General features: G+C 60.8%; 57 protein-coding genes and 1 tRNA gene (2 of these 58 only partly in view). 22 read left to right on the forward strand and 36 right to left on the reverse strand.

What is annotated here, in order from left to right:
- The 3 genes in view from sdhA to sdhC are tightly spaced (at most 12 nt apart) and all read right to left on the reverse strand, a layout consistent with a single transcriptional unit that may run on beyond the window.
- On the reverse strand, positions 1–47 hold the 5' portion of the coding sequence (gene sdhA, locus IC232_RS13715) for a succinate dehydrogenase flavoprotein subunit (protein ID WP_190845536.1). The gene continues 1777 nt to the left of window position 1, outside the view; 47 of the gene's 1824 nt are visible here — the first part of the coding sequence; its start codon is at positions 45–47; its stop codon lies beyond the left edge, outside the window.
- 11 nt (positions 48–58) lie between these two features.
- Positions 59–478 carry a succinate dehydrogenase, hydrophobic membrane anchor protein gene (gene sdhD, locus IC232_RS13720; protein WP_190845537.1) on the reverse strand — a complete coding sequence of 140 codons (420 nt, stop codon included), beginning with the start codon at positions 476–478 and terminating at the stop codon, positions 59–61.
- Positions 479–490: 12 nt separating this feature from the next.
- Entirely contained in the window at positions 491–886 is a 396-nt protein-coding gene (gene sdhC / locus IC232_RS13725; protein ID WP_190845538.1) for a succinate dehydrogenase, cytochrome b556 subunit, read from the reverse strand.
- Positions 887–1086: 200 nt separating this feature from the next.
- Between sdhC and IC232_RS13730 the strand changes: the two genes are divergently transcribed.
- Together IC232_RS13730 and IC232_RS13735 are read left to right on the forward strand one after the other, a co-directional pair.
- Positions 1087–1974: a LysR family transcriptional regulator gene (locus IC232_RS13730; protein ID WP_190845539.1), complete on the forward strand. Its 888-nt coding sequence runs from the start codon at positions 1087–1089 to the stop codon at positions 1972–1974.
- 125 nt (positions 1975–2099) lie between these two features.
- Positions 2100–2768, forward strand: coding sequence for a hypothetical protein (locus IC232_RS13735; RefSeq protein ID WP_190845540.1), 669 nt, complete (start codon positions 2100–2102; stop codon positions 2766–2768).
- Here the strand turns inward: IC232_RS13735 and folD are convergent, their stop codons facing one another.
- Genes folD through IC232_RS13750 form a run of 3 tightly spaced genes read right to left on the reverse strand, consistent with a single transcriptional unit; the run spans position 2769 to position 4288 of the window.
- Complete coding sequence (gene folD, locus IC232_RS13740) at positions 2769–3671, reverse strand: bifunctional methylenetetrahydrofolate dehydrogenase/methenyltetrahydrofolate cyclohydrolase FolD (protein ID WP_190845541.1); 903 nt, start codon at positions 3669–3671, stop codon at positions 2769–2771.
- Positions 3668–3988, reverse strand: coding sequence for a DUF167 family protein (locus IC232_RS13745; protein WP_190845542.1), 321 nt, complete (start codon positions 3986–3988; stop codon positions 3668–3670). The genes folD and IC232_RS13745 overlap by 4 nt, the downstream gene beginning before the upstream one ends.
- 9 nt (positions 3989–3997) lie before the next feature.
- Positions 3998–4288 (reverse strand): YggT family protein, encoded by a 291-nt coding sequence (locus IC232_RS13750; protein ID WP_036358112.1) that lies wholly within the window; start codon positions 4286–4288, stop codon positions 3998–4000.
- A 183-nt stretch (positions 4289–4471) separates the two neighbouring features.
- On the opposite strand from IC232_RS13750, the gene IC232_RS13755 reads away from it, so the two are divergent.
- Positions 4472–4547 (forward strand) — tRNA-Ala (locus IC232_RS13755).
- A 195-nt stretch (positions 4548–4742) separates the two neighbouring features.
- Here IC232_RS13755 and IC232_RS13760 read toward each other — a convergent pair.
- Complete coding sequence (locus IC232_RS13760) at positions 4743–5981, reverse strand: reverse transcriptase/maturase family protein (RefSeq protein ID WP_190845543.1); 1239 nt, start codon at positions 5979–5981, stop codon at positions 4743–4745.
- Positions 5982–6159: 178 nt separating this feature from the next.
- On the opposite strand from IC232_RS13760, the gene IC232_RS32875 reads away from it, so the two are divergent.
- From IC232_RS32875 to IC232_RS13775, 4 genes are all read left to right on the forward strand, one after another.
- A complete protein-coding gene (locus IC232_RS32875) occupies positions 6160–6294 on the forward strand; it encodes a hypothetical protein (protein WP_281413387.1) in 135 nt (44 codons plus the stop codon).
- Between the two features lie 479 nt (positions 6295–6773).
- The gene (locus tag IC232_RS13765) at positions 6774–8963 is read left to right on the forward strand and encodes a class I SAM-dependent DNA methyltransferase (RefSeq protein WP_190845544.1); all 2190 of its coding nucleotides are present in this window, start codon (positions 6774–6776) and stop codon (positions 8961–8963) included.
- Positions 8960–10249 (forward strand): restriction endonuclease subunit S, encoded by a 1290-nt coding sequence (locus IC232_RS13770; protein WP_190845545.1) that lies wholly within the window; start codon positions 8960–8962, stop codon positions 10247–10249. Before IC232_RS13765 ends, IC232_RS13770 begins: the two co-directional genes overlap by 4 nt.
- A 292-nt stretch (positions 10250–10541) precedes the next feature.
- Positions 10542–13436: a type I restriction endonuclease subunit R gene (locus tag IC232_RS13775; protein ID WP_312895163.1), complete on the forward strand. Its 2895-nt coding sequence runs from the start codon at positions 10542–10544 to the stop codon at positions 13434–13436.
- On the opposite strand, the gene IC232_RS13780 is transcribed toward IC232_RS13775, so the two are convergent.
- Together IC232_RS13780 and IC232_RS13785 are read right to left on the reverse strand one after the other, a co-directional pair.
- Positions 13429–13707 (reverse strand): GIY-YIG nuclease family protein, encoded by a 279-nt coding sequence (locus tag IC232_RS13780; RefSeq protein WP_190845547.1) that lies wholly within the window; start codon positions 13705–13707, stop codon positions 13429–13431. The two genes, IC232_RS13775 and IC232_RS13780, sit on opposite strands and share 8 nt — an antisense overlap.
- 56 nt (positions 13708–13763) lie before the next feature.
- A complete protein-coding gene (locus IC232_RS13785) occupies positions 13764–14891 on the reverse strand; it encodes a DGQHR domain-containing protein (RefSeq protein WP_190845548.1) in 1128 nt (375 codons plus the stop codon).
- A gap of 449 nt (positions 14892–15340) precedes the next feature.
- On the opposite strand from IC232_RS13785, the gene IC232_RS33260 reads away from it, so the two are divergent.
- From IC232_RS33260 to IC232_RS13820, 7 genes are all read left to right on the forward strand, one after another.
- Entirely contained in the window at positions 15341–16000 is a 660-nt protein-coding gene (locus tag IC232_RS33260) for a uracil-DNA glycosylase family protein (RefSeq protein WP_190845549.1), read from the forward strand.
- 28 nt (positions 16001–16028) lie between these two features.
- Positions 16029–16406, forward strand: coding sequence for a hypothetical protein (locus IC232_RS13795; RefSeq protein WP_190845550.1), 378 nt, complete (start codon positions 16029–16031; stop codon positions 16404–16406).
- Between the two features lie 565 nt (positions 16407–16971).
- Positions 16972–17292 carry a hypothetical protein gene (locus tag IC232_RS13800; protein ID WP_190845551.1) on the forward strand — a complete coding sequence of 107 codons (321 nt, stop codon included), beginning with the start codon at positions 16972–16974 and terminating at the stop codon, positions 17290–17292.
- A 14-nt stretch (positions 17293–17306) separates the two neighbouring features.
- A complete protein-coding gene (locus IC232_RS13805; RefSeq protein WP_190845552.1) occupies positions 17307–19187 on the forward strand; it encodes a hypothetical protein in 1881 nt (626 codons plus the stop codon).
- A gap of 270 nt (positions 19188–19457) precedes the next feature.
- Positions 19458–20528 carry a hypothetical protein gene (locus IC232_RS13810; protein WP_190845553.1) on the forward strand — a complete coding sequence of 357 codons (1071 nt, stop codon included), beginning with the start codon at positions 19458–19460 and terminating at the stop codon, positions 20526–20528.
- Positions 20529–21291: 763 nt separating this feature from the next.
- Entirely contained in the window at positions 21292–22767 is a 1476-nt protein-coding gene (locus IC232_RS13815; RefSeq protein ID WP_190845554.1) for a hypothetical protein, read from the forward strand.
- Positions 22768–23443: 676 nt separating this feature from the next.
- Positions 23444–23983 carry a hypothetical protein gene (locus IC232_RS13820; RefSeq protein ID WP_190845555.1) on the forward strand — a complete coding sequence of 180 codons (540 nt, stop codon included), beginning with the start codon at positions 23444–23446 and terminating at the stop codon, positions 23981–23983.
- Positions 23984–24199: 216 nt separating this feature from the next.
- Here IC232_RS13820 and IC232_RS13825 read toward each other — a convergent pair whose 3' ends face one another.
- From IC232_RS13825 to IC232_RS13835, 3 genes are all read right to left on the reverse strand, one after another.
- Positions 24200–24469 carry a hypothetical protein gene (locus IC232_RS13825; RefSeq protein WP_190845556.1) on the reverse strand — a complete coding sequence of 90 codons (270 nt, stop codon included), beginning with the start codon at positions 24467–24469 and terminating at the stop codon, positions 24200–24202.
- 65 nt (positions 24470–24534) lie between these two features.
- Positions 24535–24939: a type II toxin-antitoxin system HicB family antitoxin gene (locus tag IC232_RS13830; RefSeq protein WP_190845557.1), complete on the reverse strand. Its 405-nt coding sequence runs from the start codon at positions 24937–24939 to the stop codon at positions 24535–24537.
- A gap of 3 nt (positions 24940–24942) precedes the next feature.
- Positions 24943–25131 carry a type II toxin-antitoxin system HicA family toxin gene (locus tag IC232_RS13835; RefSeq protein WP_190845558.1) on the reverse strand — a complete coding sequence of 63 codons (189 nt, stop codon included), beginning with the start codon at positions 25129–25131 and terminating at the stop codon, positions 24943–24945.
- A gap of 352 nt (positions 25132–25483) precedes the next feature.
- On the opposite strand from IC232_RS13835, the gene IC232_RS13840 reads away from it, so the two are divergent.
- The 3 genes from IC232_RS13840 to IC232_RS13850 all read left to right on the forward strand — a co-directional run bounded on the left by IC232_RS13840 (position 25484) and on the right by IC232_RS13850 (position 27244).
- Positions 25484–26350, forward strand: coding sequence for an HNH endonuclease (locus IC232_RS13840; RefSeq protein ID WP_190845559.1), 867 nt, complete (start codon positions 25484–25486; stop codon positions 26348–26350).
- Positions 26351–26443: 93 nt separating this feature from the next.
- Positions 26444–26827, forward strand: a complete 384-nt coding sequence (locus IC232_RS13845; RefSeq protein ID WP_190845560.1) for a hypothetical protein — start codon at positions 26444–26446, stop codon at positions 26825–26827.
- Between the two features lie 111 nt (positions 26828–26938).
- Positions 26939–27244 carry a hypothetical protein gene (locus IC232_RS13850; protein ID WP_190845561.1) on the forward strand — a complete coding sequence of 102 codons (306 nt, stop codon included), beginning with the start codon at positions 26939–26941 and terminating at the stop codon, positions 27242–27244.
- Between the two features lie 104 nt (positions 27245–27348).
- On the opposite strand, the gene IC232_RS13855 is transcribed toward IC232_RS13850, so the two are convergent.
- The 6 genes from IC232_RS13855 to IC232_RS33265 all read right to left on the reverse strand — a co-directional run bounded on the left by IC232_RS13855 (position 27349) and on the right by IC232_RS33265 (position 34100).
- Positions 27349–27990, reverse strand: coding sequence for a hypothetical protein (locus IC232_RS13855; RefSeq protein WP_190845562.1), 642 nt, complete (start codon positions 27988–27990; stop codon positions 27349–27351).
- Positions 27991–28007: 17 nt separating this feature from the next.
- Positions 28008–28517, reverse strand: a complete 510-nt coding sequence (locus IC232_RS13860) for a hypothetical protein (RefSeq protein ID WP_190845563.1) — start codon at positions 28515–28517, stop codon at positions 28008–28010.
- A gap of 1206 nt (positions 28518–29723) precedes the next feature.
- Positions 29724–30713, reverse strand: a complete 990-nt coding sequence (locus IC232_RS13865) for a hypothetical protein (protein ID WP_190845564.1) — start codon at positions 30711–30713, stop codon at positions 29724–29726.
- A 469-nt stretch (positions 30714–31182) separates the two neighbouring features.
- Positions 31183–32007: a hypothetical protein gene (locus tag IC232_RS13870; protein WP_190845565.1), complete on the reverse strand. Its 825-nt coding sequence runs from the start codon at positions 32005–32007 to the stop codon at positions 31183–31185.
- A 339-nt stretch (positions 32008–32346) separates the two neighbouring features.
- Positions 32347–32802, reverse strand: coding sequence for a hypothetical protein (locus IC232_RS13875; RefSeq protein ID WP_190845566.1), 456 nt, complete (start codon positions 32800–32802; stop codon positions 32347–32349).
- Positions 32803–32846: 44 nt separating this feature from the next.
- Positions 32847–34100 (reverse strand): site-specific integrase, encoded by a 1254-nt coding sequence (locus tag IC232_RS33265; protein ID WP_190845567.1) that lies wholly within the window; start codon positions 34098–34100, stop codon positions 32847–32849.
- 544 nt (positions 34101–34644) lie between these two features.
- Here IC232_RS33265 and IC232_RS13885 point away from each other — a divergent pair.
- On the forward strand, positions 34645–34965 hold the full coding sequence (locus IC232_RS13885; RefSeq protein ID WP_190845568.1) for a hypothetical protein: 321 nt from the start codon (positions 34645–34647) through the stop codon (positions 34963–34965).
- A gap of 97 nt (positions 34966–35062) precedes the next feature.
- Here IC232_RS13885 and IC232_RS13890 read toward each other — a convergent pair whose 3' ends face one another.
- Complete coding sequence (locus IC232_RS13890) at positions 35063–35299, reverse strand: hypothetical protein (RefSeq protein WP_190845569.1); 237 nt, start codon at positions 35297–35299, stop codon at positions 35063–35065.
- A 74-nt stretch (positions 35300–35373) separates the two neighbouring features.
- On the opposite strand from IC232_RS13890, the gene IC232_RS13895 reads away from it, so the two are divergent.
- Positions 35374–36804, forward strand: coding sequence for a phospholipase D-like domain-containing protein (locus tag IC232_RS13895; RefSeq protein ID WP_312895164.1), 1431 nt, complete (start codon positions 35374–35376; stop codon positions 36802–36804).
- Between the two features lie 12 nt (positions 36805–36816).
- On the opposite strand, the gene IC232_RS13900 is transcribed toward IC232_RS13895, so the two are convergent.
- Positions 36817–37122, reverse strand: a complete 306-nt coding sequence (locus IC232_RS13900) for a hypothetical protein (RefSeq protein ID WP_190845570.1) — start codon at positions 37120–37122, stop codon at positions 36817–36819.
- A gap of 371 nt (positions 37123–37493) precedes the next feature.
- Between IC232_RS13900 and IC232_RS13905 the strand changes: the two genes are divergently transcribed.
- Positions 37494–38207: a hypothetical protein gene (locus tag IC232_RS13905; protein ID WP_190845571.1), complete on the forward strand. Its 714-nt coding sequence runs from the start codon at positions 37494–37496 to the stop codon at positions 38205–38207.
- Positions 38208–38384: 177 nt separating this feature from the next.
- On the opposite strand, the gene IC232_RS13910 is transcribed toward IC232_RS13905, so the two are convergent.
- Both IC232_RS13910 and IC232_RS13915 read right to left on the reverse strand, forming a co-directional pair.
- Positions 38385–38582 (reverse strand): hypothetical protein, encoded by a 198-nt coding sequence (locus IC232_RS13910; protein ID WP_190845572.1) that lies wholly within the window; start codon positions 38580–38582, stop codon positions 38385–38387.
- Positions 38583–38615: 33 nt separating this feature from the next.
- Complete coding sequence (locus IC232_RS13915; RefSeq protein WP_190845573.1) at positions 38616–39188, reverse strand: PRC-barrel domain-containing protein; 573 nt, start codon at positions 39186–39188, stop codon at positions 38616–38618.
- Positions 39189–39410: 222 nt separating this feature from the next.
- On the opposite strand from IC232_RS13915, the gene IC232_RS13920 reads away from it, so the two are divergent.
- A complete protein-coding gene (locus IC232_RS13920) occupies positions 39411–39677 on the forward strand; it encodes a hypothetical protein (RefSeq protein ID WP_190845574.1) in 267 nt (88 codons plus the stop codon).
- 415 nt (positions 39678–40092) lie between these two features.
- Here the strand turns inward: IC232_RS13920 and IC232_RS13925 are convergent, their stop codons facing one another.
- From IC232_RS13925 to aceA, 13 genes are all read right to left on the reverse strand, one after another.
- The gene (locus IC232_RS13925; protein ID WP_190845575.1) at positions 40093–40479 is read right to left on the reverse strand and encodes a YbaN family protein; all 387 of its coding nucleotides are present in this window, start codon (positions 40477–40479) and stop codon (positions 40093–40095) included.
- A gap of 178 nt (positions 40480–40657) precedes the next feature.
- Positions 40658–41950 (reverse strand): amidase, encoded by a 1293-nt coding sequence (locus IC232_RS13930; RefSeq protein WP_190845576.1) that lies wholly within the window; start codon positions 41948–41950, stop codon positions 40658–40660.
- A gap of 12 nt (positions 41951–41962) precedes the next feature.
- Positions 41963–44110 carry a sensor histidine kinase gene (locus tag IC232_RS13935; RefSeq protein ID WP_190845577.1) on the reverse strand — a complete coding sequence of 716 codons (2148 nt, stop codon included), beginning with the start codon at positions 44108–44110 and terminating at the stop codon, positions 41963–41965.
- 4 nt (positions 44111–44114) lie between these two features.
- Positions 44115–45164: a sensor histidine kinase gene (locus IC232_RS13940; protein ID WP_190845578.1), complete on the reverse strand. Its 1050-nt coding sequence runs from the start codon at positions 45162–45164 to the stop codon at positions 44115–44117.
- Between the two features lie 8 nt (positions 45165–45172).
- On the reverse strand, positions 45173–45622 hold the full coding sequence (locus IC232_RS13945) for a response regulator (RefSeq protein ID WP_190845579.1): 450 nt from the start codon (positions 45620–45622) through the stop codon (positions 45173–45175).
- Positions 45623–47869: an ATP-binding protein gene (locus tag IC232_RS13950; protein ID WP_190845580.1), complete on the reverse strand. Its 2247-nt coding sequence runs from the start codon at positions 47867–47869 to the stop codon at positions 45623–45625.
- A complete protein-coding gene (locus IC232_RS13955; protein WP_190845581.1) occupies positions 47866–48432 on the reverse strand; it encodes a biliverdin-producing heme oxygenase in 567 nt (188 codons plus the stop codon). Before IC232_RS13955 ends, IC232_RS13950 begins: the two co-directional genes overlap by 4 nt.
- Entirely contained in the window at positions 48429–49184 is a 756-nt protein-coding gene (locus IC232_RS13960) for an ABC transporter permease (RefSeq protein ID WP_190845582.1), read from the reverse strand. Before IC232_RS13960 ends, IC232_RS13955 begins: the two co-directional genes overlap by 4 nt.
- On the reverse strand, positions 49181–50122 hold the full coding sequence (locus tag IC232_RS13965) for an ABC transporter ATP-binding protein (protein ID WP_190845583.1): 942 nt from the start codon (positions 50120–50122) through the stop codon (positions 49181–49183). Before IC232_RS13965 ends, IC232_RS13960 begins: the two co-directional genes overlap by 4 nt.
- The gene (locus IC232_RS13970; RefSeq protein WP_190845641.1) at positions 50109–51284 is read right to left on the reverse strand and encodes an ABC transporter permease; all 1176 of its coding nucleotides are present in this window, start codon (positions 51282–51284) and stop codon (positions 50109–50111) included. Before IC232_RS13970 ends, IC232_RS13965 begins: the two co-directional genes overlap by 14 nt.
- Positions 51285–51371: 87 nt before the next feature.
- Positions 51372–52286, reverse strand: coding sequence for an ABC transporter substrate-binding protein (locus tag IC232_RS13975; protein ID WP_190845584.1), 915 nt, complete (start codon positions 52284–52286; stop codon positions 51372–51374).
- 178 nt (positions 52287–52464) lie between these two features.
- A complete protein-coding gene (locus IC232_RS13980) occupies positions 52465–52674 on the reverse strand; it encodes a hypothetical protein (RefSeq protein ID WP_190845585.1) in 210 nt (69 codons plus the stop codon).
- Between the two features lie 44 nt (positions 52675–52718).
- Positions 52719–54038 (reverse strand): isocitrate lyase, encoded by a 1320-nt coding sequence (gene aceA, locus IC232_RS13985; protein WP_190845586.1) that lies wholly within the window; start codon positions 54036–54038, stop codon positions 52719–52721.
- 188 nt (positions 54039–54226) lie between these two features.
- On the opposite strand from aceA, the gene IC232_RS13990 reads away from it, so the two are divergent.
- Positions 54227–55660 carry a short-chain fatty acyl-CoA regulator family protein gene (locus IC232_RS13990; protein WP_190845587.1) on the forward strand — a complete coding sequence of 478 codons (1434 nt, stop codon included), beginning with the start codon at positions 54227–54229 and terminating at the stop codon, positions 55658–55660.
- Between the two features lie 12 nt (positions 55661–55672).
- Here the strand turns inward: IC232_RS13990 and IC232_RS13995 are convergent, their stop codons facing one another.
- A protein-coding gene (locus tag IC232_RS13995; RefSeq protein WP_190845588.1) for a GNAT family N-acetyltransferase crosses the window boundary here: on the reverse strand, positions 55673–56024 show its 3' portion. It continues 161 nt past the right edge of the window; the window shows 352 of its 513 coding nt (coding positions 162–513); the start codon falls outside the window, past its right edge; it ends in the stop codon at positions 55673–55675.

Below are 56024 nucleotides of genomic sequence, written 5' to 3' on the forward strand. Positions count from 1 at the left end.
TTGTAGGCCTTGCCGTTGATGGCTGCGCCGTTCGTTGCTTGAGCCATGTGTCTTGTCCTTAAACCAGGATGCGGCCGAGGCTGACCTTGAGAATGGCGTAGAGGCAGGCCACTCCGATGATCACGGCGTAGAAGTTGTTGGCGATCACGGCCGCGATCTTGAGGCCCTTGTCGTGCACGTAATCCTCGATGACGATCTGCATGCCGAGGCGCATGTGGTTCACCACGGAGATCACCGCCAGCAGCAGGATGATCGCGACCAGCGGATGCGAGATGATGCCGATCGCCTCCTGATAGGACGGCGAGGCCGCCAGCGCCGCCACGATGATCACGAACGCGATGATGAGGGGAACGTTCGACACCGCCGTCATGCGGTGGAGCCACCAATGCTCGACGCCGTGCCCGGAGGCGCCGAGGCCCTTCACGCGAGCGAGCGGGGTGCGCATGGAAACGCGGGTGTCAGCCCTGTTGTCGGCCATGGTCCGATCTCCTTAGAACGCGATGAAGGCAACGACCCAGATCGCCAGCGTGAGCACGACCGAGCCGACAAGGGTGAAGCGGGCCATGTTGATGCGCTGGACCGCTTCCATGCCGTAGCCGAAATCCCACACGAGGTGGCGCACGCCACCCAGCATGTGGTGCATGAGGATCCAGGTGTAGCCGAACAGGATCAGGTACCCGACAGGCGAGCCGAAGAACCACTGCACAGTGTCGAAGGCGTCAGGCCCGGAGGCGAGCGCCACGAGCCAGACCGCGAAGAGCGCAATGCCGCCATAGAGGGCGACGCCGGTGATGCGGTGGGCGACGGACATCGCCATCGTCCAGCTCCACCGGTAAATCTGAAGATGCGGGGACAGGGGCCGTGGAGCCACTTTCGCCTCAGCCATGGTGTTCACTCCTGATCGGCGACAAGGTCGCGCGTCGTTTAGAACGGTTCGTATAAGATGCGCGGCGGCACCGCAATGCGCCTTCCGCCCAATCGGGCTACACAGGCACATACTTCGTCAGCCGCGAAGATTGCCCAAGCGCCCATAGAGTGCAATCTTTAATAATTCTTATCTACCTTCGCCAACGACGAAGGGAACCTATGCAATTCGACCTGACGGACTTGAGCCTCTTCCGCCATGTGGTGGAGGCCGGGAGCATCACCCATGGGGCCGAGCGGGCCCATCTGGCGCTGGCGGCTGCCAGCACGCGCATCCGCAACATGGAAAAGTCCCTCGGGGCTCCCCTCCTCCTGCGCACCCGCGCCGGCGTCACCCCAACGCCGGCCGGCCGCACCCTGCTCCAGCACGCCCGCACCCTGCTCGCAGGGGCCGAGCGCCTGCGGGAGGATCTGGGCTCCTACACCGGCGGCTTAACGGGCCAGATCCGGATCCTCTCCAACACCAATGCCCTCACCGAGTTCCTGCCCGAGGCGCTGAGCGCGTTTCTGGCCGGGCACCCCCAGGTTTCCATCGACCTGGAGGAGCGCCTCAGCGACGAGATCGTCGGCCTGATCGCCGAGGGCGTGGGCGATATCGGCATCGTGGCTGGCACCGTCGATACGGGGCAGCTCGAGACATATCCGTTCCGCAGCGACCGCTTCGTGCTGGTGGTGCCGCAGGAACACGTTCTCGCCGCCCGGCCGGGCATCTCTTTCACGGAGGTGCTGGAGCACGATTTCGTCGGCCTCGACCGGGCGAGCGCCCTCCAGCGTTTCCTTGCGGCTAAGGCCAGCCGCACCGGCAAGCCCATTCGCCTGCGCGTCCAGCTGCGCAGCTTCGATGCGGTCTGCCGCATGGTGGAGGCGGGCGTGGGCCTCGGCATCGTGCCCGAGACCACGGCGCGCCGCGCCGCCCGCACCATGGCGATCGGGACGGTGGACCTGGAAGATCCCTGGGCCGCACGCGATCTCACCCTCTGCATTCGGGCCCTGAAGGAGCTGCCGGCTTCGGCGCGTCAACTGGTGGAGCATTTGCGGCAGGGCACCTGAAGGGGCCACGACGGCACTGGCAATAAATTGCTGATCTGCGCTCCTCACATCGCCGTGAGGAGGGAATGACACCTGCATCAGAACTGTCATCCTGATCGGGGGCTGCAACTCTTTGGGAGGAAACAATGCGTGGAACGGACGGCATATCGCTTGCGGCCCTCATCGGCCTTCTGACCCTGGCCTCCCCCGGCATCGCCCAGGCTCAGACGGCCTCAGGCGACACTACCTTCTTCGTCACCAGCGTGGGATCAGGCAAGGGTGCGGATCTCGGAGGCTTGGACGGCGCGGACCGGCATTGCGAAACGCTTGCCGAAGCCGCCGGCATTCGCGGCAAGATGTGGCGCGCCTATCTCTCCACCCAGGGCGCGAACGGCGTCAACGCGAAGGACCGCATCGGCCGCGGGCCATGGCAGAACGCCAAGGGCACGGTCATCGCCAAGGACGTGGCGGACCTGCACAGCGCCAATAACAACATCACCAAGCAGACGGCGCTCACCGAGAAGGGCGAGCCGGTGAAGGGCCGCGGCGACCAACCGAACCAGCACGACATCCTCACCGGATCGCAGCCCGACGGCACCGCCTTTGCGGGCAATCAGGACATGACCTGCGGCAACTGGACGAAGAGCGGGACCGAGGGTGCTGCCATGACGGGTCATCACGACCGCCAGGGTCTCGACGAGTCGCCGCCGGCCAAATCCTGGAATTCATCGCATGCGACGCGGGGCGGCTGCAGCCAGGATGCCTTGCGCGGCACGGGCGGCGCGGGCCTGTTCTACTGCTTCGCGGCGAACTGATCAGGCGGCGAAGTCCACCGCCGGCATGCCGAGCCCGCGCCTCAGGCACGCGGCCTCCAGCGTATTGCGCAGCAGGCAGGCGATGGTCATGGGGCCGACGCCACCCGGCACCGGCGTGATGGCGGAGGCGACTTCGGCCGCTTCCGCGTAGGCCACGTCGCCCACCACACGGGTTTTGCCCTCGCCGGCGGCGGGGTTCGGCACCCGGTTGATGCCCACGTCGATCACGATGGCGCCGGGCTTGATCCAGTCGCCGCGCACCATCTCAGGCCGACCAACTGCGGCGACGAGAATGTCCGCACTGCGGCACACATCCGGCAGGTCGCGGGTCTTCGAGTGCGCCACCGTGACCGTGCAGCTCTGGGCGATCAGCAATTGCGCCATGGGCTTGCCGACGATGTTGGAGCGCCCGACCACTACGGCGTTGAGCCCGGCGAGATCGCGGCGCACCGACTGGGCCAGCAGCAGGCACCCGAGCGGCGTGCAGGAGACGAGGCCCGGCACCCCGGTCATGAGGCGGCCGGCATTGAACGGGTGGAAGCCGTCCACGTCCTTCGTCGGATCGATGGCCTCGATGACCTTCTGGGCGTCGATCTGCCCAGGCAACGGCAGCTGCACCAGAATGCCGTCCACGGCCGGGTCGGCATTGAGCCGGGCAACGAGATCGAGCAGCTCCGCCTCGGGGGTAGAGGCCGGCAGCACATGCTCGAAGGAACGCATGCCGACCTCGACGGTCTGGCGCGCCTTGTTCTTCACGTAGAGCTGGCTTGCCGGATCCTCGCCCACGATCACCACCGCAAGGCCCGGCGTGACGCCCTGCCCGGCCAGAGCCTTCACGGCCCCGGCAATGCGGGAGCGCAAACCTTCCGCATAGGCTTTTCCGTCGATGATCGTGGCGCTCATGGGCTCTCCCGTCCTGTCACGGCGGCGAGGGCTTCGGCCAGTGCCTCTCCCTCGCCCGAAATCACAAAGGTCTTCAGCCGGGCGGTGGCGCCGGCCTCCAAGCTCACCGCCGAGGCCGGACGCTTCAAGGTCTTGGCGAGGAGCCGCCGGACGCCCTCGTTCGCCGCCCCGTCCTCCGGCACCGCCCTGACCCGGACCTTCAGCACCGGACGGCCGTCGGCCAGGGTCTCGATCCCGTCGATGGCGTCCCGCCCACCCTTGGGTGTCACGCGCACCCGAACCTCGAGACCGCCGGGACGGATGCGCCAGGGCCTCACGTCGCCGCCTTAGAAGGCGATCGGCATCAGGTAGTCGATGATCAGGTTCTGGATGAAAATGATCAGCAGGATCAGGATGATGGGCGAGATGTCGACGCCGCCCAGATTGGGCAGGATGTTCCGGATCGGCCGGAGCACCGGCTGGGTCACCGCATCGAGGAAGTTCCAGATCGAGCGGACGAAATCGTTGCGGGTGTTGACCACGTTGAAGGCCACCAGCCAGCTCAGGATCGCGGAGGCGATGATGAGATAGGTGTAGAGCTGCAGAGCCAGAAGAATGACATTGAGGAGCGCGCGCATGGGAAACCTGTCAGGGATCGGCGTTGCTCATGTAACGATTGAAGCGGGGCTGAACAACCCATAACCGCTTCACAAGCCGGCCACTTCCCATCCCGGAAGGTCGGAGAGCCCCTCCTCCGGCCGATTGACAGACCAAAGCCGGGAGCCTTAAAACTTGCGCCACTTGGCTCGATGCAATCGACCGGGGCTGTAGCTCAGATGGGAGAGCGCTGCAATCGCACTGCAGAGGTCAGGGGTTCGATTCCCCTCAGCTCCACCAATTTTATCAATAACTTAGCTCTTTTGGCACACGAGTGCGCCCAATAGAAGCTACGGGATAGCAACAACCTGCGATGGGAATGCATCCTGGCCGATTCACCACCTAAGGCTTTGATTATTAGGAACTGTCGGGCTTTAAGCTTGAGAGGATGGCACAGTTATTAAGCTCTTATCAGGCCGTTTTTGGGTCAGCAGCCTAGAAGCCACTGATTATTCTCTCTAGTTCCCGCTCAAGCCGTCTTGCCTGTCGCCGGATGACTTTAGAGTCCAGTTCCTCAGCAGATCGTCGAGCATATGATGAGAAGTTGCGCAAGGGTAAGGGCGAGAACCGCTTCCGTAGCTTCCGCGTATAAATCTTCGTTGCCCGACCAGTGGCGATAGCCTCGGCACCTACCTTCTTAATCCGTTTGGCAGCCTGTCTAAGCTTACGCCACTGCCGAGAAAGAGAACTCTGTCGAAGGGCTGCACCGCTCGGGTGGAGCGAGAAGCCTAGGTATTGGGCGCTCCTATCACCCGCAACCTCAAACAAGGTGCGTTCCGTCTTATCAATGTTGATCGTCAGTCTCTCGCTATCCACAGCATCGAGAACCACAGATTCCAGCCGGAGCTTATCTTCTGGTTTGCAGATGATGAGGATGTCATCGGAGTACCGGCGATAGAACGCCCCAACCTTGTTACAAGCCGCCGCAATCGTACGATCAACCTCAATCATGTAGAGGTTGGCAAAAGCGCTGCTGATTGGCGTGCCTTGCGGGATGCCATACTTATGCGGGTTGGGCTGAATGGTCACGCCCGCAGCTTTAAGCTCCGCGACTGTAGCGATTGGTCGGGGCGTCTTATCACTGATCCTCACCCCAAACACAGGATGTGCCCTGAGATCGTTCAAAGCGACCTTGCGAAACTGAGTAACTTGACGGAACACGGCATACCAATCGGGCGATAGTTCAGAGACACCTAGAACGCTTTTTAGCCGCCGTTTGAGGATGGCATGGTCTAGGCTGTCAAAGAAGCCTGACACGTCAAATGCAAGCACCGAACATGGCACATTTGCCCTTGCATACCCGAGTGCGTCCGCCGCGAAGTGATAGTTGGCCTTGCCAAGACGGCGATACGCAATCACACAATCGTGGAGGTTTGTACCCTTGTAGGTTTCCTCCAGCCGTTGGCCAAGTTGATCCGAGTAGTACCCGAGAATACAGGCGTCACGATGGGACGCATACATAATCTCACGGTTCTTGATCTTAATCTGGCGTCCCAGGTGCGGCTTCTTCGGATCGGTTGGCCGGTAGCGCTTTTCCGTTTTGATGTATGAGATATGGGGAGAGAACGAATGTTGGGCAGCGAAGCCTGTCCTAGCGACCTTCTCCGCGAAATTGGCCCCAACAGGCACGTCAAAGTGCTTATACCGTCGCGGCTTGAACCAATTGGGCTTCACAGGCACCTCGTAGCAGAGTTCGAGGGGCTAGTCCTAGCCCGGGACCTCAGGAAGCCTGAACGCCCCTCGAACGCACACCATAATCCACTAGGTCGTTCCTGACGTGTCACATCAAGCTCTCACCAGCGCGGGCCTACCAAACGCTATGCGGTATATTGTAACCGAGGAGGTCCGAGCTATGCCCGGTGTCACGTCCACGCTTCACCTTGTGGCGGCGATCCTTATCGAGGTCGTCGTCACCTGGATCGTCAACGAACTTGACGGTCTCAACAGTCGCACCAATCAGCCAATCCTGACGGCCAAGCTAAGGTAAGTACCAAGCGTAGCGGTTACAAGAGGAGTCTTACGAATATTTTCCGATGGGTGGGGTGAATGACATCCTACGCTGGCCTGATCCTGCATAAGTTTACCCAGACCAAGCATAAAAGCCGTGTTTGCTGAAACCGTTGTAGCCGCTTGGTCCGCACCGGGAAACATCATCTTTCTGAATAAGATCCGAGGCATGTGCGATCCTGCCAAGGCCATCACCTTCGGGCAGTTTGCCCCCCGGAGCGTGGCACGCCCTAGAACCACCCGCCTTGGTCGAGCAGCCAGCCCACAGGGGGAGAGGTCATGTGGAAAACCTCGACAGTCGGCAGCAGAATCGGCGTCTCAACGCCGAAAATCGTCTACAGCTTGACAGATGCGCAGAGCACCGTCGAACCTGACGGTTCTATCAGTCGCCACGCCGATTAAGCAGCCGGGCCTTTGTCCGTGCTGACCATGCGGGAAGCAAAATTCCGAAGGATATCTATGAACGTCCATACCAGCGTCCAGGTGCACGATTACCTTAAAGATCGCATTTGGGAGATTGCCAACCGGCTTCGTGGCCCCTACCGCCCCCCGCAGTACCGGCTGGTCATGCTGCCCTTGGTTGTTCTGCGCAGGCTTGATTGCGTTCTGGAGCCGACCAAGGATGCTGTACTGAAGCAGTACGAAAAACTTGTCGCCCAAAATATGCCAGCAAGCGCGATGGACCGGCTGCTAGGTCGTGCCGCCGACCCAGAGCGGAAGCACCCACTCTACAATACCAGCCCTTTTACCTTCCAGCGACTGCTCGGTGACTCAGAGAATATAGCCGCCAACCTCGTTTCCTACATCAACGGCTTTTCCCCTACTGCTCGCAGCATCTTCGAGCGCTTCAAGTTCAACGACCAGATCGAAAAGCTGGATGCTAGCAACCGGCTTTTCACTATCGTTAAGGCGATGGCTGATGTCGATTTGCACCCCAACCGCATCGACAACCTCCAGATGGGTTATCTGTTCGAGCATCTCGTGATGCGCTTCAACGAGCAGGCCAATGAGGAGGCTGGCGACCACTTTACCCCGCGCGAAGTTATTCGGCTGATGGCTAACCTGATCTACACTGGCGAGCAGGACGTCTACACGCCGGGCATTTACCGTACAATTTATGATCCGACGTGCGGCACAGGCGGGATGCTGTCGGAGTCTGAAAAGTTCATCCTCGACCAGAACAGTCAGGCTAACCTTGCCCTTTTCGGACAGGAGTATAACGACGAATCTTGGGCCATCTGCTGCTCGGACATGCTCATCAAGGACGAAGATACCAGCAGCATCGTTCTTGGCGATACACTAGGCGACGGCAAAACAGGCGACGGGTTTGAGGGAAGGCGCTTTCACTACCTGCTCGCTAACCCACCTTTTGGTGTGGAGTGGAAAGACCAGAAAACGGCCATTGAGAAGGAGCACAATGTGCTCGGTTTCTCGGGACGTTTTGGTGCCGGGCTACCCGCGATCAACGATGGGTCCCTACTATTTCTTCAGCACATGATAGCGAAGATGCACTCTTACAAGGAGGGGGACGATGATGCGGTTGGATCCAAAATCGCTATAGTCTTCAATGGCTCCTCATTATTCTCGGGCGACGCAGGATCCGGGCCGTCAAACATCCGCCGCTGGGTTATTGAGAACGACTGGCTTGATGCAATCGTAGCTCTGCCCGACCAGCTTTTTTATAATACTGGCATTTTCACCTATGTGTGGCTTGTTACCAACCGCAAGTCACCCGAGCGACGCGGCAAAGTGCAATTGATTGATGGCACCCGCTTCTTCCAACGGATGACTAAGAGCCTCAACAACAAGCGAAATCAAATCACTGAAGATCAAATTCGCCACCTCACCCGCATCTACGGCAACTTCCGCGACGGAGAGACGGCAGTGGTGCGTATCGACGGTGGGACTGAGGAGCGCGTCGTGTCGCGCATCTTCGAGAACCGGGAGTTCGGCTTCCTTAAAGTGACAGTCGAGCGCCCGCTCCGAATGAATTTTGAAGCGACGGCGGAGCGCATTGCCAGGTTGGACGATGAAACTGCATTTAGCAATCTCGCCATATCCAAGAAGCGAAAGGATGATGCAGAAGCGGCACGCGAGATCGAAGAGGGCCGTACGCTTCAAGAGATCGTTCGAGCGACACTCGCTACACTTGAAAGCAACGGGCGGTACATGGACCGCGCGGCATTCGAGGCTGACCTTATACAAGCGGCTAAACGTGCAGGTGTGAAAATCGCCGCTCCGTTGAAGAAGGCGATCTTTGCAGCTCTCGGTGAGCGGGACCCCGCCGCTGAAATCTGCTGTGATGGACAGGGCAGGCCAGAACCGGACAGCGAACTGCGTGACGCCGAGAACATTCCGCTACCTAACGGCACTACCCTGCCCTTGCCCATGCAGTTCGGGCCAGACAAGCCTAACGATAATCTTGTTAGGACATTTCGCAAGGTGATTGATGACTATATTGCCCGCGAAGTGCTGCCACATGTGCCTGATGCTTGGGTGGACTATGAAAAGACCAAAGTAGGCTACGAGGTTCCAATCAACAGACACTTCTACGTCTACAAGTCACTGCGCCCGCTGAATACGATTGAGACGGACATCACTGCATTAGAGGGACAAATTGCAGGATTGTTGAAGGGGTTAGTTCTATGATCTTTCCACCTGAAAAACAGGCACAAAGACTGAAGTGGGCCTTTGAAAGTTGCAAGAATGGGGCGTGGGGTACTGAACCGGACGGTGATCATGATGTTGTTTGCATCCGCGCAGCCGATTTCGATGGACAACTTGGCAGACTGAATAACGGCGATCGCACGTTGCGTGCTATAGACCGAGATACGTTCAAAAAAATAGAACTTCGTCCCGGAGATCTGGTTCTTGAGAAGTCTGGCGGTGGTGAGAAGCAGCTTGTTGGCCGAACCATCTTGTTTGATGGGACAACACCAAGCGTCTGCTCGAATTTTCTTGCCCGTTGCAGACCATCGAGAGGAGTAGAACCTGCCTTCCTCAATTACTTAATGCTTGCAATTTATTACGCGCGGGGAACCTTCCCCCACATCAAGCAAAGTACCGGCATTCAGAACCTCGATCTTCCGAGTTTATTGAATACACGCGTGTCCATTCCATCTCTTGAGGCGCAGCGCACGATTGCACAGTTTCTGAATGAGAAGACCACGACCATAAACAGACTAATTGAGAAGAAGCGCGCCCTTCTCGAACGGCTTGCCGAAAGGCGTCAGACTATCATTACCTGCGCTGTTACGAAGGGTTTAAACGTTGCGACGCCCTTGAAGGCTTCCGGCGTCACTTGGCTCGGAGACATTCCGGCACATTGGGTCGTATCAGCTCTAGGTTACAGATACGAGGTGCAGTTGGGCCGAATGCTCAATGCGGAACGGGCCTATGGCGACCATTTGAAACCCTATCTCCGCGTGTACGACGTTCAATGGGGCAGAATCAATGTTGATGATCTACCCCTGATGGACTACCCGCCATCCGCACAGGAACGCTACCGTCTTCGGCCTGGGGACCTGCTTGTGAACGAAGGCGGAAGCTACGTTGGAAGATCAGCGATTTGGAGAGGGGAGCTTGAGGAGTGCTACTATCAGAAGGCGTTACATAGATTGAGACCCCTCAATCCCCAGCTCGATACCGCTGAATTTTTATACTTCGTGATGGAAATGGCTACAAAGAACGATGTATTCATTGCGGGAGGTAATCAAACAACGATTGATCATCTAACAGCTGAACAGCTTCGGCACTATCGCTTTGCCTTTCCACCTTTAGAAGAGCAGAACCAAATTGTGGCTGCGCTGAGCACTTCCTTGAGGCAGAACGAGGAATTGAGAGAAAAAATCAGTCTTTCGATTGAACGCCTTGAGGAATATCGTGCTGCCCTGATAACTTCGGCAGTCACAGGAGACATTGCAGGGCTACAGTGATGACATATGCAAGTATATTCATGGTGTTGAGATGAACGGCCAAACTTTAGCACGTTTGCACAGTGGCTCAGTGCAGGAGCTCTAATCAATGTCTGGCCACACTGAACGCGCTTTCGAGACGGCGATCGAGACTGGATTGATCAGCACAGGTGGTTATGAAAAGCGTCAACCTAAAGCGTATAGTGAGGCATATGCGCTCTTCCCTGACGATGTGACGTGTTTCCTTAAATCCAGTCAGGTCACAAAGTGGAGCCAGTTGGAAGCGCTGCTTGGGGCTAAGACTGAGGCAACGGTGCTCGACAGCCTTGCCAAAGAACTCGACCTAAAGGGAACCCTCCACGTCCTGCGACACGGCTTCAAGTGCTACGGCAAAACCTTTCGCCTCGCCTATTTCCGCCCGAACTCCGGTCTAAACCCTGAAGCCGCTGAGGCTTACACGAAAAATCGGCTCACTATTACCCGGCAGGTGGCCTTCACCTCTGTGATGAAGAAGGCGGACGGCAAAAACCGCCGCTGCATCATCGACGTGACCTTGGCCGTGAATGGGCTGCCTGTGGCTACGGCGGAACTCAAAAACCCGCTGACGGGCCAGCGCGCCAGCGACGCGATTCGGCAGTACATAGACGAGCGCGATGAGCGCGACGTGCTGTTCGCCTTCAGAAAGCGCGCGCTCGTGCACTTCGCCGTTGACCCCGACGAGGTGTGGATGACCACACGGCTGAAAGGCAAGGAAACGGTGTTCCTCCCCTTCAACCGAGGCCATAACCACGGTGCGGGCAACCCGCCGGTCGAAGGGAATTGGAAGACGCATTACCTGTGGGACGAGGTGCTTCAGGCCGACAGCCTGTTGGACATCCTGCAGCGCTTCATGCACCTCGAAGTCAAGGAGCGGCAGGTCAAAACCGACAAGGGTGTGCGCACCATCCGCAAGGAGACCATGGTCTTCCCGCGCTACCACCAGCTTGATAGCGTGCGCAACCTCGTCGCCCACGCGAGAGTGCACGGAGCGGGACGAAACTACCTGATTCAGCACTCGGCGGGATCCGGCAAGTCCAACTCCATCGCCTGGCTGGCCCACCGCTTGGCAAGCCTCCACGATGCCGATGACGTGAAAGTCTTTCACTCGGTGGTCGTCGTCACCGACCGGCGGGTGCTCGATCAGCAACTGCAAAACACCATCTACCAGTTCGAGCACAAGACGGGCGTGGTCGAAAAGATCGACGAGGATACCCAGCAACTGGTGCGCGCCCTGTCACAGGGCACGCCCATCGTCATCACCACGATCCAAAAATTCCCCTTCATCTCGCAAGCGCTGTCCACGTTAGAGAACAAGGGCACAGGGGTGAAGATCGACACCGCGGGCAAGCGCTTTGCGGTGATCGTGGACGAGGCGCATTCCTCGCAGAGCGGCGAGACGGCAACCGCCCTGAGGGGAATGTTGAACAAGGATGGGATTGAGGCAGCAATTGCGGCGCAACTGTCGGAGGAAGAGGACAGCGATCTGTCAGACGACGCCAAGGCCGCACTGTTGCGTGATGCCCTGAAGCGTGCGCGTCAGCCCAACCTCAGCTTTTTCGCCTTCACGGCCACGCCTAAGTTCAAGACCAAGATCCTGTTTGACGAGCCGGGGCCGTCCGGCACATCGCCGTTTCACGAGTACACCATGCGACAGGCCATCGACGAGGGCTTCATCATGGACGTCCTTCAGAACTACACGACCTACAAGCGTTTCTATGGCCTGGTGAAGCAGGTCGAGAATGACCCCGAGGTGCCGCGCAAGCAGGCCGCGAAGGCACTGACACGCTATCTCGAACTGCACCCCGTCAACATCGAGCAGGTGGTGTCGGTCATCGTTGAACACTTCCGCCTCTACGTCATGCATGAGTTGGGTGGTCGCGCCAAGGCGATGGTCGTCACCGGCTCGCGGCTGGCGGCGGTCAAGTACAAGTTGGCCTTTGACCGCTACATCAAACAGCACGGCTACTCGGGCATTCGCTCGCTGGTGGCCTTCTCGGGCACGGTGGAGGACCCGGAGGATCCCGACTCGTCCTTCACCGAGGTGTCGATGAACGACGGGCTGGCCGAAAGCGAACTGCCCGAGGCGTTTGAGCGTGACGACTACCGGGTGCTCCTCGTCGCCGAAAAGTACCAAACCGGCTTCGATCAGCCGCTGTTGCAGACCATGTATGTGGTCAAGCGGCTGGCGGGGGTGCAGGCGGTACAAACCCTGTCCCGCCTCAACCGCATGGCTCCAGGCAAGACGCGAACCTTTGTGCTCGATTTCGTCAACGACGAGGATGATATCTACAAGGCGTTCAAGCCTTATTACGAGGCGACCCCCGTTGGCGAGAACGCGGATCCACACCGCCTCTCCGAGTTGCAGCACAAGCTGCTGCAATGGGCCATTTTCGCGCCCGCTGACGTGAATGCCTTCGCCGAGGTTTGGTATCGGCCCAAGCGCGACCACTCGGCAACCGACCACCGGCTGATGAATGCGGCGCTCGATGCCGTCGTGGCGCGATTCCTAGAGAAGGAGGAACTCGAACAGGACGAGTTCCGGGGCCAACTCACTGCTTATCGTAATCTGTATGCCTTCCTGTCGCAGATCATTCCCTACCAGGACAGCGAACTGGAAAAGCTGTACGCCTTTGTGCGCAACCTGATCGCAAAGCTGCCCCCCCCGGGCGAGGGCAAAGCCTTTGCACTCGACGACGAGGTGGCGCTCCGGTACTTCCGCCTGCAGCAGATGACGGAAGGGTCCATTGACCTGTCGGCGGGTGAGGCCGACCCACTCAAGGGTCCGACGGATGTGGGCACCGCCCGTACGCCCGACGATGAGGTGAACCTGTCCAGCCTGATCGACAAACTCAACGAGCGCTTCGGTACGGACTTCACTGAAGCCGATCAGCTGTTTTTCGATCAGATCCGGGCGAGCGCCGTGGAGGACGAACAGATTGTTGAGGCCGCGCGGGCCAACAACCTCGCCAATTTTTCCTCCTATCTCGAACGGATGCTCGACGAGTTGTTCATCGACCGCATGGAAGGCAACGAGGAGATCTTCTCCAGGGTGATGACCGACAAGGACTTCAGGGCCGCGGCGCACGGCCACTTGGCGCGGGAGATTTTCGACCGCGTGCGGGACCAGGAACGAGCACGAGGAGGCAGTGCGCCTACAGGCGCTAAGTAGGGGTCGGCGAGTAGGCGCGGTTCAGCTCCGGCAGGCGGCCCTCATGTTGCATATGAATATTCATCCACGTGCGCTCGACTTTGTTCGTCTCCGCCGTCTCTATCCAGAAAAACAGGATGGCCCTTCCCTTGGGACTGGGACTGGTTTTCCGCGGATCGTCCAAGTGATCGTTCATCCGACGGCGCAGGTTTGTTGCCAGCCCGATGTACAGCACCGTCTCGTCGAACGTCGTGAGGGCATAGCACCCTGATCCGTCCGGGACGAACTTCAAGCGGTGCCTCCGAAACGACTCCTTCCGGGTGGGCCGGGGATCGAACGCGGACACTTTCATATTTGGATGGCGGTGCTCATCGACGACTTGTGCAGCGCCTTTGACATTTCCTGAACGGCGATCCCGATTGCGCCGGAGTTGAGGTGACCGGCCTTGCCGCCTTTGACCCACCAGTCAGGGTGACCTAACCCGGCGTACTCACCCTCGACATTCTCGAACGATGCTTCGAGGAGATCATGCATCGCCTGTACGGTAAAGTTTCCACGCTCCTGAAGCTTCATAAAAAATGGGATCGAAAACCGGCAAAACAGCTCCACGCCAATATATTTATAAAGCGCAGAAGCATCCCCGTCGTCGAGAATGGTCGCTATTGCCTTCCAATAGTTCAAGAAGATCTTCTTCTCTTTGTCGAAATCGCTAAAGGCGATGATCGGGTTGTTCGCTGTCAAGATATACCGGACGACAAGCTTCACAAAGGATCTCTGATTGATCGTCGCCCCTTCGGTATCGCTGTTCGCCATCAGGATCTTGCCCTTCCAGGGCGACCCCTCGGTCTCGTTGAGGTAGTCAATGTATTTGACGGCCTTATCGACCTCTCCCTTTTGAACAGTGTTCAAAATCCACTTCGGAAGGCTGGGCATATCCTCAACATCCAACGCCTCCGTCAGCCGCGAGGTAATTCGTTGCTCGACCGATTTATCGACGCTCTTCTGCGTCGTGTTGACGATGAGGAAGTGGCACATCTGATGAATCTGCGGCAGGTTCACCGCAATGTTCACAGGCACTTCAAAGTCGAGCACACGCGGATCCTTGTGCGCGGCCATCTTGAGACCCTCAAGGCGATGCTGTCCGTCAACGACACTGAAGGGGCCAACGTCGGCCGTGTCGATGTGGATCGAATTAGTGCTTTCATCGAACGGGATAGACTTTGACGTGGCGAGAAACACCGACGTCGGCAGGAAGGCGTCCTGACTGTCCTGTCCCTTCACGATGTACTCTGCCAGCTTCTTGGCGCGCGCTGTGTTGAGAAGGCGCTGGTAGCCCTTATCCTCGCCATTGGAGGGATCTAAGGTTTCGACGCTGTAGAACTTGTCAGCGACCAAATCCCCGACTTTCATGGATGTTGTAAACAACATCAGTGCGCCTTGCCGCACACGGGCTGCGGGAATCGTAATTTTTGCCATTGAACGCCCCCTTAGAGCGAACCGCCTTTGAGGCAGACGCGTTTCCTTGTTCCCCAAGGTACAAACTTCTGCACAACACTGTCTAGATCCACGTCGCGAACTTGAAGGATGGGCGAGCAGGCTCTCATGGCTTAATTCAAATGAGGAGCGGCGGCGGTCGGCTTGCTCTTCAGCCGCCCGCCAACGGAGCGCAGGACATTAAAGTCCCGATGCTTGCCGCGACTGCGATACAGCATCGACCGTGCAGTCCTTGTAAACGATTGATGTTATTGGCGATTTTCGGGACAACCAGCACATCGCCGAAACCTTGAAGCACCTAACTAATTGATATGTCTCGCTAATCGCCCCAACTTTTCTGAGCAAAACTGCACAAAACTTATCTCGCGGTCGCCTGATACCCGCGTTATTGTTGCTTCCCTCGCCATTGCAGCACCAATGGAGACAGTCGGATGACGAACCCGGCGTTGCTCTCGACCCTCTTGCCTGCGCTTTCACCCTGTCCGCATTTGAGCGACGGCTGCAGGGGGACCGTGCAATGGCGTCCTGAGTCTGGTTTCATTCCACGGGGATTTGCTGGTGCGACCGGAACGCTCCAAGCGGTCCACCTCGTTCTGGTCAGCGCGGAACCGGGCGATCCCGCCGATGGGGAGACCTATCACGGAGGGCCTCAGCAGATCGCTCACGATCACCTGCGTCTGTTCGAGAGCGCACTTGCAGGCGACACCCTTCGCCGAGGCGGGCGCACGACCCCGTACCACCGCAACCTCCGGCATATTCTAACGCTCTGTTGGCCGCATTTAACCCTTGCAGAACAGCTGGAACGAACGTGGATCACGAATGCGGTTCTGTGCTCCGCACCAAAGTCGGGTGTGGCCCTACCCAAGGCCGTCGAAGTTGCGTGCACCCACACCTACCTCCATCCACAGCTGCAACTTCTCTCGAACGCTTTCGTGATAGCACTTGGGCGCAAGGCCGAACGTCGCTTGCAGCACATTGGGGTCCGCATAGACGCGAGTGCCCAACATCCAAGCGCCCGCCCGAACACGCAACCCGTGGCAACCTGGCAGGCTGCCGCGCGCGCGTTTCAAGCGTGGATCGACCGCAGATAGAGTCGGAAACGGGAACCCAGGAGATTTCATGTCCGTCAGCGCCGCGTTTGCCCACTTCCACGCCTCCCCTGCTAGCCGACAGAGTTGGTCAGCGTTGAGCCGGGACCGAAAGACGGTGGTGGTGACGATGTGGGAAGACCTGATCATCAACGGGGTCTATGATGTGTTTGCACATGTCGATCTTCCACGGTGGCGCGACACCCTAGGCAACCGCGAGCGCATCGCCAACCTGAAATTCGTTCGCGACAACTGCAACGGCCTCTTCAAGGTCGTCCGGCTTGTGGCGCAAGACCCAACCCGCTATCCGCGCAGCGTCCTGTACGCGACACCGGATCAGCGAACGTGGATCCTGACGAGCCTTGATGAACAGACTGGTCAGTTTCGGGCCGAGGCAACAGGGCCTTGATGCCGTTCAGGAGACAGCCCTCAGCCAGGTGCGTCCGGCGCACTTGCGGTGCCGTGCCTCGAGACCGGCGCGGGGTGCGCCGCTCCTCATCAGAACGAGGGTCAAGCGCAAGTGGCTCTCTCGTATAAATACATGTCAGCAGTCGATTCGTTTATCTGGAATCCGCTAAGTCTATATCCCTGGTGACATAAGCTTATATCGTCATCATGTGCCCAAGGTCCGGGCGTACCAAAAATCTAGACCTGCCATGGCCTGATATTTACTCGTCTCGTTTGTGTATGATCAGATTCAGGTGGATCGCATCCTTGTTTAAATCTATAGAGTTCTGTTCTTAGCCCGTTTGAAAGCGAAACAGCCTTAAGGATACTTCAGCACGGACAGTCTCGGAAACCGTAGATGTAGGCAGGTGGATCGGACCCAATGCCGTGCGCCGCGTGTCTCCATGGCTCCCCCCATAACTGCCCCCAAAATGCGCCTATTATTCCCCCAAAAATCGAACCAAATTAGCCGGAGCTTTTGTCGTCGGGATCGTTCAGGGTGGTCACATCAACAGAGGACGACGCCGATGACGCGAATTTTGATCAGTGACCATGCCGAGACCCGCGCTGCTCAGCGGGGTGCATCGGAAGAGTGCATTGCGCTTGTGCTTGCCCACGGGGACATCGAGTATCCAGCCGCCTGTGGCCGTCGGATCGTACGCCTGTCGCACCAAAAGGCAGGGGAACTCCTCACCGACGACGTACCATTCCGTGTGGTCGATCACGCCCGAAGCATAGCGCTTGTGGTCGGCGCTGCCGATCAGGTCATTACCGTACTCCGCTGCGACCCAACCGCCCCCCGGCGCAAGTTAGACTCACGCTGCCGCCGCCGTAGCAACCGCCGCTGACTGGGAGAACCCTGATGGCCCGCGACAACATCATTGATGCCCGCCGCCGTTTTCCGAACCCCGATGTTCAGGGGACAGACGGAACTAACGCCGCAGAATTTGCGGCAAACCGGCGGGATAGCCTGCAGCTGACCCGAGCACGTCTCGATGAGGCCGACCGGATTGCCGACGACCTGCGCTCCCGCCCACGGGTGCCGGTGGTCGATCGCCCGCGCTTGGCCCGCAATCTCGGTCGGATGGTGGAGGCTGCAGGGGAAAGTCAGATCCTCGCCCATATCAACAGCCTGTTCGAGGCAACGTTCGGGGCGGAGGGGGCCGTCAACGCTCTCAAGAAGCGCAAGCGCTACCTCAGGCTTTCAAGCGAGGCACTGCCTCCAGCGGACCTGCCTGGGGAGTACCACGCGGGCGGGGCCGACTTTGTTCAACTCGCAAGGCAATGGGCTGATCTGAAACCATCAGCCCATCTCCCCCACGTCGACGCCCGGCGGCAAGCTGTCCTGAACCTGGTCGAAGGCACCACCTTCGACACGCGGGCACGTGCGGCCCTGCGGCGCTCGGAAACGGGTCGCCGGGAGTTCATCGAGCGCATGGGCGATGTGCTCACCACCATTGAGGCGGCGGTGGACCTTGACCAATACTTCGATGCGGCCTGTAGCCTGCGGCTGACGGCAACCGTCACCGAGGGAGATTACGCCGACGCTGGCGGCGGCTTCTTCCTTCAGAACAACACCGCATGGCACGACCTTCGCCTGCGGGAGCCGGACACCTTCGACACCCCCGACAGCGATGTTGTGGGGCCAAGCGGTGAGGACGGCGACAGGCATGGCAACACGCACTTCCTCGCGCCCAAAGTGCTGCTGGGTTTTATGCTCACGCCCATTGAGATGGAAGATCCCATTCCCTATCGGGTGGAACCAAGCCTCCACCTCGTGCATCACGATGATGCCCTTGTTGCAAGCCTATTGGTGAGGTTCGGGCCTGACGGCCTGACCATCTATGAAAGCGCAGTGGCGGAGTATCGGGAAAACATCGAGGCCCTGCCCGACTACGACTGGCTCGATATGGACGAGCACATGGATCACGAAGACGCCCGCCGCGCCTGCGACTTGCGGCTTCGACAGCGCCTTCAGGCCGAACTGCACCTCCCCGAAACGCCTCCCGAACTGCACGACGTGGAGGTTGAGAGAATTCGCAAAGCCCTTGTGACTCAGCATGGGCCGCAGGCAGCCCGCCTCATTGACGATGCGTCATCGGGTTCATCCGATGATTGGTGGGCGCTTTGGCACTCCCTCAGCAGCGACGAGGTCCGCCCCGTCGTCTGGGTTGCCCATGCCGTCATGCTCTCCATTTACCGGGAACGCGCGACAGGACGACCGCGCCTTGCATTGACGGTCTCCCCCGATGAGTCCCGCCTGGAGCACACCATGGTTCTCACCCATCTCCCGCGCCGATCAGCGGGTCGGAGTCTCAGGCTTGGCACCATTGACGACAGTCAGGTCAGCTACATCGAAAGCCCTGTGGGTGACGGGTACTTAGTTTGGGGGGATGAGTTCGACTTGCGCTTGAACGCCAAGTTCGACTTCGCCAAGGTGCTTCATCTCCTCCCGAGCAATGCCGCGCTCGAACTCGCCTTCCTGCCCCTGGGCCGTCCGTCAGAGGGTGTGGCAGAGGCGGTCTTCAAGCCGCTCTTTGATGATCGCCCATCAGCATTTTCGCCCGCGCCCATCAACACGCTGGCGGGTGCGATATTGCGCAACCTCGCCCATGCCCCTGCCGGGCAGCGCTTAGATGAACTCCTGTTAACGGATGTCCGCGCCAAAGCGGAAGCCATGAGAGCAGTCGTGGACCGTGAAGAGCAAAGCTATCGGAAGGGAATTGAGCGACTGATGAAATAGTTGAGGGCGGAATCTGACGAACAGATCCGCGCCAGGGCTGCTTTCATCCCCAAGGGTACGCTCCCGCTCCGTGTCCTTAGGCTTGGAGAGAAGGCAAAGCCAGTCCTCTGGTGCGGCAGTGGGGGCCAATACTCCCACCTACATGCCTGTCGGGGGTTGAGCATCAAGGCGGGCCAGCCACCGCTGGCCCGGGGAACCTGCCCCTCATTGAGGCATTTAGAACGTTATTCTAAGGAAGCCTTGGCACCACTGAGTCTCAGAGGACACCCGATGACGGAGCAGTTGTGTGACCGCATCAGGATTGATGTCGAATGGCATCCCTTGACCGAAACGCCGCTGAAAGGGATCCTTGACAGGATATCGAGCAAACCCTGCTTTGCTCCAACGACCTCTGCCAACTGGCGCGGATATACTGCAGACTGGGAAATCGTAGATCGTCAGTTGTTTCTGGTCCGGCTTAATGGGACCTTGGATCAAACCTTGGTCGGGTCGCTCACCCGAGAACAACAACGAGAACTTCAGGGTCTCCTCGGCTCTGACCGGCGTCCGATTTTCGCGGACTGGGTCTCAGGCACCCTCAGCTTTGGCAAAGGTAGGTGGCTCGAAGTAAGTGACAGCTATTGGGGCACCATGTCGGAGTTTACGGGGTTTATCGAAATTGCAGCCGGTGAGGTGACCCGCCAGTGGGAGGTCGACAATCGGGCTGCTCACAGCAAGCAGGAACATGACAAGGGTGTTCAGAAGCAGTCGCTGCTCGGCATCAACTATGACCTTGGCGAGAGCGACCTCCTTCAGGCTAGGGCGGCACTTGCCGACCCTGTTACCTGTGCCAGAGACTGGATTTCATCTGACGATTCACTCAGATTGACAGTGACGGCAATCAAACTGCGCATGGGATCAATCGCTCTCCGAAAGACTCGCCTTCGGAGAGCACTGTATGACCTGACCCGTGCGTTTTTCGTAAGCCAGGTCGTGGACCGAACAATCCTATCCACCTCCGATTGTGCGGCACGCCGGAGGTTTGATGTCGCGCTCAGGCACATTGAAGACGCGATGCTTGCGCACAGCATGGTTCGATCTTTCAGAGAAGAAGTCACCGGCCTAGGAGCAAGCCTCACTGAAACACTTCGTTTCGTACGCTTCCAGCTTAAATACCTCGAAGTGGCGGCAGAACTGACAACCGCCCTAAAGGTCCCTCAAACCGACGAGGAACGTCTTGAATGGGCCATTGCAGCCATAAAGGCTGCCGAGAGATACATCGAGGATGGAAATTTCTCGCTGCTCGGCGTGGCCCTTGAAGCTGTCGAATTCGCGGCAGGCGGGAACAACGCAGATGACTAGAGCATCGGGCAAAACGCGGATTCACGACGTTGCGCCCCTCCCCGCTGGGCCGCGGTGGGAACCAGGCGGGTCCGACAAATCGGCCAATGCTTTAGTACCGTTCGTGCAGGCAGCACCATACCCGAGTCGGAGCGCGAGGGCCGACGGACCCTCAGCATCGCTGCGCCAGCTACCATTATCGCCAAGGTTGAAAGGATTAGACTTATCACCGGGAAGAAATCTTCGACCAAGGCTTGCTCCACCTCCCTAAACGATGTTCAGCCGCGAGCATATATAGCCTTCGACGCAAGAATTCAGCAGCCCTGCACACAAGGCGCAATTACGACAGTTGGGGTAGATCGGCGTGGGCTATTCAGGGTTTGGTCTGCTGCTGAGCAGGGCTGGTGCGGTCCTGGCGTCTTGCCTGCAACTCACGCCACCCAAGGATGCGGGCCTGGACGGCCTCCCCCGTTACTCCATTCCACCACTCGCCGTCTACGTGCTGACATGGGAATGGAAGGATGTAGGTCCCAACATGATCTTCGGCCAGAACCTGCACCTGTAGGCCAGAGCCTGGATATCCGTCGGTCTTGAAATCCTTTAACCGGGCAGTTCGCGTCACCATGCACTCGCTCCGACCTACTCCAATGCGCCGCTGGATCCATGGAGCAACGCCACCGAAGAAGCTCTATAGGATCGGGGATGCCCGAGCAGCGAGAGGTTTCCTCATTTGACAGGAATACCTTCATTGCCCCAGGATGCCGAGCCTCCTCCAAGGGGATCCATGGCTCGCTTCCGGCGATCGGCTCACTACAGGACCAACGCGACCGGCACGACGTTTCCGGTGCGCGCACACGACGTCGTGCGCGACGAGTGGGTGTCGCCGTCACCGCGCCCTCGCAGGGTGCCCGGCCCGGCCTCCGCCTTCTCAGCGACCCACATCGACGAACCCGGCATTATTTATCCCAACGCCCGCTGCCCCGAGTGCCGGGAACGCTGCTACTTCTTCAAGGCATCCAACGGCGGGCGGGTCTTCTTCGACACGCTCTGGCCTGACTGGAACAAGCATCCCTGCACCATCTCCGAGAGGATGCCCGTCATGGACGCCGCTCCCGTTGGAGAGGAGGCCGAGGCCGCTGGGACCGACGCCCTCGACATCGGGGCCTTCGCCAGGCCGGACGGGACCGTTATCGCTGTCACGGGCGGGGAGGATAACACCGAGTTTCTTTCCGGGGCGTTTGACTTCTCGCGCAAGTACTTCCCCTGCGCTTGGCTTGAGATGGACCGGGAGAGCGGTTCGGGGAAGCTGACCGTGCTCGACGCTGATCTGAAGCCCGTAGAGGTGAAGGTCAGGCGAAGGGGTGGGCCTGGTTCGCTGACCGACAGGATTCGGCGGGAACTCTCGACAGGGATGAAGCAGGCGCTGGCGCGGACCTGCCGCCGTATCGAGGGGCTGGACAGGAAGAGGTCCTTCGTGCGCACGGAACCCGGATGTGGAACGTTCGCCGTCGCAATGGTCGGCGAGAGCCGCGTCATCGTCATTCCCGTGCTCTGCGATCAAGTTCGCTGGGACTGGGGCGACTTCGACCCCATCGGCAAGTACATGGCGACGACCGCCCTCAGTATCGTGCACCTGCTGGACAGGACCATGCCTTCTGCCGATCCGCTTGCCGCGCAGGAGCACATCGTCTTCGCGTTTCATGACCCGTTCGGCTACGTCGCCGAGGGAATGGGGGACCAGCCTTACGTGGAGTCCGACGGGACGCTCGCGCCGAGCGCCTTCGACTACGACGAGGGTCGCAAGTTGGAAGAGAGATGGCTGGGGAACCTGCGCTGGATTGACCTCGCCGATGATAGCCTCATCGTGATCGAGCACGTGCCCGTGATTGTCGCGAAGGCGATCGCCATTGAGGATTCATTCTGCGACAAACATTGGCCGAACGATGTTGAGGGGCGCTGGCGGCAGATCGAAGCTCTGTTCTCGCGCCTTGGGCTGATCGCCCTCTTCCGTGTCGCGCACCAGATGCTTCAGCAAGCCGGATGGGCGTTCGAGCACGATACGTACGACCGCCAGAGCGCGACGTACCATCCGGCGGAATCCGGGACATCGGCCCGCGTTCTCTTCCACCGCTCGAACGCCACGGATGGCATCTGCTTCCTCATCGGCCCGGACGAGGACGACTCTGTGAGAGATAACCTGTTCCATGTTCGCGACGCAGCCGGGGTCGCTGACCTCGTCAGGCACCTCACGGGCGGCTGATCAGCAAGCCTGTCCGTTGCACAGCGTGCTGGCCCCTTGCGGTTCTCAGGCCCGCAGCAAAAACCAGGAGCCTTCTGTTTGCCCCGGGATTGGGTTGGGCTTTGCTAGGTTGGCTTGGTCGTGCGGCTGATCTGGTTGGCGGATCGGAGCCTATCCAGCCCGTATCGCGTTATTGGCCTTGAAACGCTCGCTACACAGTGTCGAGCGCCGCTTGGGTGTGATGGCTGGCGCAAAGCCTTGGCTGAATTGCGACGTCGGCTGGGGCGCACAAGGCCAAGCTTGGCTGACTTGTTGACAAGATACAACATTTCATGTAACATGACCTTGCCGGGCTGACGCCAAATCAAGCGGGGCTGTTTAGCTTAGCCGTTCAGCCTGGCAATTCGTATAGCGAAGCTTTGCGTACAACATGATCATTGGTCAGCATTCCGCCGACCGCAGACCGGGAGCCGTCAGGCTCCCTTAGCATTTGAGGAGCCACGCTCATGCGTTCTGCCACTCTCCTGTTCAGTTCCGACTGCTCACCCCTGACCCTTCCCGAGACGGGGCGCTCAGCCGCCCCTCCTCCGTATCGTCATATCGGAGGGAACTGCCTCGAGAGCTTAAGCTGGGTCTCTGTTGCTGCTGGCGTGCCGCCGCCGCGTTCACCACCCAAGCCTGCCCCGATGGATCCTTGATGCCGAAGCGCAGGCGCGCTTACCGGCAGGGCGATTTCGATGGGCTGTGCGGTGTCTATGCGATCGTGAACGCGCTTCGGTGTGTTCTCCATCTCCAGGATGAGCAGTGTCAGAGGTTATTTGCGAAGTTGATCAAGGCGCTGGAGAAGGACTGTGACCACCTTTACCAACCCGTTCTTCATGGGATGTACTTTGGCCAGTTGAAACGGCTTGTTGGTGCGGCAGGTCGGGGGCACATCCAGGGCCGAAACCTCACGTTCCACGTCCAGTCTCTGCGACTGAAACGCAACCAGCGAAGCCTGTCCTGCCTGTGGGATGCGTTGAATCGGCGGGTGGGTCACACCTGTGTGGCCATCATCGGCGTCAACGGGGCGACTGACCACTGGTGTGTGGTGTACCGTGTTACGCCGAGAACCCTCTGGCTCTTGGACTCGTCGGGACAAAGCCGGATCCACCGCTCCCGCTGCACAGTTCGACTCACCACCACTCGCTACTGTCTGGACAGCAATGAAATCTTGCTGATCGAGCGGCACCCTTGATGTGCGATCTTATGCGGCTGAACTCTCATGCGGACCAGCAAGGCTCCCCATCTTCTCCACTGGAGCCTTGCTGGTCCCGACTAGGTCAGCAGCCACGTGGCAGAACAGAGCGCCTGATCGGTTCTGCCGAATGGAAGGAACGAATGACTGCGGCTCGTGCCTTCTAAGCTCGGTGAGTGCGGGTCTATCACACCGCCTCAAGGCAAACCCTGCCGCTCAAGCCTCTTGGATCTTTGCGACTTCTTCCTCGATGTCATCGGGGTCTAAGCCACCTTGCGTGTAATAGATCCGAATCCAGCTTTCGAGGTTGTGCCGATTCTGAAATGCAACGGTTACCTTAGCGACACCAAGCGTCGGATCACCGTGTCGCCACGAGTCAGTCACGCACCCGCCAATATGCTTCACCTCATCCTGAATACGACGGGCAAAGCTCTCAGGCGGCTCCTCATCAATCTCGAAGCCGTTGTAGATGTACTCCTTGGCCATAAACGTCCCCTGTTCTGAGTGTCCCATCGGGATGCACTGTCCGCGGGTCCCCTCCCGCAGTCCTGTTAAGCCATTTCCTTTTCCATGAACCGTTTCGCGGCGTGGGCCAGGAACCCGGAGCGGCTATAGCCATGACTCTCGGCGTAACGGTCGATCTGATCGAGAACATCGTTGGGAAGCGTGATGTTCACCCGCACGGCTTTACTTGAGTGCTGTGGTGCCACCACCAGAATGGCAACGCCGTCGCGGTTGTCCGGGTCAGCCATGACCGCCTCCAGGGATGAGGGTTCGGGAACGGGTTCCTCATCCTCCACCAATCCTTCCAAGTGCAGGGCCAATGCCTCTTCAGCCATGGCCCGCGCCTCCTCCAGCGTCGTTCCAGCCGTGACGCATCCAGGCAGATCCGGGAACGACACCCCGTAGTGGCTGTTTTCGTCGGCACGAATGAGTGCAACATATTGGTTGCGCATGGTTCACCTTAGCTTTAGTCCCGCCTGCTTTTCGATGCTGCGGAGTGTTCCGAGGGGAATGTCACGCCGCGGCGTGGGCACCGTCACCCGACCTGGCTTGGTGGGGTGTTTGAACTGAGCGTGGCTGCCCCTGCGCACCACCTCTCCCCATCCGTCCGCTTCAAGCGACGCTATGACATCTCGACTGTCCATAGTGTGTATAAATGCGCATTGAACTCGACTAAGTCAACTCGCCTTGATGGACAACAGTTTACCTAGCGGTGCCTTTCTGGATCCGTACTCCTTACTCCCTGCTGTTTTGACGAGCGTCACCGGGCAGCTCCTGCCACCGTTCCCACGGAGCGTATTCCTGTTGATGCAATGTAACGAGGGATGATCGGACGAGTGATGGGACGGATCATGGCCTAGCCGGTCACATCCCTCCATCGTTTGGCAATGACGGCGGCCCCAGCGAGCGCCATCCCAAGCAGGCTGACCTTTGGTGGTATCGCTCGTCTCGACGACGCCCCTAGTTCTTAAAGCATCAATCAGGGCGGAGATGGCAATGCCACATGGCATCGACGTGCCAATCGGGAAAATCGTCAAACGGCACCTCAATGCCATCAAGGACTACTGCGAAGCCAATCCTACGGAACTCGAAAATCTGATGGATCCAGCATATTCGAGCAAGATCTTTGGCCTCGGCAGGTTGCCCTTCTTTGCAGAGGTTGGCAGCCCCGTTTTACGGGACGAGAACACCAGATACTGGCAAGACCCAGTTTTCACCGTCAACGGCAAAATCGTGAGAGTGTGCAGTCAATGGGTCGTAGAACGTCACTTGGTGCCCTTCCAGCAGTACCTAGTCAGCAAAAATATCGCCACGACATACGACCCACCCAGCCCTGCTCCCACCCGCCGCGGCATCCCATCACGTCAACGCATGAACACTCGTTACAGAGCTTATCGCATTGCTGATGCACAGAATGCTGTCATCCGGCATATCTTAAGCAACCTCGGTGAAGAGACGTTCAACGAGGCTGATTGGGAAAATACAAAGCAGTACTTTTCCAACAGGTGCGCCTATTGCGGTATACAAGGAAGCCTACAGATGGATCACGGCTTTCCGATCAACAAAAGCAAGTTAGGGGAGCACCGGATCGGCAATCTCATTCCAAGCTGCGGAATATGCAATAACAGCCGAAAAGGGGACAAGGACTTCAAGGAGTTCCTAGGCTCCGACGCCGACAAGATCCGCCTGATAGAAGAGTATATGGAAAGCAGGCAATACACTCCGCTTGCGGGCAATGCCCAGGTCAAAGATATTCTTGAGATGGCCTATAAGGATGTCGCCGTTCTTGCTGAACGATACGTCGCGATTCTCGAAACATTACTGTCCAGCGCCGCTCCCCCGACGCAGGCTGACCCGCCTTAATCGGAAGGCAGGATTAGGTGCCGTATTGCTTGGGTTTTTTTACCAAGCGGTGATGATCAAACCCCTGAAACGACCACCCGATAGGAGGACACAATGGAAGCATGGCGCGGCGGTGTGCAAACGGGCTATGTTTCACGGGTCTTAACCGGTCCAGCGGAAACGTCCGAGGCAGTGCAGTTGAGTTGTGCAAAGAGCCCAGGCTTTGCTGGCACACCTGTGGGTGTCGGGCAAATGGGACTCAAGATGCGCTTCTCAATTAAGTCAGCAGGCGGGGGCGAGACCCTGTTGGTGTTGTGGGCTGATCCTAAGGAAGACTTTGAGCGAATGCTCATGCTGATGATGAAAGCCAACTCTGACGCGACAGAAGCGGCTTTCAACAAGGCAAGGGAGCGCAGCGAGTTGGAGAAGAAGAAGAGCAGCTACAGTATGAGGCAGTGGGCCGAATTGGCCACCAAGTACAGGCATTGGGATGATTAGGAGGCTATGCCGAGTGGATGTCGCGTTGAGCAATGATCCGGGTCGGCGAACGGACTTATGGCGTCTAAACCTCTGACAACCAGCAGAACGTTAACTGACCGGAGATGAGACATGGCGCGGTACACTTCGCCAAAGTTGGATGGGCACAAGGTGGCTTTCAGAGGAAGGAGGTTTTGGATCATCGAAGTCGAGGAAGGCCGGGACTTCGACTGGATCAGCAAGGGCATGGGGGATGTCGCGATCTACGATACGGCAGACCAACTGACGATCGGATCAGCATCGAGAAAAGAAGGCGGTGGCTTCATCTGTACCGTGATGTGTGGCCCTCATGCGTTTCAGTACGATGTACCGAGAGTAGAAGATCTCGGTCGGGTTGCGGATGCCGAACTAAACAGATTGTCGAAAGCGATGGGCTGAGGCGTTATGCACCTCCCGCTTCTAGGTTCTCATCACCCTCGGTGTCATGATGTGCTCGACCGTGTTCGAGGGGCGTAGGTGAAACGCAGACCGAGGTTGAGATCCTATTCCTCCAACTCGCGTTTCGCATTGAAGCGGCACGCCTCTGGGGCGTGGGCGAACGCCGCTGCAGCGAGTTGGCCATCAATGAGAGCAATCACGGGGTTTACCAACAGGCGGGCAACGTCCTCCCGCCGTCTGACTGCGACGAGCGGCACAACATAGAACCAGCAGCCTGTGGCAAACGGTGCGACAGGATAGTCCGCGTCAAACCAGCAGAGCAACCTTTCGTCGCGCAACTCATGATCATCGAGGAACGGCCAGTGGAGGAACTCATTGGGTTCGTATGGAGCGTAGAGTTCGTTGGAAATCCAAGTGACCGCAACTGCGGCCTCACCCGCACCCTCGCTCGGCCCATTCTCGCAGCCGAGATCGAGAAAGTATTGCACAAAGCCGTGGATCGGCTTCCGGCCCCGTGTCACCTTTCGCTTGCAGGTTGATGTCGTCAAAACGCCGGTCGTCAACCATCCATTCGGATCCTTGATCCTGCCTGCATCCTCTAGATCGTCAAAAGCATATTTTTTGTGGGTTGTGCCGACGTTCGCAAGCTCCTCTCCGCATACCCGCATCATGGCTTCACTCTCTGTGGAAACGGCTCTCAAAAGAGCGGCTGCAGCAGGAATTCCCCTCCCGATGTCTGACACCATTTTAGGACCTACTCTCGTTACTGCGCTGCTCCTTGAAAAAATGCAGGCGCTGACGTTGCTGGAATAATCGCGTAGGGCCATGCAAAGGCCGTTGCGTTGAAAAATGCTGGCGCGCCTGCCGAGATGGCCGGTGGCCGGTCGAGGGCGGCGAGGTGATCGAAACCCTCGAACGTCTTTTCACCGAACATATTGAGGACGCGAAGCGCGTCGCGTCGCCAGTGTTCAATATGCGAAGGCAACCCATATGAAGCTTGCTGGAGGCGAGTGGCAACTGCGTTCCAGGTTACAAGGCGGCGGCCCTCTTTCCACCCTGCAAAGCGGGCATCAAGTTCTAAGGATCGGTCCTCGTCGTCCCAGTGGCGCGTGGCTTGCTCTGGCGTCCTGACAAGAAAAACGTGGAGGGTTTCGATCTGATTCTGACGGAAGCACAGCCACTGCCGACTTCCTTGCTTCTCATGGAAGCCCGCGTCCCATTTCGCTTCAAGGATGAGTCGTAAAGGCCCGCTCTTGAATACGATGTCGATCACAGCATCTGGCTCGACAAAGCGCCCATCAAGTTTCCGTCTCCGCCAAAGATCAACTCTGAGGGAGTCCGGCAACCCGTTCCAAGGGGATAGCACCTCCCCGAGGACAATCCTCAACACCGACCACGAACTTTGTAGGTCCTGATAGGCCGCGCACCCGAGCATCGCTCCAAAAACCGTGTCCTCACGTGGCTCTCGACCCCGATTGAGCACGGCCCTGAGTTTGCCTTTTGTGAGAGTTTGCAACATGCACCTACACCAGACTGATCACCCGCTCTCGGGCGCGCTACGCATCAAGTTGAGTGTTACCGATCTCAGCAGTTACAAACCGAAGCGTTCACCGAGACGGAATGGATGGGCCTCTTGGGTCGCTTGGAAGTCGCCGCTTGGCCGTTAGCTCTTCCAGCAGCGTCGATCCTCAGTATGTTGCCCTCCCCTTGGTTGACCGATCTCCTGGTGTGCAAGTCCACAAATTCTTGCATTTCACTATTGCGCAACAGCCAATCAGAACGCCAGAAGGTATTACGGTGTACCTCATCTAAGGAGCCGGGCGAAAACTGATCTTGCACCGGGACAAACAATGCCTGATCTGGTGACATTGGAGTTCCTATTGCGGCTTGGCCACCACCGACAAAGTCGCTAGTAAGTTATCGCGAGGTCCGCGGAAAAGGGCGTAAATACCCCCAAAACCTGAGCAGCCTTAGCATTAAACAAGCAACGAAATTAGCATACTACTTCGACCCACTAGGCTATCAAGGCGCAGAGTTTGTTTGAGGAAAGACGCACAATCAAAGCAACTGGCCGCTCTCTGCCTGTATCAGGCTACCCGAGAAGGTTCAATTACCCCGAACGCGTCGTCGGCCTCAAGGTGTCATCCCTCCGTTGTTCTTCACTCTGACGAAGTGCCTTGCAGAACGTGTCAGCGATATGCCGTGCAATCCAGCGCAAGTCCGCCGCCAGCGGTGTAACGGCTGCGATTTACGACCTACCTCGTTGCGTACGTTGCGGTTGCACTGCGTGACTTAGATAGGGATTGGGGTAAAGCAGGCATAAGTCTGGATAACCGAGACTTGCCCGAGTCCCTCAGAAAAAGCCTCAGCCGCAAGCGTCGAACAATCGTCCAATCCGCATAGTCGGCATTGCCGCGGCTGGAGTAGTGCCCGTTCATGGAGCCTCAGTGGCTGAGGGTGTAACGGACGCGGCGCTATTTTACCGCTGTGGTCTCCGTCCGCGCGGTTGCGCTGGCGCAGTAGCACCACCCCGGTAGCCTCGATCCCGCGCCAACTGCTTCGCCTGTCGGAGAACCCTTAGACCCATTCCCGATGCGGCGCAGAGGTCAGGTTTCTTCAGATTGCCGATCATGGCAATCAGCAGCCTTCGTTGAGGACCATAAATCGCCTCGCGAAATTGAAACCACTTTTTCTGGTGCTGCGATCCGGGCTGAAACCCAAAGTTCTTGACAGTGCGATACCCAAAGCGGGTGTCCTTAGCCATATAGCCTATGGCTCCTCGCAGATCATAGATATCTCTGGCGTGAAACCGATCAGCCCCAAAGCGGGTGGCCGGGAACCTCTTCTTGATCGCCGCAATCTGCTTCGCAGTGGCCCAAACCAGCCCATGCCAATGCACTTCAATCGCAACTCGACGACTTCCCTCATAACGGCGAACAGCAAAGTCGGCCTGCAACAGGTACGGAGCACCCCGCAATCCACGCTGCACAGCCTTCCGCATACGGCTCAACACCCAGCGCAGATCGCTCTCAGAGGGTCTACGGGGATAGGTGCTGAACATCCAGTCATCCGCAATGATCGTCACCATCCATGGCGTGTTGTCAAAGGCAGTGCCGTCAATTACCTCCTGCAAGATCCCCGACCATCGCTCTCTTGCGTATGGATTGAGAGCGTGAAGGTGGCGGGCGTAAGACTTACTGAAAACATGCTCCCATTCCCGCACTTCCTGCCGGATGGCCAGTTCCTTGAGACCTTTGTCCCTTAATCCACTTTCGATAGCGGCTTGGAGCAGTTCCGACTGTTCAGCATTTGTGGGTGGCTTGAGTCTTCCTTTCTCCGACTTGGTTGTTGGTGCGGATGTGACCTGTTTGGTGCCGCCCTCGTCATTTTCCCACTGCCGTCGAGGAAGCTGCTTGCGCTGAGACGGCGGTTGGCGCTGAATGTATTCTCCTATGAACTGACCTATCATCACTTACCTCATCAATACAGGTTACCCGTGCACCCGTGATGCCTTGCATCGCGCTATGCGTGTGCAACTCAGGTGATTTTACTGAGGCTGTTTTGATGGCTCTATGGGTCTAGTTGATGGGGCAACTGGCCTGTTTGGTGAATATCACTTGGTAACTTAAGGCTGAGAGTGCCGTCGGGGGTGTGTGCGGTGCTGATCCTGGACCAGGCGGACTGGAATGACATGCCTACCTTGCACGTGCCAAAGACCGTCATGCTGCTGCCGCTGCCGTCCACCTCGCCGCAGTTGGGTCCCGTAGAACGGATCTGGCCGTATCTGCGCGAGCGATATCTCTTGCTTCTGATCGTGCTTACCTATCCCGCTAGAGCATTGGATGAGATGTCGACTCCGACGACTTCTGCATTTCGGCAATCCTGGCCCCACGTCGGAGCCGCCGGTGGTGCGTCCACTTAACGGTCCGATGCGTTGATCAGGCTTCCCAAGGTTTGTAGGTTGTCCAATCTTCCGAGGCGTTCGGCTTTTTTGGCGATTTCTTGGGGAGGCGGAGGACAACTTCTTCACCGGAAGGCCGCGCAATGACGGTCAGCTTTTTGGTGCGTCCTCGGCGCGCGATCTCGTCGAGTTTTCGGGTAAGAGCAGCAGAGTGCCGGATTCTGGGATTCTGGTCGTGTGAGACGCCATCGTGAATGCCGGGACTTGCATCCTGTTGTTGGCCCGGATTGTCTATTTTCTGCTGCTTTTCACCTTGGCTATCTTCTGCTCTTTCCGGCTCTGGATCACCCAAGTCGAGATAGGAATCGGTAGGATCGAGTGCCGGGTTGCGTCTCGGGCGGTTCTTGACGGCGGCCTGGTACATCTTCTTTAGACCGCCTGAGGCTTTGATATGGCGCGGAATGTCGGCTGGCTTGATGTTCCGGATAAAGGCGTCTTCGAGGGCACGGGCGTACCACCATCCGCGCTGATACCCGTTCCCCGATTCCCCGGCGAAGGTTGCCTCCATGACCAGATAGAGCACCCGACCATGGTCCTTGTCGCGCCGGGGCCTGGGGTTGGGCCTTTTCTTTCTACGATGCGCCCAGAGTTCGCTGGTGTTGATGTACCGGACCCAGTCGTCCCAATGGGTCGTGAGGTGGAGGGCGACCGCGAACGGCACGGCCACTAAATGGTTCAATGCCTCTTGCCGCTGCTGTTCCGATCCCAGAAGAGCAGTACTGCAGCCGGTTGTGGCTTGCACCGGATCGTCTTTGACGAGTGCGAGTAACGAGCGGGTTGTCGCGCGAGCATCATCTATCATGGCAGGTCCCGCGGCTGAATGTTCAGACGGTCCGAAGATCGGGCGTGTGCGGCGTGGGTAGCCTATCGCTTACCTGCGACGGTTCGCTCGGCGGTGCTGTGCAATAGCGGGCTGAGTCGTGCCTCGGCCCATTGTAGGAGATCGGGCGTTTCATAAATCGCACGCCCGTTCCAAATGCGATAAGGGCAGCCAGTCCCTGCGACGGCTTGCTTGGCCATCGTGGCCGGAGAAATCGGGTAGCCGTTTTCGGTCAGAAACCGAGCGGCTTCGGTACGAGTGAGATGGGGCATTGCCAGTCCTTTTAATACATGAAGCGTATCATGTCTCTTAGGCACGAGGTCATATTTGGGCGCGGTAGGGTTTGAGGTCCAGCACGAGAACGTTTTGATCCCCGCGCCGGTATGCTTGTTGGACCTCAACGAGCCTCGGCTGCTCGCAGCCCTCGCCTCCTGGGATAGGGAGAACAAGGCATGGATGCCGAAGCGTATGCGTGACCGCACCGACGAGGTCGGTTTGCAACTCGGCTGCCGTCGTCTCCCCCAACCCGCGCACCAGCCGTTTGATGCTACCGATCGGCAACCCGAGATGGTTGAGTTGGAGCAGAATAATCGCCTTCAGGAGGCTTTCACGGGCGTAAAGGCGCTTCTTGCCCTTGCCTGTGTTGACCGCCCCGATTGTCTGGAGAAGGCCCTCCTCCGTGAAATGACGAACGATGCGGATCGTATCGGCATCGCGGCCAAGTCCGAGGTCGTCTAGTTTAGCGGCAAGTGCCGTCGCTGTGTAGGTTTCGTCCATGGGCTGATATCTAGCGCAGTTGAAGCCATGAAGCAAGATCTGCTTCATGATTCTTTGATAAGAGCCTGCGCAACGGTGTCAGCCGCGTCAGTTGCTACTCGCCGGACGGCTTCTGTCTGTAGATGGGCATATCGCTGGGTCGTTCGTGCCTGTCGATGCCCGAGGACAGCCCCGGTCAGATACAAGGAGGCACCGGCGTTCACAGCCTGTGAGGCGAAGCTATGCCGAAGGTCGTGCAGTCGAACCCCATCAAGGCGTGCTTTGGAGCGCAGTTTGACCCAAACCTTCTGCAATCCAACAATTGGCCCGCTGCCACGGTTCGACGGGAACACCCAGGCGCTCGTCTGCCCCTGGCCGAGATCCCTCAGCAGGCCCACGGCTTGATCACTGAGTGGCACAATCCGAGGCCCCGTCTTGCCTGTCGCCAGGTGCAGCACCCCCCTTTCGAGATCCACTTCCTCCCACCTCAACCTCGCGATTTCCGAGCGGCGGCATCCAGTAAGGGCAAGCAGCCGGATCGCATTGGTGAATGCGCGGCTTGTCCCGTGATCCTCTAGCCATTGCATGGCCTCACCAACCCTCAACCACTCCTCCCGCGTCAGAAAACGGCCTGGCTGCTCACCTGTCTGCGCTCGAACGTGCTGCGTTGGGTTCCGCACCACGTAACCCGCCCGGATGCCAAACCTGAACGCTGCCCCCAGCACAGCCAAGCAACGCCCAGCAATGCCCCGACCTCCTTCGACGATAGCCCGTCCTCGAGATTTGGTTTTTTCGTCGCATCGGGTAACCCCATTCGAAACATCCGCAACGAACCTGACGATATCGGCCTCCGTTAGGGTCTCGACGGGCTTGTTGCCCAGGAGCGGCAGGATATGCCGCGTGATGTTTGAGCGATCCGTATCCCAACTGGATGGGCGTTTGCCTGGTTTGAAGGCCGGTCCCTCCGCGAGATAAAGGCGGCACAGGTCACTCACGGTAGCCACGGGCAACACCGCAGGAGGGTGATCCCTTACCTCAGCGGGATCAACCCCTGTCGCAACAATCCCAAGCACGCGCTTTGCCGCGAGGCGGGCATCATCGACGGTCAACCGACCGTATCGACCTATCGTGTAAAACCGCTGTCGTCCTTTGAAGCTGTACTTTACAACGAAGGAGGCATCCCGCACCTGCCGACGTACCCCGAAACCGGTGACTTCGGAGTCCCAGATCGCCTCGCCGGGCTGGAGGGCGTCAACCACACGCTTGCTCAAGCGAACCCGCTTGGAAGCAGCGCGTTCCTGCTGTTTTCTCTCATCCATCGCTAACAGCCGCTGCGCTTACAACACGATAGTAGCAACAATTTAGCTACAAGGCGAGCAACAGCTACAGCGATAGCTGGCTACTTCAGGATATTGCGAGCGATGGACGACCCTTTTAAAATCAATTACTTAGGATTGCTGCCGACAGCAGGCAAAAGCCTGCTTCGGCCTTACCGCTGCAATCGCACTGCAGAGGTCAGGGGTTCGAATCCCCTCAGCTCCACCAAGCCCCCGATCCTCTTTCATTCTGTAATAGTGCCGCGCAACGGGGTCGTACACGCTTGCCGCCGATGCGGCACCGGGCGTTCAGCCCGTTGAGGACATTGGCACCTCAACCGTCGTCCATCGTCTCACGAACCGCCCCGAATGTGTCCCAGGCAGCGTCCGGCTGGACTTTGGCTGCGCGGGGGCGTCCGGCATGATCGAGTAAGAGGCGTACCGATTTGTCCGGAGGTGCGGCGTTTACCTTATGTCTTAAAGCTTTTTCGATACTTTGTTGCTAAAAGCTCTTCTGGGTCAAAGATCCAGATCAAAGGACATAACAATGGCTCTGACGGGGCGTTTTAATCTCAGGAAATCTTTTTCCGGACGGATCATTTTACAGGTTGAAGAAGAAGTGGAGAGCACATGGGGGCTCTTCTCGCAGAAGCGCAAGTTCCGCAGGCGCTGGAGGGACGCGAAGTCGATGGATCTGCCGGCGACGGAGCTTCGTTCGTTGATGGATCTGCGCAACCGACCACAGTTCATGCAGGCCTTCGAGCCGACACAAGTGGCGCGTCCGTCGGCTCTTAAGACGGATCCAGTCCAGTCGACAGTCGCCGGTTCTGCCTTACCTGGCGAAGGGAGTGCGGCGACAGCGCACTGATGAGCAGCCTGATCACCTGAGATAAAGTGGTTGGGCTTCGCCTCTCATCTTAGCATCGGTCCCGCGCTCCCGCGGGACCGACTTGCCGCATGTCCGCTCACGCCCTGCGGCTCTCCAGGCAGATGCGTGCCGACTGGCATTGAGGGATGTTGCCGAAGATGCTCTCCGGTGAGGTCCGGCCGGTCCAGACGTTCAGGGCTGTGGCCAGCACCCAGAGAGGTTCGGCCATGGCACGATCGGCAAGCCCCGGCAGCGAGGCCTCGGCGCAGGCTCTCACATCGGCGATCACGGCCTCCTTCGGAACCTTGGGTGACTGCGCCCGGTTTACAGCCAAGGCACCTTGGATGATCCCACGCTCGCCCAGAGGAACCGAACATGCAGGGCGGTGGGGCGATGGAGAGAGCAGCAGTGCAAGTCTTGCGGCCCGATCATACATGCTGGCGGATCGAGCAGGCTGACCGGATTGCCCTCATCGTCGATGCCGCTGACTACTTTCAGGCCGCTCAGTCGGCCATGCTCAAGGCGCAGCATTCCATCCTCATGATCGGATGGGATTTCGATACGCGCATCGATCTCGACCCCACGGGCGAAACAGGCGAGTATCCCCGGCGGCTGGGGGCCTTCCTGACATGGCTGGTCGACACCAAGCCGGATCTTCACGTCAACATCCTGAAGTGGGACCTCGGCATGGTGAAGTCCCTGTGGCGGGGCACGACTCTCTTCCGGGTGGCCCAGTGGGCTTGGCATGAGCGCATCACCTTCAAGCTCGATGGCGCCCACCCGCCCGGCGCGGCGCACCACCACAAGATCGTCGTGATCGACGACGCCGTTGCGTTCTGCGGCGGCATCGACATGACAGGCGATCGCTGGGACACGTCGGAGCACCGCGACGACGATCCGCGCCGCCGCCGCCCCTTCACGCGGCGTGCCTACGGGCCATGGCATGACGCCACTACGGCCGTCAGTGGAGCGGCGGCCAAGGCGCTTGGGGATCACGCCCGTGAGCGCTGGAAGCGAGCCTCGGGAGAGGTCCTGGCGCCGCCGCCTGCCGGTTCGGACCCCTGGCCCGACCGCCTGCCTGTGGACATGGCCGACGTGGCGGTCGCGATCGCCCGGACCATCCCGGCCTACGACGATCAGGCAGAGGTGCGCGAGATCGAAGCCCTGTACCTCGCCGCGATCGCAGCCGCTCGTCGAAGCATTTACTTTGAAAGCCAATACTTCGCCTCGCGTGCCGTCGCGGAGGCGATTGCACTGCGCCTCGACGAGCCGGACGGACCCGAATTCGTGATCGTCAATCCTGAATCGGCGGAAGGCTGGCTTGAGGAGGAGGCCATGGGCTCGGCGCGAGCCCGTCTCCTGGCCATGCTCAGACGCCGCGACCGTTTCGGGCGCCTGCGGGTTTATACGCCCGTCACCGCGGGGGAGCAGCCGATCTATGTGCACGCCAAGATCATGATCATGGATGACCGGCTGCTGCGGGTGGGGTCATCCAACCTGAACAACCGCTCCATGGGCTACGACACCGAGTGCGACCTCGCCCTCGAGACGGAGGACGACACGCCTGTAGCCGACGTGATCCGCAGGTTTCGGGCCGGGCTGCTGGCCGAGCATCTCGGCACGTCGCCGGAGCAGGTCTCCGCCACCATGGCCGAGAAGCGTTCGCTGATCGCGGCGATCGAGGCGCTTTCAGGCCCCGGGCGCTCTCTTCGGCCGTTTGATCCTCCGGAAATCAACGATGCGGAGAAGGCGCTGGCGGACCACGAACTCCTCGATCCGGAGCGCCCGCGCTCCCTCTTGCAGGCCCTGTCCCGGCCTCACCTGCCTATTTTCAGGTGACGATAAGCGTCATCACGCCCCACGGCTCTCCAGATACATACGTGCCGACTTGAGGGCCGACTCGCATTGGGGAGTGTTGCCGAGGATGCTTTCAGGGGCAGTTTGGCCGGTCCAGACGTTCAGGGCCGTGCTCACCACCCAAAAGGGTTCGGCCATGGCGCGATTTGCCAATCCCGGCAGCGAGGCCTCGGCGCAGGTTCTCACATCGGCGATCACGGCCTGAGGCGCCCGAGCCTGTGCCAGACGCTCGCTCATCTCCGCCTGGAGCGGATCGACGATCAGGAGGCTGACGAGGGAAGACAGGATTTCTTGAAGCATGACCATCTCTGTGCCGGCGGCCGGATCGAAAGCGATCCGACATCACGCAGGCGCCACCGCTTCCTGCGTCAGAGGGGCCCGGATCAGGGGTCTGGTTGAAACGTAAGCATGAACGGCCGCGGTTCAAGGTCCGGGCAGGGCGGAGTGGATGATGTTGCGCCACGCGTGGCGACCCTGATGAGCGAACATTTGGGTCCGGGTGGTGGAGTCGTCGTTAGCTGGAAGATCCGATTCCTATTCAGCCCTGCAAGTTCGCCAGAGGGTGCAGCAACGTCATTATTCCAGTGCCGGAGCCTCAAAGTTGCCGTGATTGCCCCGGCATGAGCGGAGCTGCACACATCAAGTGATTTGCGGAGCAAATCGTCAGCATCATGAGTTCTTCGCCTCAGCACCGAACCGGTTTCGTCTTTCCTTGGTCTGCTGACGATCAATCGCGTCATGAACTCATCGAGAAGCTCGAACAGGTCTACAGGCTGTACCATCTGCGCTGGCAGACAGTGCAGCAATACGGTGGGGCCGCGCGCCCGCTGCTTCATCGGATCGGCAGGGCATTCGATCAGACAGCTCTGGCCACCGCGCTGATCGTGCTTCCGAAAGTATTTGCCGAATGGGACAGGCTGCGCCCCATCCTGATGTCAAACGCCCGGACATTGCTTCCCTTCGTTCCGCTGGTGAAGACCGCAGAGGACGAAGCCCTCGAACAGGATCCTGTCTGGAACCTCCTGGGGGAGTTCAAGACGCTTGCACCCGAACAACAGGATAAGGCTGCCAAGAACCTGGCGCTCCTGTGGGGACACTTCGAGGAAACCTTCGGAGGCCTGAGCGGCTTTCTCGCGGAGCCGCCGACGGAACAGGCGCTCTATCTCGACAAGCTCGACACGGCCTCCCGACGCATGAAGCTCGCCCGAGGTTCGGATGTGGCCTTCCACTATGTCACGGTCGAAGTGATGCGGCTTTACGTGACCTGCCTGCAGACGAAGCGCTCGGATCGAGCTGCTCTCTCGCTCGCGACCGCCGCTGCCGCTCTGATCAATCGCGGGCGCATGATGACACCGGCGATCACGCACCAGCCCGCAGCCGCCTGACACATCATCCGCGCAGCAGTTTCAGGCACGCTGGCACGACAAAGAAAAAGGCCTGAGCGGAGAGACCGTCAGGCCGTCGAGTTGCCAGAGGGAACGAAGGGATTCAGAAGGACAACGGCCAAGCCTCGCTGCGGTTCCCGGCCGGTGCAGGATTCCCGAGATCCTGCTTACAGCGCATCAGCGCGGTGCCGCCTCGATCGCGTTCTGCTCGACGACGCGTTCGATCATCTCCGTCTCGCTCTTGATGCAGTAGAGCGGCATGCCGCCGGCGGTTGTCGGAAGCAGGCGCAGCACCCTGAAGACATCGTACGGAAGAACCCGGCAGGATGAGCAGGGCCTGACCATCTGGCCGATTTTGAACACATGCGCGATCATGGCGATCCTCCGGAATATAATGGAGCGGCGATGTCAGATCGGACCTCGCGGGACGTCGTGCCAGTAATCCCGCATCTCCTGTTCGCGCCTGCGATCGGGCCAGACCGTATCGTCGCCGTAGAAGGCCGGCGCGCCTTGAACCTGGGCCTCGGTCACGTCGGTGCGGTAGCCCTCGAGCTCCTTGTCGTAGGAGAGCTTGTCCCACGGGATCGTATGATGCTGGACACCCAGACTGAAAAAACCCCCGAAGGTGACGTCGACATAGAGGACGCGGCCGCTCACCTTCTCGATCAGGAGACGCTTGATCGTGCCGATCTGCCGCGCGTGCGGATCATAGACAGCCGTTCCCTGCACCCGGTCGCTTTCGATCACCGGATGGACCGAGGTGGCGCGGTTGACAGGTCCCCAGAGATAGAAGCCGTTCTCCAGGATCCCCGCCGCCACGATGGCGCGGCTGATGCCCTGACTCCATTCGTCATCGGGGCCGATCTGCTGCACGAGGGCCCATGGACCCAGATCGGACGGAAGAGCCTCGCCCGTGGAGCTCTCGGCAAATCCGCGGAGACCGGGCTCCGCCCCGGATTGAAACACGTAATAGGTTCTCATGAGCGCCTCCCCTGCACCAGGATCGATCGCATCGCCCCCTCCGCATGAGCGGGTGTGAAGCCTGCTCATGCGACGATTGTAGACCTCCATGGTTCGCCATCAAACAGGCAACATCATGTCGCAAGGCTGCGGCTTGCATCGTTGGAAGAAAGAGCGTTCGATGATAGGCTCGAAGGCAAATGAAATGGGCCTCTCATCGCAGGGAAGGAACAGGTGGCAGACTTGGCGATATCCTTGCTGGTCGTCCTCGCGGGCGCCGTCGGAATGCTCCTCCTGCTCCTGACATGGTTCGGCAGCCGAAGCATCACGCCCGAGATCGAAGACGATCTCGATCCGATTCTGGGGCCTCGGGATCCCACGGCCATCTATGAGTCGCACGGTCCCTTCATTCCCATGCCGGCTCACCTGAGAACGAGCGATCAGATGGTCGATTGGATGACCAAGGAACTGCCTAAACTGACGGCGGAAATCGCGAATCCGCGGACTTGATGGGGATGCTCCGCCGTGAGGAGCGGAGTTCCGCGCTGATCGCCTAGTGAGAGTTCAGGGGAACATCAGGGCAGAGGTCACGATGCTGGCCGTATAGGCCAAGGCAATCAGAAGCGGTGCGACCATCGCGGCCGAGGCAAGCAGGAAGACTGACAGACTGAGACTGCGCACGACATCCCTCCTCGTAAGAGCATCGGACCCAAAAGTGGATTTGCACTTTCGAAATCCATCCGGTGCTTAGCTTTTTAAGCTGCGCATCGTTGAGAGCGGACCCGGAAGGCCGCACGATGCGCTGGATGTCAGCAGCCTAACCGGAACCATGACCGCAACATGGCACAACCTTGGCTAAACCTGAGAAGCGCCGGGTTGTGAGCCTCTTCTTCACCGACTCAAAGATGAAATGCCTCCGATCGTCTCAGGCTTCCGGGATCTGGTTCTCCAGCCTGTCACGCGGTTGCGGGCGTGTGGCGATGTAGAGCGCAACGCTCCCCATGATGATCGCCAGGATGACGAGCAGGACATTGCTCTCAGCCAGCCACAGGATGATGCCGTAGGAGACGGCCAGCATGCTCAGGGCAGTGATCTTGGCGCGCCGCGGAATAGCCTTCTGATCGCGCCACGTGGTCAGCAGGTAGCCGAAGCGGGGATGGCTGTAGAGTCGTTCGGCCAGAGCCGGGTTCGAGCGGGCGAAAAACCAAACGGCGAGGAGAACGAAAGGCGTCGTCGGCAGAACCGGCAGGAAGATCCCGATCACGCCGAGGCCAAGGCTGAGATAGCCCAGACAGAGATAGAGTTGGCGCATCACCGGCTCGGGCCCTCAACGGCTTGCATGAAGGATCATAACGCGTGTTGGCGGAATCGGTGCCAGTGGCCCTCGCTGTACGCCATCTTTCTCATCTCGGACAGGCAGAACGTCTGCATGGGCGACCCGCCCTCTCCACCTGTCCGCAACGTCATTCATTGGAAGCGCGTCAGTTTTCTCAGCGCGCCAATTCACGCTCCACACCGGCTGCGATCTCCAGCAGCCGGCGGTCCTGACCGTGGCGTGCCACCAGCATGATGCCCACCGGGCGCTCGCAGTTAGGTATAGGCAGCGAGATGGCCGTGAGATCGAACTGGTTGCAGAACATCGGGTTGCGCAGGATGTGCCAGTCCGTTTTGTTGTAGAGCCTGTCATCGGTCTCCAGGGGCGCGATCAGGGGAGCCGAGACGGCTGTCGTCGGCAGCGCCAGCACGTCGACCGGGAGCAGCCGGTCATCCATGGAGGCTGTCAGTGCCCGGCGGTGGCGGATCATGCGGATATAGAGCGGCGCCGGAACGGTGCCGCTGCGCGCAATCGACCATCGCACGCGCGGGTCGATCTCCGCAGCCTTGGCCTCAAGCCAATCCGCATGAACCTCGGAGGCCTCGATGGAGGCGATCGAGGCCGCGGCGGTTGTGTCCGCCATGGCCGTGAGCAGATCGTCGATGCTGTGGTCGTGGACCATCGCGCCGGCCTGCGACAGGCGGCTCAAAGCCCCGTCAAAGGCCTGCTCCACGAGGGGTTCCGTCTCGGCGAACAGACGCCCCCGGGGAATGCCGACCCGCAAGCCCGCCAGGGGGCGTGGGGTCACCGTCCACGGCTCTTCGCCGGCCATGACGGCATCGGTGGAAGCGCAGTCCTGAACGGAACGCGCAAGCGGACCGACCGAGTCCAGCGACGGCGACAGGGGAAAGGCCCCATCCAGCGGGATCCGATGCGCGGTCGGCTTGAACCCGACCACGCCGTTGAGCGCCGCCGGAATGCGCACCGATCCGCCGGTGTCGCTGCCGATGGAAATCTCGCTCGTGCCCTCCGCCACCGTGACACCGGCCCCTGAGGACGAGCCACCCGGAATGCGTAAGGCATCGGCCGCATTGCCAGGGGTGCCGTAATGGGGGTTGAGGCCGAGTCCCGAATACGCGAACTCCACCATGTTGGTCTTGCCCAGGATGACCGCGCCTGCCTGACGCAGGCGGCGCACGATGGTGGCATCTCTGGTGGCCGGCGGCCTGTCGCGCAAGACGATGGAGCCTGCGAGCGTGGTCTCGCCCGCCACATCGAACAGATCCTTGATCGAGACGATCGCCCCGTCGAGCGGACTTAGAGAAACACCCGCGTGCCGGCGCGCATCGGCCGCATCGGCAGCGGCCAGGGCCGCATCGCGGTAGAGGCGGACGAACACCCGCTCGTCGGCGGCCCGCGCGTCGAGACGCTCCAGAATGGTTTCGAGCTTGCTGCGGATCGTCGTCATTGAGGCACCCTCTTAGGACGCATAGCGCTGCCGGGTCTCAGGGGCTTCGTCGGCGTCGGTCACCATCGTGGCGATCGGGAAGGTGATCACGCAGCGAACGCCTGCCGGTGCAAAATCGAGCTTGATCTCGCCCCCGAGCTGCTGCGCCAGGCCGCGCTGGATCAGCTTGGTTCCAAAACCCTGACGCTCCGGTTTCTTCACGGTCGGACCGCCGCTCTCCGCCCATTCGACGAGAAGCGAAGGCGGAGCGCTGCCAGAGGTGACGGCCCACATCACATAAACCCTTCCGTCCGGAACCGAGAGGCTGCCGTATTTGACGGCATTCGTCGCCATTTCGTGAATGGCCAACCCTAAGGCGAGCACCGCGCTCGGCTGGAGGTTGATCCTCGGCCCCTTCAGGCGGATGCGCTGACGCAGGGCGTCCTGGTAAGGATCGAGCTCGCTCTTGAGCACATCTTCGAGAAGCGCGCCCTGCCACTGGGTGGTCGTCAGAAGATCGTGGGTTTTGGCAAGCCCGTGCAGGCGATCCATGAAAGCGTTCCAGGCTGCAGGATCCGTGTTCTCGGCCGAACGGCGGGTCAGCGAGGCCACCGACTGCACGGTCGCCAACGTGTTCTTCACGCGGTGGTTCAGCTCGTGCAGCAGAAGCGCCTGCCGTTCGTCGGCAAGCTTGCGCTCGGTGATTTCCTGCGAGACGCCGACCATGGACAACTGGCCGTTTGCGCCAATCCGCATCCGCCCGCTGACACGGATCCAATGCTCGCTCTCGTCGGGCCAGATCGTGCGATACTCCACAATCAGATCCGTGTTGTCGGCGATCGCCTGCGCCACGGCCTCGGCCTGCATCGCGCGGTCATCGGGATGGATGGACGCGACGAGATCCGCGTAGGTGAACGGCTCGTCGCGGCCCCGGCCGAAATTGGCCCGGCAGGTTGCGGAGGTGATGAAGGTGCCCGTCTCCGGGGTGAATTCCCACGAGCCGAAATGCCCGGCATTGAGCGCCAGGCGCAGGCGCGCCTCGCTCTCGGCCATTTGCGCGAGAACATCCTCCCGGTCGCGCTCATGCTGGCGGATATCGGCCGACGCCTCTGCAAGCGCCGACTTGATCGTGTCGAATTCCAGAACCTGCGTGGTGTCCGGTCCGGAGACCTCCTCCCGACGGCCAAGGGCCTGGGCTGCCGCGACCAGCTGGTCGACGGGCCTTGCAATCGCGCGCGACAGAAGAGCCGCCAGGAGGAGTCCGATGAGGGCAACTCCGGCCAGGATCGTAAGCCAGAAAAGCGAACGCTCGATCGACTGGGCCAGCTCCGAGGTCGGGATGCTGATGATGAAGGACCAGCCATAGGTGGGTGACTGGCTGAAATAGGTGCGAACCGCAATGCCGTCGAGCGTGACGCTCTGGATAATGCCCTCGGAAGACGTAGCAAGGGCTTCCTGGACATTGGCACTGGCGGGCTGGCCGACGAACCGCTCCGGCGCGCGGGACCGGGCCACGATGCGCTTGCTGCGATCGAGCACCGCAGCATTCCAGCCATCGACGATCCTCTGATCCCGGATGATGTTTTGAAACGCCTCGGGCGTGATGGCAAGCGACAGGATGTAGGCCACGGTGTCGTCGATGATGACCGGGACGTCGATGGTGATCAGGCGTTGTCCCGTCAGCGAACCGGAATAGAGATTCGAGACATGGGGCTCGCGCGTGTCCCGCACCTGCCGAAGCACATCCGATCGGTTGCTGTCCGGCAAGCGAACGCCGTAGGGCACGCGGGTGTTGAAGATGACGCGCCCGCCCGGCTCGAAGAGCGCGATCCAGGAAGGGTCCGCGAGACCGACATCCTTCACCCGTTTGTAGAAGCCCTCGAAGTCGCCACCGGCCAGGGTTGGCGATTGCGAGAGGACCCGCATGGCCAGAACCGATTTGTCGATTTCACGATCCAGCAGCAGGCTCAAGGCCCGCGCGGTCTCCTGCATGCGCTGATCGACGGCCTGCTGCTCGGCCCTGTAGCCCGAGTAGAAGCCCCCGGCCGCCACCAGGATGATCGGCAGCGCGATGGCGAGCACCAGCCCCCACAGAATCTGCCGCAGCGAGATCCTGGCTCTTGCCTGAAGACCCATAGCCGCTTGTGCAGTGTTCGTTTCGGCCGTGGGTTCGCGCGCCATCGTGCTAACTCACGTCCTGCGCCGGCATGGTGACGCGCACGAGCGTCGCCGGTTCATCCGGCGGCCATTCCACATGGGCATCGAGCTGGCGCGACAGGGCCTTCAGGACCGTGCCGGACGCGCCGTTCTGCGCCGCCTGCTTCTCCTCGGCGCTGAAGGCATCGTCCGAGAGCTGGAACAGCAGAACACCCTGGCGGATGCGCAAGGTGAGCTTCAGCTTGCCGTGGCGTTCGATGTAGGCGTGGCTGAGCGCGTTGACGACGATCTCGTTGAACAGGAGCGCGATGGGCGCCGCCTTGGAGGCCTCCACCTCCACGTTTTCGACCTCGAACTCCGGCACGATCCTCACGCCGGGGATTGCAGCGGTCAGCTCCTGGCACAGCCCCTTTGCGAAGCTGGACGCATCGAAGCGCGCCGCACCCTTGCCGTCGTAGAGATCCCGATGCGCCGCGGCCAGCGCCTGCAGGCGCTCCCTCATGCGGCCGAGCACCTGCCGGCTCTGATCGTCCTCGGCCTGGCGGATCTCGATTCCGATCAGGGACAGCAGAAGCTGGAGGTTGTTCTTCACCCGGTGGTCGAGCTCGTGCAGAAGCGCTGTCTGCCGATCGAGAAGCGTGTGAAGGGCATCCTGCGCCAAGTGCTTGTCGGCCCGTTCGCGGGCTTCGGCGAGCGCCCGCAGAACGGTGCCCGGAAGCCGGTCGAGGCTGTGCTTGAGCACATAGTCGGTGGCGCCGCGCTTGAGCGCTTCGACCGCCACCTCCTCGCCGAGCGCCCCGGACACGAACACGAAAGGCGTGCCGGGAGCCCGTGCCTGCACGATCTCCAGCGCGCTCAGACCGTCGAAGGCCGGCAGCCTGTAATCGGCCAGGATGATATCCCAGCCCTCGTCCTGCACCGCTCTCGCGAAATCCGCCGCGGTGTCGACGCGCTCGATCGTGACGTCAAGACTGGCGGAGGCCAGCGCCTCCGTCACCAGCTCAGCATCGAGCACGCTATCCTCCAGCAGGAGGATGCGCAGCATCGGGCCGGACGGGGGACGGGCCTGCACGCTCATCGGTGCCGTTACTCTCCGTGGCGCCGCGGCGGCGGTTCGTTGAGGATGGCCCAGAACACGCCGAGGTCCTGGATCGCGTCGAAGAATTCGCGGAAGCCCACCGGCTTCACCACGAAGGCGTTCACCCCGAGCTCGTAGCTGCGCACGAGGTCGCTCTCCTCCCGCGAGGAGGTGAGCATCACCACCGGCGTCTGCCTGAGATGCGGATCGGTCTTCACCTTCTCCAGCACCTCGAGCCCGTCCACTTTCGGCAGCTTGAGGTCGAGCAGGACCACGGCGGGGTCGCTGGTGTTGCGGCTCTCATGCGGGCCGCGACGGTAGAGGAAATCGAGGGCTTCCGCGCCGTCGCGCACCACCACGACCTCGTTGGCGAGCTGGCTCTGCTCCAGGGCCGCCAGGGTCAGTTCAAGATCCTTCGGGTTGTCCTCAACCAGCAGGATCGGCTTCAAATCCGGCATTTACGCCGCTCCTTCAGTCTTTGTTTCATCCGGCAGGGCAACGAAGAAGGCCGCGCCCCGGTTGAGCGTGCCCTCGGCCCAGGCCCGGCCCCCATGTCTCTCGACGATGCGGCGCACATTGGCCAGCCCGATGCCGGTTCCCTCGAAATCCTCCATCCGGTGCAGCCGCTGGAAGACGCCGAAGAGCTTGTCGATGTACTTCATATCGAATCCGACGCCGTTGTCGCGCACGAAAAACACCTTCTCTCCATCGTTGCGGGTGGAGCCGATCTCGATGCGCGCCTTCTCCCGGGGGCGGGTGTATTTTAGGGCATTGTCGAGAAGATTTTCAAATACCAGGCGGATCAGCACCGGGTCGGCCGTCACCTCGGGCAGGTCGCCGATCACCCAGTCGACCCGGCGACCGGCCGCATGCGCCATGAGCTGCTGCCGCACCTCGTCGATCATGCGATGCACGTCGACCCGCCGGGGTTTCAGGGCCGTGCGGCCCATCTGCGAGAACCGCAGCAGGTTGTCCACGAGGGTTCCGGCCGTGTAGGCCGAGTCGATGATCGTGTCGACGTAGCGCCTGCCCTTCTCCGACAGGTCGCTCCCTTCCTGCTTCTTCAGGAGCTCGGAATAGCCGACGATATGCCGGAACGGCGCGCGAAGGTCGTGGGAGACCGAATAGGAGAAGGCCTCCAATTCCTTGTTGGAGCGGCGCAGCTCCTCGGAGATGGACGCCAGCTCCTCGGCCCGGCGCAGCACGATGCCCACGATGGCGTGGCGCAGTTCCCTGACCGCCTCGATCTCGCTCCGGTCCCAGGGCAGGGAGCGCTCCCGTACCGTTTCCTTCCAGATCTCGAAGGAGCGGCGGGGATGGAGCCGGGCCGTGCCCGCCTCTTCCTGCACCGGTTTCTGCGGATTGCCGCCCCATTTCACCGTCTGGACCGCCTCGGGGCGGAACCAGAGCACATAGCTCGACTGCGCCTTCGAGATCGAGATCGCCAGAAGGCCGCTGGCCTGGTCAGTATAGGCCTTTGCCGCCGGGAAGACCTGAGACAGGCTGTCCGTCGCGAAAACGTCCTCCTGGCTGTGCCGCGAAAGCCAGCCGAACAGAGCCCTAACCTTCTCCTCGCCGGGAGTCTGGCCGAGACACCAGCAATGGTCCTGCGTCAGCACCGCCGCTCCCTGCGCTCCCGCGAGCAGCATGAGGTCGTCCGGGTGGTTCACGAGGCCGGCGATGAAATGCTCTTCCGCCGCCATGTGGGCGAGGAGCCGCGTCTGCACGGTGCCGAGACGCACCCGGTTTTCGGCGAGCGACGTGTTCTCGCGCGCCTCGAGCTGCAAGGAAAAGATCTGAGTGAGAAAATCGCAGGCGTTGCGCACCTGGAGCGAGACCCGCTTCGGCTCCTTGCTGTGGCACGAGATCAGGCCCCACAGCCTGCCGTCGCGCAGGATCGAGATCGACATGGAGGCGAGCGTGCCCATGTTGCGCATGTATTCGAGATGCACCGGCGAGACGCTGCGCAGCACCGAGTCGCTCAGGTCCAGCGGTGCGGGATCCCGCGACTGGATCGGCACGGGTGTGTAGTTGGCATCGGAAATGATGCGCAGGCGGTTGCGCCGGTAGAGTTCCCGCGCCTGGGCCGGAATGTCGGAGGCCGGAAAGCGCAGGTCCAGGTAGGACGGCAGCGCCTCGTTGCGGTCCTCAGCAACGACGGTGCCGTTCCAGTGCTCGTCGAAGCGGTAGATCAGCACCCGGTCGAACCCGGTCATGCGGCGGACGTCCTGCGCCGCAAGATGGTACAGGCTGTCGATGCTGGAGGCACCCTGCAGCTGCTCCACGAAGCGGCGGAGGGTGGGATAGAGCGAGTCGAGGCTTGAGACGGAATCGGGTGGCGTCTCCTCAAGCTCCAGGACGGCATAGTCGCCCGAGCGGGAGACCGCAGCCTCGTAGGCCCGCTGGCCCGTTGCGGTGGCAAGCCCGATTGTGCGCAGATAGCGTGTGGTCCCGGCCAGTGGCGGATCGGCGAGCGGTGCCTCGAATTCCCGGGTCAGGACCGGCAGGACTTCGGCAAAGGGCCGGCCCAGGATGGCTGCGGGATCGAGCCCGAAAATGTCCGCAACATTGGCGCTGGCATAGGCGAGCGTCCGGTCGGAGAGCCGAAGCGCCAGAAGGATTCCGTGCGGCTGGATGCTGCCCGGAATATGGATCGGCTCCCGGTCGCAGGCGGTCAGATCGATGTCTTGCGTTTGCAGGGTCATGGGGTCTCGCACAGCCAATCATGCATCACGGTGAAGGTCTTCTGTGCGGACTCGACGATCAGATCGTCGACCTCCGGCGAGGACGCTTCCAGAAGCACCGCGCCGAACGACCTCCACATGGCCGCAATATCACGTCCGTAGCTGCGGAAATAGGCGCAGCCCGTCTCCGCGTCGAGCCCAAGTCGGTTCTCCACGTCGCGTGCGATGATGGCGCCGCCCAGCGTGGAACCCTCGACCACATACATGCTCCCGAGCACCGCTTCCGCGCGTGAGAGCGGCATCAGAGGCCGGCATTGTGGCAATCGGATGATGTCTCCCGATTTTAGTCCTAAGGCTTCAAGATCCTGGACCAGGAGCTGCGTCTTGCGACGGCGCTCGAAGAAGCTGCGATCCGGTGCCTTGCCGGCCGCGTTCTCCTCCCAGGCCTTGTGGAACCCGTAGAAGCGGATCAGCAGGTCCCGGTAGGCGTCCCGCGAGGCGATGCGGCGGTCGAGGTCCATGGCCGCCTCGATGCGGTCGTGAGCCGCGCGGGTCTCCGTTTTCAGTCGTGCCAGGATCGTCATGCAATCTCGTCCAAGGGACGGCCCAGCCGCCTGGCAGCCGCCCGCTCGGCCAGACCCAGCCCGTCGTGAATCAAAACCGCCAGCAAGGCAACCACCAGTCCGCCTTGCAGGATGAACGCGACATTGTTGGATTGAAGCCCGGCGATGATCACTTCGCCCAACCCCTTGGCCGCCACGGTCGAACCGATGGTGGCCGTGCCCAGGCTGATGATCACCGAGAGGCGGATGCCGGCGAGGATGACCGGCAGGGCGAGCGGCAGCTCCACCTGCCACAGGCGCTGCCATGCATTCATGCCCATGCCCCTGGCGGCCTCCAACGTACGGGGCGACACCTCCGTCAGGCCGGCCAGCGTGTTCTCGAAGATGGGCAGGAGACCGTAAAGGAACAGCGCGATGAAGGTCGGCTTCTCCCCGAACCCCACAAGCGGCACGGCGATCGCCAGCACCGCGATGGGCGGGAAGGTCTGTCCGATATTCACGAGGCTGCGCGAGAGCGGCAGGAACTCACGCCCCGCAGGCCGGGTGACGAAGATGGCGAGCGCCACCGCCAGGATGGTGCTGGCAAGGGTTGCGAGAAACACGATCCGCACATGCGACAGCGTGAGGGCGAGCAGGCTGCCCTGGTTGTAGATGGCCGGTGCGTTGTTCGCGGTCAGCGGCACGAACGCGAAGGCGAAGAGCTGCGGCCTCGTCACGAAGACGACGAGCAGGAGCAGCGCCGCAGCGCGAAAGGTGACGGCACGCGTGCTCATGACAGGGACGCCCGCCCGTGTTTGAGGATGCCGTCGACGCTGATGCGCCCGACAGGCGCGCCCGATGCGTCGGTTACGGGAAGAGCGGGCCGGCCGCGCCAGATCAGCTGCGCCAGCGCATCGCGCAAGGTCGCCGAGACGGTGATCGGCTCACCCTCGGCGGATCCGGGCTCCATGGCGTCCTTCACCGTCACGAGGGACAGCAGGCGGAAGGGCCGCTCCGCCGTGCCGACGAGCTGCTCCACGAAGGCTTCCGCCGGATGGGTCAGCAGATCGGCGGGCTTTGCATATTGCAGGAGCCGTGCCTGGTCCATGACGGCGATCCGGTCGCCCAGGTGGAAGGCCTCGTTCATGTCGTGGGTGACCAGCACGATGGTGGTGCCGAGCCGGCGCTGGATTGCCAGGAGATCGTCCTGCGCCTTGCCGCGGATCACGGGATCGAGCGAGCCGAACGGCTCATCCATCAGCAGAAGCGCAGGCTTTGCGGCGAGCGCCCGGGCGACACCGACGCGCTGCTGCTGGCCGCCGGACAACTGATGCGGAAATTTTTGGGCGAACTCGCCCGGATCGAGCTGAAACAGGTCGAGCAGTTCCTCGACGCGGGCCGCAATGCGCCGCCTGTCCCAGCCGAGAAGGCGCGGCACCGTACTGATGTTCTCGGCGACCGTGCGGTGCGGGAACAAGCCGTAGCCCTGGATGACATAGCCGATGCGATGCCGAAGCTCGTCCTCGGGCAATGTTGCGGTGTCCTGCCCGTCGATGAGAACGCGACCTGTGTTGGGAACGACGAGCCGGTTGATCATGCGCAGCAGGGTCGACTTGCCGGCCCCCGAGGTGCCGACGACGACCGCGATCTCGCCGTCTCCGACCGCGAAGGACACGTCGTCGACGACGATATTATCGCCATAGTGTTTGCTGAGATGCTCAATCTCGATCATGCCCGCCCCGCCGTGTCAGGTCGATGATCGCATCGAGGATGATGGCCGCGGCAAAGGACAGGGCCACCGTCGGAAGGGCCCCGAGCAGCACGAGATCGATGGCCGTCTGGCCGATGCCCTGGAACACGAAGGTGCCGAACCCCCCTCCCCCGATCAGCGCGGCGATTGTCGCAAGCCCCAGGTTCTGGACCAGCACGATGCGGATGCCCGCGAGAATCACGGGAAATGCGAGCGGCAACTCGATCTGCACCAGGCGCTGGCGCCGCGACAGGCCCATGCCGCGCGCGGCCTCGGTCACGTCGGCCGGCACCTGGCTCAACCCGGCCATCGTGTTGGCCACCACCGGCAGCAGGGAATAGAGAAACAGCGCAATGAAGGCCGGCGCCGCGCCGATGCCGCGGATGCCGAGCGCTGCGGCAAGCGGCACGTTTGCCGCCAGGTACCCGAGCGGCGCGATCAGGATGCCGAAGAGGGCAATGCTCGGGATCGTCTGCACGATGCTGAGCCCCTGCAGGAGGGCCGCCCGCAAAGCGGGAACCCGATGGCTTGCGAGGCCCAGAGGCAATCCCACGAGACAGGCGGCCCCCATGGACCCGAAGGCGAGCCACAGATGCTGGCGCCCCTCGCGCCAGAAGCTCTCCGCCCGGTTCGCGTATTCCTTCATCAGGGAGAGATCGCTCCAAGCCCCCGACAGGAGCAGAAGCGCCAGCATGCCCGCCGCGATGCTCAAGGCCGCGAGCCTCCCCCAAGGCCCCAAACGCAGGCGCGTCAGCGCGTCGGCGGCCAGGAGCGCAAAGGCGAGAGCGAGAAGCCAGAAGCCGATGGCAGGCGACACGCGGGCGAATGTGTTGCCCACCGGTGTGACGAAACCCGCCGAGACGCCAACGGCGGGAAAGATCACGCACAATCCGAGGGAGGCTGCCGCCAGCCGGACGAGAGGCCTGTGCGCCAGTGCGGCGCAGAGCGCGACCCCAATCACGACGAGGATGGTGCCGACAGCGCCTGCCGGCGGCAAGGCGTCGAAAAGCAGGCGCCCTTCGCCCGAGACAATGCGGTTGGCCCGATACGTGACGAAGGGGCTTGCGACCAGCGCAAGGCCGATGAGCCCGGCGATGACGCTCCCGAGCCGGTCCAAGTGCAAGGTGGGGCGCAGGGTTGGCATGCCGGGCGCAGTGGTTCGGGAGGAGATCGTATTCACAAAGCGTCCGGCTTTCGTCGCGCAACTCGTTCTTCAAATCGAGCCGTCAGATCACTTCAAGAAACCCTTGGACTTCAGGTAATCCGTCGCCACCGCCTTGGCCGGCTCGCCGCCGACCTGCACCCGGGCGTTCAGCCCCTGGAGGGTGGCCAAATCCAGGGAAGCGAAGACGGGTTTCAGGATCTCGGCGATCTTCGGGTTCTCCTTCAGGGCCGCTTCGCGCACGACGGGAGCCGGAGCATAGACGGGCTGGACGCCCTTGTCGTCCGTCAGCACCACGAGACCCGAGGGGGCGATGCCGCCGTCGGTGCCGTAGACCATGGCGGCATTGGCCCCGTTGGTCTGCTCGGCCGCCGCCTTGATGGTGGCCGCCGTGTCGCCGCCGGACAGCACGATGAGCTGCTCGGGCTTCATGCGGAAATCGTAGGTTTTCTGGAAGGCCGGCAGGGCGGCTTCCGAGTTCACGAACTCGGCCGAGGCTGCGAGCACCACCTTGCCGCCCTTCGCGACCCACTGGCCGAAATCGGACATGGTCTTGAGCTTGTTGGCGTCGGCGACTTCCTTGCGTAGCGCAATGGCCCAGGTGTTGTTGGCCGGCGACGGATCGAGCCAGACGATCTTGTTGGCGTCATAATCGAGCTTCTTGGCGGTCTCGAAGCCCTTGGCGGCATCCTTCCAGACCGGATCGTCCGCCTTGTTGAAGAAGAAGCCCGCATTGCCGGTATATTCGGGGTAGATGTCGATCTCGCCTGCGGTGAGGGCCTTGCGCACCACCGGGGTTGCCCCGAGCTGGATCCGGTCCTGGGTCTTGATGCCGTTGGCGTCGAGGGCGAGCAGGATGATGTTGCCGAGAACGGAGCCTTCCGTGTCGATCTTGGACGAGACGACCACATCGGCCCTGGCAGCACCCATCGCCGCCAGCCCGAGGGCAACAGCAAACACCGCCGGCTTGAGGATGGACTTCATGGGAACCCCCTTAATCTGACCTTGCCCTGCTGTTTTTAGGACAGTCCGGCGATTTAGGCAGAGGGGGCGCCAAGAAGACTTGGGCCGGAGGTTAAAAACTTCGTGTTGCCACAAAAGATCCCGCCGAAGGAACTTTCATCCTCCGGCGGGGCGACCTTCAGTGTCTCAAGGGCCTCTTTTAGGCACTGAGGGTCGACGGAGGCTCCTGGGCGATGGTGAACCGGACCTGGGCCTGCGGCCGGTGATCCTCGGAGAGCGTGCGCCAGGTACGCTCGGCCTCCGTGCGGCTCTCGAAGGGCCCGACGACCCGTTCGGTGCCCTGAACAATTCTCTCGCAATCGCAGGAGGTATACTCGCCGCCGACGACCCAGAAACGTGAATTGCTCATTGTCTATCTCCATTGCTGAAAGGGGTTTGAGTTTTTATCGAGAATCACTCGGCCGCCTGGAGCTTGGTCGAGGATTGGAACTGGGCGGTCTCGGTCGACTCGGCCATGGCGGTCGTGGAGGACTTGCCGCCGGTGATCACCACCGAGACCTTGTCGAAGTAACCGGTGCCGACCTCGCGCTGGTGACGGGTGGCGGTGTAGCCGCTCGTCTCGGCGGCAAACTCGGCCGCCTGCAGCTCGGAATAGGCCCCCATGCCGCGGTCGCGGTAGCCGCTCGCCAGGTCGAACATGCCGTAGTTGAGCTGGTGGAAGCCGGCGAGCGTCACGAACTGGAACTTGTACCCCATGGCGCCGAGCTCGCGCTGGAACTTGGCGATGGTGGCGTCATCCAGCTTCTTCTTCCAGTTGAAGGACGGCGAGCAGTTGTAAGCCAGGAGCTTGCCCGGATAGCGCTTGTGGATCGCCTCCGCGAACTTGCGGGCATCGTCGAGATCCGGGTGCGAGGTTTCCCACCACAGGAGATCGGCAAGCTCCGCATAGGCGAGGCCGCGGGCGATGCAGTGGTCGAGGCCGGTGCCGTCCTTCAGGCGGTAGAAGCCTTCCGGCGTGCGGCTGTCGGGCTCGATGAAGGGCCTGTCGCGCTCGTCCACGTCCGAGGTGATGAGCTTGGCGGATTCCGCGTCCGTGCGGGCCATGATCAGGGTCGAGGTGCCCATCACGTCGGCGGCGAGCCGTGCGGCGATCAGGTTGCGCTCATGGGCGGAGGTCGGGATCAGCACCTTGCCGCCGAGATGGCCGCATTTCTTTTCCGAGGCGAGCTGGTCCTCGAAATGCACGCCCGCAGCACCGGCCTCGATATAGGCCTTCATGATCTCGAAGGTATTGAGCGGGCCGCCGAAGCCGGCCTCGGCATCGGCCACGATCGGCAGGAACCAGTCGCGCTGGGCGCCGCCTTCCGCGTGCTCGATCTGGTCGGCGCGCTGGAACGTGCGGTTGATGCGGCGGCACAGCTCGGGGCCGGAATTGGCCGGGTAGAGCGACTGGTCGGGATACATGGCGCCGGCGACATTCGAGTCGGCGGCCACCTGCCAGCCGGAGAGATAGATCGCCTCAAGCCCGGCCCGGGCCATCTGCATGGCCTGGTTGCCGGTCATGGCGCCGAGCGAATGAACGTAGGGACGCTCGTGCAGCAGCTGCCACAGCTTCTGCGCGCCGCGCTCGGCAAGGGTGTGGGCGATGGGGAAGGAGCCACGCAGGCGGAGCACGTCCTCGGCCGTGTAGGGCCGGCTCACACCGTCGAAGCGGCCCTCGGGAGCGGAGGGGGTCAGATCGTGCAGCGAACCCGGGGGCGTTTGGGCGGTCATGCCTTATCCTTCTGTTTACATTCCTTGACAAAACCCGCCTGCAGGCCAGTATTGATGCAATGCAGCAGGGCTCGTTCCTCTAATAATCCTTGAAGAAGCTTTTGTTTCAACGATGGAATTCCGAAGAAAAGTCGCCCTGTAAAGCTATGACAAACCACCTCGTGTAAAGTTGTAAAAAGATTTACAATATGGATGAGAGCAGAAAGCTTTTCGTCGGCCCCCGCCTGAAGCGTCTGCGGCGGGACCTCAACCTGAGCCAGTCCCGGATGGCCGAGGAGCTCGGGCTTTCGCCGAGCTACCTAAACCTGATGGAGCGCAACCAGCGCCCGATCACCGCACAGGTGCTCATCCGCCTCGCCCATGCCTATCAGCTCGACCCGCGCGAGTTCGCCAGCGACGATCACGGACGCACGGTCACGGAGCTGGAGGAGGTTTTTGCCGATCCGCTGTTTCGCTCAACCCCGGTAGCCCGGCTCGAGCTGCGCGAGACCGTGGAGAGCGCCCCGTCCCTGGTGGACGCCATCAACCGACTCTATCGGGCTTATCAGGCCATGCGCGGGGCCAGGGAGGCGGTGATGCCCAACCTCAGCGACCGCGACCGCGCCGAGGATGCGGCCCAGGTCGATCCGGTCGACCGGGTGCGGGAGCTGATCCACGAGGCCAAGAACCATTTTCCGGAGCTGGATGAGGCCGCCGAAGCCCTCGCGTCGGAACTCGCATCGAGCTGCCACGATCTCTTCTTCGCCATCGGGGAGCGCCTGCACGCCAGGCACGGCATTCGGGTGCGCGTGATGCCCGTCGACGTGATGCCGGACAGCCTTCGCCGCTACGACCATCACCGCCGCCAGCTTCTGATTTCGGAACTGGTGGACCCCTCCGGCAGAACCTTCCAGGCCGCCTACCAACTGGCCTTCACCGAGATGCGCGAGACCATCGACGCACTGGCCGCCCGCCTGGAGCCGGTGGACGGTCCGGCGCAGCGCCTGCTCCGGGTGTCGTTCGGCAACTACTTCGCCGGCGCGCTGATGATGCCCTATGGCCGGTTCCATGCGGCAGCGGAAGCTTTGGGCTACGACGTGGAGGTGCTGGGCGCCCGCTTCGGCGCCAGCTTCGAGCAGGTGGCGCACCGCCTCACGACCCTGGCCCGCCCCGGCGCGCGGGGCATCCCGTTCTTCCTGGTGCGGGTGGACTCGGCCGGCAACGTATCGAAGCGCTTCTCGTCCGGCCGCTTCCCGTTCTCGCAGTTCGGCGGCACCTGCCCGCTCTGGAACCTGCACTCCACCTTCCGCACGCCCGGCCAAGTGGCGACGCAAATCGTCGAGCTGCCGGATTCATCCCGCTGGTTCTCTGTCGCCTGCGCGGTGAAGCGCGCTTTCAAGCCGTGGGGAACGCCTGATCCGCAATTCGTGGTCGGCCTCGGTTGCGAGCTGAAATACGCCCATCGCCTCGTCTATGCCCGCGGCCTCGATCCGGCCTCCACCGAGGCCACGCCCATCGGCATCAACTGCCGCCTGTGCGAGCGGGTCGCCTGCCCGCAGCGCGCCGCGCCTCCGCTGATGCATGCGCTCATCGTCGACGAAATGCGGCGCGGCGTCTCGCCGTTCGAGTTCGACGCGACGTAAAACCGGAGCGCCTCAGGCCGGGCGGTTATGACGGTAAAAGGCGTTGGAAATGCCGTCGACATCCCTGATGCCGGTGAACGACATGCCGACCTTTTCGAGCACGCGGCGGGAGGCTGTATGCTCGGCCACGGCAAACCCGATAACGTGGTCGATGGGCTTGGCGTTGTAGATCCAATCCAGCAGCGCACAGGCCGCCTCGGTCGCATAACCCTGACCCCAGAGGGCGCGTTTGAAGCTGTAGCCGAGTTCGAGTTCACCGGTTTCCGGAAACCATCCGAAGCCGGCGCGGCCGAGGAACGTTCCCTGCTGGTCGGTGACCTTGAACTTGGTCCAACCGTGGGCGGCATAATCGGCCCGGAAGCCT

Origin of the sequence: Microvirga sp. (assembly GCF_014699075.1) — a bacterium.
Lineage (GTDB): Bacteria > Pseudomonadota > Alphaproteobacteria > Rhizobiales > Beijerinckiaceae > Microvirga.

What these genes read in the sequence shown, in the direction of transcription:
- sdhD (WP_190845537.1), bottom strand. Translation starts at nt 478, where the DNA reads ATGGCCGACAACAGGGCTGACACCCGCGTTTCCATGCGCACCCCGCTC.
- sdhC (WP_190845538.1), bottom strand. Translation starts at nt 886, where the DNA reads ATGGCTGAGGCGAAAGTGGCTCCACGGCCCCTGTCCCCGCATCTTCAG.
- IC232_RS13730 (WP_190845539.1), top strand. Translation starts at nt 1,087, where the DNA reads ATGCAATTCGACCTGACGGACTTGAGCCTCTTCCGCCATGTGGTGGAG.
- IC232_RS13735 (WP_190845540.1), top strand. Translation starts at nt 2,100, where the DNA reads ATGCGTGGAACGGACGGCATATCGCTTGCGGCCCTCATCGGCCTTCTG.
- folD (WP_190845541.1), bottom strand. Translation starts at nt 3,671, where the DNA reads ATGAGCGCCACGATCATCGACGGAAAAGCCTATGCGGAAGGTTTGCGC.
- IC232_RS13750 (WP_036358112.1), bottom strand. Translation starts at nt 4,288, where the DNA reads ATGCGCGCGCTCCTCAATGTCATTCTTCTGGCTCTGCAGCTCTACACC.
- IC232_RS32875 (WP_281413387.1), top strand. Translation starts at nt 6,160, where the DNA reads ATGCCCGGTGTCACGTCCACGCTTCACCTTGTGGCGGCGATCCTTATC.
- IC232_RS13765 (WP_190845544.1), top strand. Translation starts at nt 6,774, where the DNA reads ATGAACGTCCATACCAGCGTCCAGGTGCACGATTACCTTAAAGATCGC.
- IC232_RS13770 (WP_190845545.1), top strand. Translation starts at nt 8,960, where the DNA reads ATGATCTTTCCACCTGAAAAACAGGCACAAAGACTGAAGTGGGCCTTT.
- IC232_RS13785 (WP_190845548.1), bottom strand. Translation starts at nt 14,891, where the DNA reads ATGGCAAAAATTACGATTCCCGCAGCCCGTGTGCGGCAAGGCGCACTG.
- IC232_RS33260 (WP_190845549.1), top strand. Translation starts at nt 15,341, where the DNA reads ATGACGAACCCGGCGTTGCTCTCGACCCTCTTGCCTGCGCTTTCACCC.
- IC232_RS13795 (WP_190845550.1), top strand. Translation starts at nt 16,029, where the DNA reads ATGTCCGTCAGCGCCGCGTTTGCCCACTTCCACGCCTCCCCTGCTAGC.
- IC232_RS13800 (WP_190845551.1), top strand. Translation starts at nt 16,972, where the DNA reads ATGACGCGAATTTTGATCAGTGACCATGCCGAGACCCGCGCTGCTCAG.
- IC232_RS13805 (WP_190845552.1), top strand. Translation starts at nt 17,307, where the DNA reads ATGGCCCGCGACAACATCATTGATGCCCGCCGCCGTTTTCCGAACCCC.
- IC232_RS13810 (WP_190845553.1), top strand. Translation starts at nt 19,458, where the DNA reads ATGACGGAGCAGTTGTGTGACCGCATCAGGATTGATGTCGAATGGCAT.
- IC232_RS13815 (WP_190845554.1), top strand. Translation starts at nt 21,292, where the DNA reads ATGGCTCGCTTCCGGCGATCGGCTCACTACAGGACCAACGCGACCGGC.
- IC232_RS13820 (WP_190845555.1), top strand. Translation starts at nt 23,444, where the DNA reads ATGCCGAAGCGCAGGCGCGCTTACCGGCAGGGCGATTTCGATGGGCTG.
- IC232_RS13825 (WP_190845556.1), bottom strand. Translation starts at nt 24,469, where the DNA reads ATGGCCAAGGAGTACATCTACAACGGCTTCGAGATTGATGAGGAGCCG.
- IC232_RS13830 (WP_190845557.1), bottom strand. Translation starts at nt 24,939, where the DNA reads ATGCGCAACCAATATGTTGCACTCATTCGTGCCGACGAAAACAGCCAC.
- IC232_RS13835 (WP_190845558.1), bottom strand. Translation starts at nt 25,131, where the DNA reads ATGGACAGTCGAGATGTCATAGCGTCGCTTGAAGCGGACGGATGGGGA.
- IC232_RS13840 (WP_190845559.1), top strand. Translation starts at nt 25,484, where the DNA reads ATGCCACATGGCATCGACGTGCCAATCGGGAAAATCGTCAAACGGCAC.
- IC232_RS13845 (WP_190845560.1), top strand. Translation starts at nt 26,444, where the DNA reads ATGGAAGCATGGCGCGGCGGTGTGCAAACGGGCTATGTTTCACGGGTC.
- IC232_RS13850 (WP_190845561.1), top strand. Translation starts at nt 26,939, where the DNA reads ATGGCGCGGTACACTTCGCCAAAGTTGGATGGGCACAAGGTGGCTTTC.
- IC232_RS13855 (WP_190845562.1), bottom strand. Translation starts at nt 27,990, where the DNA reads ATGGTGTCAGACATCGGGAGGGGAATTCCTGCTGCAGCCGCTCTTTTG.
- IC232_RS13865 (WP_190845564.1), bottom strand. Translation starts at nt 30,713, where the DNA reads ATGATAGGTCAGTTCATAGGAGAATACATTCAGCGCCAACCGCCGTCT.
- IC232_RS13870 (WP_190845565.1), bottom strand. Translation starts at nt 32,007, where the DNA reads ATGATAGATGATGCTCGCGCGACAACCCGCTCGTTACTCGCACTCGTC.
- IC232_RS13875 (WP_190845566.1), bottom strand. Translation starts at nt 32,802, where the DNA reads ATGGACGAAACCTACACAGCGACGGCACTTGCCGCTAAACTAGACGAC.
- IC232_RS33265 (WP_190845567.1), bottom strand. Translation starts at nt 34,100, where the DNA reads ATGGATGAGAGAAAACAGCAGGAACGCGCTGCTTCCAAGCGGGTTCGC.
- IC232_RS13885 (WP_190845568.1), top strand. Translation starts at nt 34,645, where the DNA reads ATGGCTCTGACGGGGCGTTTTAATCTCAGGAAATCTTTTTCCGGACGG.
- IC232_RS13900 (WP_190845570.1), bottom strand. Translation starts at nt 37,122, where the DNA reads ATGCTTCAAGAAATCCTGTCTTCCCTCGTCAGCCTCCTGATCGTCGAT.
- IC232_RS13905 (WP_190845571.1), top strand. Translation starts at nt 37,494, where the DNA reads ATGAGTTCTTCGCCTCAGCACCGAACCGGTTTCGTCTTTCCTTGGTCT.
- IC232_RS13910 (WP_190845572.1), bottom strand. Translation starts at nt 38,582, where the DNA reads ATGATCGCGCATGTGTTCAAAATCGGCCAGATGGTCAGGCCCTGCTCA.
- IC232_RS13915 (WP_190845573.1), bottom strand. Translation starts at nt 39,188, where the DNA reads ATGAGAACCTATTACGTGTTTCAATCCGGGGCGGAGCCCGGTCTCCGC.
- IC232_RS13925 (WP_190845575.1), bottom strand. Translation starts at nt 40,479, where the DNA reads ATGCGCCAACTCTATCTCTGTCTGGGCTATCTCAGCCTTGGCCTCGGC.
- IC232_RS13930 (WP_190845576.1), bottom strand. Translation starts at nt 41,950, where the DNA reads ATGACGACGATCCGCAGCAAGCTCGAAACCATTCTGGAGCGTCTCGAC.
- IC232_RS13935 (WP_190845577.1), bottom strand. Translation starts at nt 44,110, where the DNA reads ATGGCGCGCGAACCCACGGCCGAAACGAACACTGCACAAGCGGCTATG.
- IC232_RS13940 (WP_190845578.1), bottom strand. Translation starts at nt 45,164, where the DNA reads ATGAGCGTGCAGGCCCGTCCCCCGTCCGGCCCGATGCTGCGCATCCTC.
- IC232_RS13945 (WP_190845579.1), bottom strand. Translation starts at nt 45,622, where the DNA reads ATGCCGGATTTGAAGCCGATCCTGCTGGTTGAGGACAACCCGAAGGAT.
- IC232_RS13950 (WP_190845580.1), bottom strand. Translation starts at nt 47,869, where the DNA reads ATGACCCTGCAAACGCAAGACATCGATCTGACCGCCTGCGACCGGGAG.
- IC232_RS13955 (WP_190845581.1), bottom strand. Translation starts at nt 48,432, where the DNA reads ATGACGATCCTGGCACGACTGAAAACGGAGACCCGCGCGGCTCACGAC.
- IC232_RS13960 (WP_190845582.1), bottom strand. Translation starts at nt 49,184, where the DNA reads ATGAGCACGCGTGCCGTCACCTTTCGCGCTGCGGCGCTGCTCCTGCTC.
- IC232_RS13965 (WP_190845583.1), bottom strand. Translation starts at nt 50,122, where the DNA reads ATGATCGAGATTGAGCATCTCAGCAAACACTATGGCGATAATATCGTC.
- IC232_RS13970 (WP_190845641.1), bottom strand. Translation starts at nt 51,284, where the DNA reads ATGCCAACCCTGCGCCCCACCTTGCACTTGGACCGGCTCGGGAGCGTC.
- IC232_RS13975 (WP_190845584.1), bottom strand. Translation starts at nt 52,286, where the DNA reads ATGAAGTCCATCCTCAAGCCGGCGGTGTTTGCTGTTGCCCTCGGGCTG.
- IC232_RS13980 (WP_190845585.1), bottom strand. Translation starts at nt 52,674, where the DNA reads ATGAGCAATTCACGTTTCTGGGTCGTCGGCGGCGAGTATACCTCCTGC.
- aceA (WP_190845586.1), bottom strand. Translation starts at nt 54,038, where the DNA reads ATGACCGCCCAAACGCCCCCGGGTTCGCTGCACGATCTGACCCCCTCC.
- IC232_RS13990 (WP_190845587.1), top strand. Translation starts at nt 54,227, where the DNA reads ATGGATGAGAGCAGAAAGCTTTTCGTCGGCCCCCGCCTGAAGCGTCTG.